Genomic DNA, 57,671 nt, shown 5'->3' with positions numbered 1-57,671 from the left:
CACAAGACGAAAACATTCCCGCGACGTTGCTGGATTAAATTCGTTGGGGCTCATCACCGAACGCACCCGTTCCAACGCATCATATAGTGGGGCACGCAAGCTCTCTGCGCGGGGGGTCAACACCATCCCCCGCCCGGAACGAACCAAAAGCGGGTCCTTCAATGTTGCACGCAGACGATCCAATGCCCGGCTCATTGCCGGTTGACTTAAATTAACCGCCATTGCCGCACGCGTTACACTGGCTTCGTTTAATAAAGCTTCCAGTGCCACCAACAAATTCAAATCGACATTTCTAATATTCGTTTCATGCATGTTTATAATATAAAACATGCATTGGATGGATGCAATTTAATCTCTTACCTTCTCCTTCAGATCAACACATTCAAGGAGTATTTATTATGTATGTCATCGCAGGTGTTACCGGCAACACAGGATCCATTGTCGCACAAACTCTTTTAGATGCGGGGGAGAATGTCCGGGTTATCGTGCGAAATCCTGATAAAGGACAAATCTGGCAAGACAAAGGTGCAGACGTCGCCATTGCCGATCTGTTTGATGAAAAAGCCGTACGCGAGGCATTGATTGGAGCCAAAGGCGCTTATTTCCTCTTGCCCCCTGAATTATCCAGCGAACGTTTTCTCTCTTCACGTCGTGAATTAGCGGACCAGCTTGTCAACATCATCAATGAAAGTCACTTGGAGCATGTCGTCTTCCTGTCTTCCGTCGGGGCACAGCTTGACGAAAAAACAGGGCCGATTCTCACCCTTGCATATTTGGAAAAGCTTCTGGAAAAAAGCCCGGTCAAAACAACGGCTTTACGTCCGGGGTATTTTCTTGATAACTGGGGATCCGTTCTTCCCGCAGCCATCAATGACGGGGTCCTTCCCAGCTTCCTGCAACCATTGGATCAAAAAATCGATATGGTGGCCACTCAAGACATCGGCAAAACCGCTGCACAGCTTCTATTGGAAGGGCCTGCGACAGGCGGACAAACCCACCGCGTCGTCGAACTCAAAGGTCAGTCCCAATATAGCGCACATGATATTGCACAATCTTTATCCAAAGCCCTGAATAAAGACATCACCCCCATTGCCGTTCCCCAGAACACATGGAAAGACACTTTTATGCAGTTTGGTATTTCTAATGAAGTGGCCGGCCTGTTTGCCGATATGTACGAAAACATCAATAATGCGACCATTGTTTATGAAGAGATCAATGTGCGCCACGGCGATACCCCCTTGGATCAATTCATTCAGAATTTAACACAGTAATCCGTACTGCTTTTAACAGCCGCCCGTCACAAAGCCGGGCGGCTTTTTTGACTACTTTTTCACAAAGAGCAATTTTATTGATAAATAGAGTCAGATTCACCTTGACGAGAGCAGTTGTTTTCCGTAAAAGGCGGGTCTCTCTTGAGGGCGGGACTATGTCTGGCCCCACCTTCAGTATTTATGAGATTGAGGAATTTGTATTATGGCACGTCGCTGCTCACTTACTGGTAAAGGCGTTCAAACTGGCAACAACGTTAGCCACGCTAAAAACCGCACTCGTCGTCGTTTCTTGCCGAACTTGCAAGACGTAACTCTGGTTAGCGACGCCCTTGGCGTTTCCGTTGGCCTGCGCGTAAGCGCTTCTGCACTGCGTACGATCGAACACAAAGGCGGTCTGGATGCGTACTTGCTCGACACAGCAGCCGACAAGCTGCCGCGCGAAGCACGCCGTTTGAAAAGCCGTGTTAAAAAAGCTCAAGCTAAAAAAGCTGCTTAATTCAGCCTTTTAGTTACAGTTTACAAAGAAGCCGCCTACTTGAAAAAGAGGCGGCTTCTTTGCGTTTTGATTTTATAGATACACATGCATAAAACTATTGATTGCACAGCAACCTTCCTTTAAGTTTAATTAAACAAGGAAGGCTGCATGTTATTAATTGATTTAATATTGCAAAGCACACTCGCAGGCATGATTGGTAATGTCATCAGCAAATGCTCAGGTGGTCTTTGGGGGTTCACACAGCCCGATAATGCGACAATTGAAGACTTAGTTGCGAAAATTGAACTCCTTCTCAAATCACAAGATATTGAGAAGGAACAATTAAAAGAAACAATCCTTGATATCTTCAAAAACACCAAACATCACGAACATGACTTAATTAAAAGTGAACTTCAAACAGGTGTTACTGAGCACTCAGAAAATGTTCTTTTATCTGTCATGGAAAATGAAAGAAAAAAAGCGCAAGGTCATCACAAAAAAGCCTCACAAGCCGCTTACCACATTGCGATATTGAGCCAGTTTCACGATATTGAAAAAGCAATTGAACATTTGCGTCTCTCAATAAACTTGTACCCTCAAAATTTCAAAGCAATAAATGAATTAGGCCGTCTGTTACGGCGTATGGGGAAAATTGAAGAAGCTGAAAATCATTTCAGCAAAATTCTCACATCCAGTCCATCGTCCCTAGATCATGCAAAAGCGCTAGGAAATTTAGGTTTAATTGAAAAGTCCCGTGGCAAACTTGAAAAAGCAAAGCGTTACCATCAAAAAGCTTTAGATCTGTTTACAGAACAAAAAAACCAACATGGCATAGCAAAACAAATGAGCAATCTTGGTCTCATTGCAAGACGTCAAAATGACTTCAAAAAAGCTCTCTCACTTCACAAAGAATCCTTAGAAATCAACGAAAAACTGGACATAAAACTTGGTATTGCCCGCCAAAATGGAAATATTGGACTTTTAGAACGCAAACAAAACAACCTTGACACAGCAGAATTTCATACAAAAATTGCACTGGAAATACATGAAGACTTGGGACGCAAAGACGGCATAGCCCGACAAAGAGATAATTTAGGTCTGATTGAAATTCGTCGTCATAATTACGATCGGGCAGAAGCCCATCTGAAATGTGCACTTGCTATCAATGAATCCATTAACCGCATTGAAGGCATGATCAATCAACATGTTCACCTAGGTTTTTTAAAACAAAAACAAAATGACTATAAAATGTCACATAAATATTTTCAAAATGCGTTGGCCTTAGCAACTGAGATAGATGCAAAACCGAGAATAGACCAGATATTAAACGCACTTCAGTCTCTGCCCAGCGATCAGAAACCAATAGAAAATCAAAGAGGGAAAACTTTGACTACAACAACTTTAGCACCATAAGCAAAGTACGTTGCAAGGGACTGAAGTTGTCGTCACTGATCAGGGTTAGAATCGTCTCTCCCATTTCATTTTTTTCCGCAATAATACCTTCAAAATTATCAAGTGGCGTAGGGCTGCGCAATGTTGCCAGCACCTTCTCACGTTGACCTATTTCTACGTTCAACACCGATAAACGGATCGCAACGCCTTGCAAGGGGCGATAAAAACGTTCCAGAAGCACCATGCGCCCATCACCGGGCAGACGGGTCAATCCGGTCGGACGAAAGCCATCGCTAAGCGGAAGTTTATACGCCTGCCATTTCGTTGTCCCATCTTGCACCCAAAGGAACGTCGACGGCGCGTCTTTTGGGCCTTCTGCAACGATAACCAAACGCCCATCGGAAGAAACTTCAATCGCCTCCAATCCATCATTAAAAGGCAGATCATAAACTTCTTTTGGAAGCGGGAGTTCTTTCCCCATCACATATCCAGCCAGATTATAAGGCACAATGCGATCGTCACGTTCAAACGAAACATAGATAAGACCATCGCCTGCATCAGCCAGACTTTCAGAATCGACACGATGATCACCGTCCAGTTCATCGTCGTTTTTTTCCAACAAGGGCATGATGTCAACCAGACTCATATCGGGGTTGAATTGAAACAAATGGGCGCGATCACTTACTGCCAGTAGTCGACGATCCTTTTTCAACAAAGCCGACAAACCGCCAAACGCACGGCTATCGGCTTCCAGTTGTGTCACTGACAACAATTTAAGATGTTCATTTTGAAAAGGCGCAAAGGGAACCTCTTTTTTCCAGACCTTGACGGGCTCTGCCACAGCAGGGATTGCCCAAACCAACATGAAAAAAAGAATATATCGCATTTTTATCCCCTGAGATGCATATGATCCAGTTTCGCGTCAAACATATCCGCCAGATTTTGCAAAATGGTACCGCCGAGATCTTCCGGATTACTGAGTGTCACCGCATTTCGGTAATAGCGCGTCACATCATGGCCAATCCCGATGGCGGTCAATTGCACAGGTGTGCGTGTTTCCATCCATTCGATGACTTCGCGCAAATGTGCTTCCAGATAGCTGCCCGGATTGGATGAAAGTGTTGAATCGTCAACCGGTGCCCCATCTGAAATAACCATCAGAATTTTACGTTCTTCCGGGCGCATCATCAGGCGTTTATAAGCCCATAACAAAGACTCGCCGTCGATATTTTCTTTTAGCAGCCCTTCTTTTAACATCAGGCCCATATTGTTCTTGGCCCGGCGCCACGGTACACTTGCCGGTTTATAAACCACATGGCGCAAATCGTTCAGGCGACCCGGATTGGGGATTTTACCTTCCGACATCCATTTTTCGCGCGACTTGCCGCCTTTCCATGCCCGTGTGGTAAAGCCGAGAACCTCAACCTTGACCCCGCACCGTTCCAGCGTGCGCGCCAGAATATCGGCACTAATGGCCGCCACCGTAATCGGACGTCCCCGCATGGAACCGGAATTATCAATTAATAAAGACACCACCGTATCGCGGAACTCGGTTTCTTTTTCCCATTTATAAGACAAGGAATGTGTCGGGTTTGCGACAATCCGTGCCAAACGGGCAGCATCCAACAAACCTTCTTCCAGATCAAAATCCCAAGACCGTTGCTGTTGCGCCATCAGGCGGCGTTGCAGACGGTTGGCAATCCGGGCAACGACACCTTGCAGGTTTGCCAATTGCATATCAAGTTGGCGACGCAAACGTTCCAACTCTTCTTCATCTGCCATATCTTCGGCTTCGATCTCTTCATCGAATTCGGTCGTGTAGGCTTTATAATCAATTGCCAAGGCCTGTGACGGGTCCAGCCAGTTGGGACGACGAGTCGGTCCGGCGGGGCTTTCTTCACCTTGGCCCGGTTCGCTGTCGTCTTCTTCGCCGTCCTGATCTTCTTCAGCGTCCATACCGCCTATATCGTCACTGGCTGACGGCATATCCATATCATCTGCTGTATCACCACTGGACCCAACACTTTGCAATTCCTGATCAGAGGCACTGTCTTCGCCTTCAACCTCATTGCTATCGCCGGTATTTTCTTCTTCTTCCTGATCACCACCGGGTGGTTCCATCAGTTCCAGTTCTTCCAGAAAACGATAAACAGCTTCACCATAAGATTTTTGGTCATCCGCATTGGCAACCAGTTCATCCAACACATGTTCGCCATGTTCTTCCAGAAACGGGCGCCACATATCAGCGGCCTTCTGGGCCACCGGTGGTAAATCAACACCCGTCAAACGTTCGCGCACCAACAAGGCAAGACCTTGTGCTATCGGAACATCTTCGCGATTTAAGGCATTGCCCCAGCCGTTTTCCATGCAGCGCGTATCCAAAAGGGTGCGTAGGTTTTGTGCAACCCCTTTCATGCGCCGCGAGCCCAACGCCTCCACACGGGTTTGTTCAACCAGTTCAAAGACTTCGCGCGCATTTGCATCACTTGGCATCTTCGCACGGTGCAAAGCCGCATCGTGAAAACGCAGGCGCAAGCTGGCGGCATCCGCCGTCCCGCGCAAACGTTCCAGATCACTTTCAGATATGGCCCCACGCGACGGCATCGGCAAACGGACTGCCATTTTGGAAACACTTGCAGCGCCCGGCGAATAATTGACCATCAATTCCGCTTCGCCGGAAAATGATCTTACAGTCGCCGTCGTTACCCGTTTCAAAAGGTCGCGTATTTCTTCCTGCATTAGCTTAAGGCCACACGCGCTGCGCTTAATGGCAGATCCACGTTAAAACAACGTTGATAAAATTCAGCCACGACGGGACGTTCCATCTCGTCACATTTATTCAAGAAAGTGACACGGAACGCATAGGCCAGATCATTACTGAAAATGGCGGCATTTTCCGCCCATGTAATCACGGTACGCGGTGACATAACGGTTGAGATATCACCGTTAATAAAGCCTTGGCGCGTCAAGTCCGCCAATTCCACCATCGCACTGACATTTTTACGTCCTTCGGCATTATCAAGGGCCGGAATTTTTGCCAACACGATATCCACTTCGGCATCATGGGCGAGATAATTCAACGTCTGCACAATTGACCAACGGTCCATTTGCCCTTGGTTAATCTGTTGTGTGCCGTGATACAGGCCCGTGGTATCGCCCAAGCCAATCGTATTCGCCGTTGCGAACATACGGAAATGACTGTGCGGACGGATCACGCGGTTTTGGTCCAACAAGGTCAATTTACCTTCAACTTCCAAAATACGCTGAATGACAAACATCACGTCCGGACGACCGGCATCATATTCATCAAAAACCAAGGCGCAGGGGTGCTGTAACGCCCAAGGAAGAATACCTTCACGGAATTCCGTCACCTGCTTACCGTCTTTCAAGACAATGGCATCCTTACCCACCAGATCAATCCGGCTGATATGGCTATCTAGGTTGATACGCACACACGGCCAGTTCAAACGGGCGGCAACCTGTTCGATATGAGATGATTTACCCGTACCATGATACCCTTGCACCATCACACGACGGTTATGGGCAAAACCGGCTAAAATCGCCAGTGTGGTTTCTTTGTCAAAACGGTAGCTTTGATCCACATCCGGCACATATTCATTGCCTTGTGAAAAAGCGGGCACATCCATATCCACATCAATACCAAAAGTATCGCGAACATTGACGGTCGTATCGGGTGCATTCAGAGGGAAGGCTTGCTTGCCTGCAACTTCGGTCATAATTTCTTTTCTTTGTTAATCGAGGATAACGTTTTTAAGCAATGTATAGGCTTGGCTGATAATTTTGAATCGTTCTTCTGCCTCTTTATCGCCGCCATTGGCATCGGGGTGGTATTTTTTCACAAGGACTTTATAACGCGTTTTCAGTTCCTGCAAGGTCGCATCCGATTTTAAATCCATCAAGGCAAAGGCTTGACGTTCTTCCAGGTTGAACTGTGCATAATCATCTTCAGGCTCGCGTTTAAAACTGCCATCTTCATTGAAAAAACCGAAATCGTCCTTGAATCCACCGCCGCCACCGGGGCCTTTGCGAAACGTGCCAAAATTCCAACTGGGGCGATCCCATGTATAATCCTTGCGCATATCACGTTCGATATCGGCGGAAGTCATCCCCTCGTAATAATTCCAGCGCCGATTATATTCGCGCACATGCTCGAGACAAAATAAATGGTAAGATCGCAGATCATCACGGGATTTTGGCGCCTTGAACTCGCCAAAGCCATTGCAGTCAGGCCATGCACATCTTGGAGCATCAGGCGCAATTTCAGTTTCCGGTTCTTCCCAGAAACGGCTGTTGAAGCGAAGATCATTTTTAAACGACACGTAATCAAACCCGTTATCGACATTGTTTCCATCCCGATATGGGACACAGGGCCGTTTATAACAAGTCGGGGCGTTTTGAAAAAGGGGCAAAAAAATATCCGGTGCAAACACATGTCACCGGATATTTAATTTTGAGCCTTTTAGCGTCGGTCTTCAGCCAATGCACGGGCCAGACTGGAAAGTGCTTCCTGATGTTTTTCGTTGCGAATCAGGGAAAAATGACGTGACAATTCCAGCCCCATGCGTTCGCGCGGGTTGGCTTCACGTTGAATTTCACCACCGACACCATCGAAAAAGAATTCAACCGGCGTATTCAACATACGGGCAATCTCAAACAAACGACCGGCGGAAACACGGTTCACACCCTGTTCATATTTATGCGCCTGCTGATAGGTCACACCGATCCCTTTCGCCAATTCCTGCTGGGTCAAGCCCAACATGATACGACGTTCTCTAATCTTCTCACCGACGAACCGATCTACATCATCCGCTCTTTTTTTGTTTACTATATCCGACATCGGCTTATAGCTCCCATTCTCAAAAACTTTATAATTCAGAACACCCGAATTTTCAAAAGACCCTCAAGTCTAATACTTTTTGTTATACTTCCTTAGTATAGTATTGCAAAAAAGTTATCAAGCCTTACATTCCGTAATCCATAAGTTGAACTATCCCGTACGGGTTAAACACACAAAATCAACCATTTAGTTATAAAAAAGGAATTCTCATGTCCGTTGCAAAAGTGATGAAAGAAAAGCTGGAACGCGAATTTTCACCATGTATTCTGAAGCTTGAAGACGAATCTTACCGCCATGCAGGCCATGCAGGGGCAAACCCAGAAGGTGAAAGTCACTTCCAACTCCTGATCGTGTCAGACAAATTTGATGGGGTTTCACGCGTGCAACGTCAACGTATGGTTTATGACGTATTAGCTGTAGAAATGAAAGAGCGAGTTCATGCTCTGGTTTTAAAGACACTTACCCAAAAGGAGTATGACGCACGCTAGACTTACCACAAATGTAGGTTGGATTGACAATCGTCTTTTAACATTTTATGGTGCATACCGCCTCTCATACTTTAGCATGAAGAAGGTCACAATAATAAAAACCGTTGAGAAAAAAATGCTACCATCACTCATTAGCCGAAACGTTGTTGTGGCAGGACAGCGCACCAGCTTCAGATTGGAACCGGAAATGTGGTCCGCTCTTGATCTGATTTGCCAGCAAGAACAAACCGATGTCCATTCGCTTTGCACATGGATCAGTACTTATAAACCCCGTTCCAACCGCACCTCCGCCATTCGGGCATTTATCGTGTCCTATTTACGGGCCCAAATTGACGGCGTGCAAATAAATACAACTCAGGACAATAAAAATCCTATCCAGGATCAGGATGATATGAGCGAGGGCCTGCGCCATCTTTTCCGCGCGGCAGGCTAAGCTATAAAACAAAAACGACCTGCATGGGGGGCAGGCCGCAATGTCTATCTCATATGACTTTGGTGCAGAGCATTAAGCTCTGCCTTTTTTTTATGCCTCATCCCCGACATAATGTTCCGGCCATCGCTCCTTCACCAACGCTCCCGCGCTGTCCATTGCATGACAGCCATCAATCATCGCCGGACGATCCTTTAGACGTTCCTCCGCAGATTGAGCCTCCCGGCGACGTTTCAGGGCCGGATAAAGTGTTTGATAAGTTGCTGTTGCCAGTGGTGCCAACATTTCAACCAAATGTGTACACCCCTTTACGCCCCCCAGCTTTGCCCGCACATTTTTATTCCATCCCGGACCGATCTGCATGCCTTTGAGCACATCAAAGGCCGGCGTAATTGTATCACAGACATTAAACGGACTATGATCAATACAAGCCGCCACATCCTGAATAACCATCTCTTCGTTCACGGTAATGCGCAATTGCATATTATGGATAGGTTCGCCCGCCTCAATAACGCCACGGTCCTGATTGGGAAAAGAATAGGTTTTCGTATCGACCAAATGACCTTCAATATCAAACAAACCATCTTCGCGTTCATATCCTGTAAACGTCACTTGACGGGTATGTTGATGTGTCCGTGTTGCCGGTGTCGGTAAAGGCATAAAACATTTCCTTTTACTGGGACAAAAAGAGATAGCTGTACGGTTTTGCCATACAGCTATTTCGATATTACAGAGTTTGAATAGGCCCATATAGGGTTGAGGTCAAGCCCCCACGCCATAGCTTTCACCACCGTGAACGTATGTTTCACAGGCTTGCAGGTCCTCTGCCAAGCTTTCCTGAACCGCTTGATAGAGATCGCGTTGAGACACCATACCTATGGGGTTTCCGGCTGCATCTACAATCGGCAAGTGACGATATCCTTTCTCCACCATCATTTCCAATGCCTTTGAACTCAGGCAATCACCCGTAATTGTATCCGGGTTTTGTGTCATCACATCACCAACGGTGATCACATCCGGGTCTTGATTTGCACCAATCACTTTGCGCATCAAATCGCGCTCAGTCACGATTCCAACAAGCCCACCGGCCCCAACCACAATGGCAGCACCAATATTTTCAGCCGTCATCAAGACAGCGGCCTCACGAACCGTTTTATCGGCTGTTACGGTTGTGCATCGGATTTCCTTAATGACGCCTGGTACGATCTTTCTTTGCATATATGTTCCTCCCTATGAACAATGATCTCCCTGAAAAACAGGACGATTTATACGTGGGGAGCGAAAAATGCAGTTTCAAATCTTATTTTGCAAATATCCGTTTAAAAAAGTCATAGATCCAAAGAACATCAATCGCTTTCCGGCGGAAAAACACGGATGGATGTAATCTGGTTTCTTTTGCGGGCCCGGACTTCAAAACGAAAACCGAAAAAGTGAAAAATCTGCCCCACTTCGGGAATGCGCCGTGCTTCATGCAACAGCAACCCCGCAATGGTCGAGGCTTCTTCATCGGGTAAACGCCATTCAAATTCCCGGTTCAAATCACGGATTGTCACAACACCATCGACAATATACGTGCCGTCCGCCTGCGGTTGCACCCCTTCCACGGTGTCATCATGTTCATCTTCGATATCCCCGACAATTTCTTCAAGAATATCTTCCAATGTGACGATACCCATCACGCTGCCATATTCATCCACGACCACGGCGAAATGTTCGCGACGGGCGCGAAAGGCTTCCAATTGCCCCAAAAGCGTTGTTGCCTCAGGAATAAACCAGGTTTTTGCTGCCAGTTCTTCAATTTTAAGCTCCGTCAATTCCCCACGCTGCGCCCGAATAGCGCGCAACAAGGCTTTGGCGTGTAAAATGCCAATGATATTGTCCGGTTCCCCCCGATAGACAGGAATGCGGGTAAAGGGGCTGTCCAAAACCTGTTCGACCATTTCTTCTGCCGGCAAGTCCGCATCAATCATTACCACCGCTTTGCGGTGTGTCATAATTTCCCCAACCTCGACTTCGTTAAGATCAAGAATACTATGCAACATCGTGCGTTCCTGACTGATGGCTTCGTCATTTTGCGCATCATGCAGATTAATCGCACCGCGCAATTCTTCAGCAGACTGCCCGCCATCTTCGGATTGCCCTGCGCCAAACAGGCGCAGCGTGCCTGCAACAATAAACTGGGTGGTCATGGTGATCGGTGCAAGCAGGTAAACAAGCACCTTCATAATCGGGGCAATCGCCAGTGCCATGCGATTTGCATTTTGGATCGCAAATGTTTTCGGCATAATTTCCGCAAAAATCAGAACAACCACGGTCATCGTCAAGGTTGCCCAAACAACCCCTGTCTCACCGAACATCTCAATCATAACACTGGTTGCCAAGGCCGATGCCAGAATATTGACCAGATTGTTCCCCAGCAAAATTGCACCGATCAAACGTTCTTTGGAATCCAGAAGACGGTTTACAACCCCCGCGCGGCTATCTTCCCCACTTTGTTCCAACTGATGCATCAACGGGCGTGACGCTGCCGTCAACGCCGTTTCCGAACCGGAAAAAAAAGCGGAAAACAGGATCAATAGAAAAATAGCACCTAGAATAATCGTCATTTGCGTCTTCCTTTTTGATAAAGGAACCTTCTTATGATTTTGATCGGGTCAACAAATCGTCGAGATATTCTTGCAAGGCCCCGTCTTCAACATCGCGGCTCAGATAAGCCTGAGCAATCCCGCGTACAAGAACGAACATGACCTTACCATCTTTGACCTTTTTGTCTTTCAACATATGTTTCATTAACAATTCAGCCGTCCAACCTTCACAAGGCAAAGCCTTTAAGTCCACAGGCATGTCCAAAGACAAAAGATGTTCTTTTACCCGCACCACATCTTCTTGCGGACACAGGCCTTGGGCGGCACAATATTCAAAGGCCATGACCATACCAATGGCAACCGCTTCCCCATGCAACAAACCGCCATCGTAACCACATTCTTTTTCCAGCGCATGCCCGAAGGTGTGCCCCAGATTTAACAAGGCACGTACCCCGCCTTCGCGTTCATCCTGTGCAACGACATCTGCTTTGGCTGCACAACTGCGCAAAATGGCTTCACGGCGTACATCCTGATCGCCATCAATCAGTTTTTTACCGTTTTCTTCCAGCCAATTAAAGAAGTCCGCATCGCCCAGCAGACCATATTTCACGACCTCGGCATATCCGGCCAGAAGTTCGCGTTTGGGTAGACTGTTCAGACTTTCCGTATCAATTAACACCAGTCGCGGCTGATGGAACGCACCGATCAGGTTTTTCCCCGCCTTGGCATTAATCCCGGTCTTGCCACCGACCGAACTGTCCACTTGTGACAAAAGCGTCGTCGGCACCTGAATAAAATCAATTCCACGCAAAAGCGTACTGGCGGCAAAGCCTGTAATATCGCCAATCACCCCGCCACCGAGTGCAATCAACGTTGTGCCGCGTTCAATCCCCATTGCGAGAATTTCTTCCAGCAATTGTTCAAAATGCGCCATACTTTTGGTGGCTTCACCTGCTGGCAAAGTAACAGCATCATAGACAATCCCCGAATCTGCCAACGACTGCCCCAATCGATCCAGATAAAGCGGCCCCACGTTGCTGTCGGTCACAATAATCACGCGCTTTGTTTTTAAAAGCGGTAAAAAATAGTCCCCCGCGTTCGATAAAACACCGGGGGCAGCAATAATATCGTAGCTGCGTTCATCAAGGGCGACATGCAATGTCTTTTTATCAATCGTCATGGGTTCGGCTCAATTCATCCAAAGTGGCAATCACACGGGTGACCGTGGACTCTTGTGTTTCATCGCGGGTTTCAACCGTAATATCGGCTTCAGCATAAACCGGATAGCGTTCCTCTACCAGTTTACGCAAAATTTTTGCAGGATTGCCCTGATTCAGCAACGGACGATGTTTACGCCCCGTGGTACGTTTGATCAGCACCTCCAGATCCGCTTTCAGCCAAAGACTCGTTCCGGTTTTGCCAATCAGTTTACGGGTTTCTCTGTTCATAAAAGCCCCGCCCCCTGTGGCCAGAATGCAAGGTTCACCTTCCAATATACGCTTAATGACGCGGCGTTCCCCGTCGCGAAAGGCTGCTTCACCGTAAATTTCAAAAATATCGGCAACACAACAGCCTGCCGCTTCTTCGATTTCACGGTCCGCATCAATAAAAGGAACATCGAAATGTTGCGCAAGATTACGCCCAATGCAGGACTTCCCAGCGCCCATCAACCCCACAAGAACAAGGGATCGACCTTTGGGCAGCTTGAGTTTCGTTCGTTGATCTGACACCTTTTTCCGTTTCAAAGTAGAATTAATTTCAAAATTTGAGCCTACTTTAATTAAGATTTTATATTTTCGTAAGTAGAATTCTTCATCGGCACCGTTGAAACTGTTGAAAGAGACGGTTAGACTGCGCGCAAAGATCGTTATTCACGAAAAGAAAAGAAGACGAAAACCTCCCATGAAGGCATTTTCAAAATTTCTCCTCATCCTTATTCTGCTGGTCCTTGGTGGTGCCGGTGTTTTTCTGGCAACGTGGGATATCCCGGCCCCGACTTCCCCGGTCAGCAAGACCCTGCCCGATGACCGTTTCCCACGTTAAATGAACATGCGCTTCTTTCTCAAAGCTTCCGTATGCGTTTCCATTCTCGTGGGTTCCCTGACCAATGGATATGCACAAGACAATAGCCCGCGTACCTTGTCCCCGCGCAACATCATACAGGAAGAACAAGAGGTCCCCAACGTTACCCCCGTTCCGGTAAAAACCATATCCGGCGGGATCAATGTGCGATCACTGGACAGCGTTGATAAAGAAGCCCTTGGCGTGCTCAGCGGATCACAAGCCTTTCCGGCGGATATGTGGTCACAAAGTGAGCGCACCTTCGTCGAAGCCTTAATCACTGATTTACCGGCACAACCCTCCGCCCCTTATTTGCGCATTCTGCAACGTCGCCTGCTCTTAAGTGCGGCTCAACCGCCACAAGGGTCCCAAACAGATATTTCCCTGCTTGGTTTGCGGGCTAAAAAATTAGCCGATATGGGGCAGATCAAGGATGTGATTTCCTTAATCCGCAGCGCGCCACAGAACGAACGCCAAGACGCGCTTCAAATTCAATTGGCTCAAGCGCACCTGCTGGATGACAATGTATCTGAGGCTTGCGCATTGGCGGCAACAGGTTCCCAAGAAAGCAGCGATCCTTTCTGGATCAAGACACTCGCCTTTTGTCGTCTACTCGCCAAACAAAATGACCGAGCAATGCTGTCTCTGAATTTATTGCGCGACGGCGGGGATAACGATCCGGTTTTTTATCGGTTGATGGAAGGCTTAAATGCCGGCGAACGCCCCACCCTTGAAAGCCTGCCGGCACCAAAGCCGTTACAAATCGCCTTGATCAAGTCCAGTCAGGCTATTTTGTCCGCTGACATTCGCAACAGTGACGATCCTTTGGTTTTAAGCATGCTGACCAAAGCAGGTGACATCGAGGCCACACAAAAAGCCGTTGAACTGAACATTGCCAGTGCAGACTTCTTGAAAGAAGCCTTTTTGCATGTGAAATTTAGTGCAGACGAATTGGCCAACCCACTGGACAGCGCCGAAAAGCTCGACACCTTGAAAGCGCAGGCCTTGCTGTATCAGGTCAGTTCGCAAGACGGCCAACTTCCTGTTGTTCAAAGCGAAACCATCGCCTTGGCCTTTGAACTTGCCAACAAAGATGGTAACTTCTTCAGCATTGCCCGTCTTTACAGTCCGATGATTGCACAGTTGCCACGTGGCATCGACATGTTGTGGTTTGCCCCGCAAGCCATGCGCGCCCTGTTGGGGGCAGGGGATTGGGAAAGTGCAAAATCCTGGTATCTCATGCTTCGTAACGCCGCCTTCAGCGATAGCGAGGCCGCAAAACACTGGATTGCCATCCGCCCATTGGCGGTTTTAGCCGGGTTTGACGTCGCGCCAGAAGCCGTTCATCAAACCTTGACCGACTGGTGGACTGCACAAGACAAGATCCCGCAAAGCTATCAACAGGCCACCCTTTTATTTTCGATCATCGATGGTATGGGGCTCAACATTCCCGATACCTTGTGGCTAGATATGATACAAGGCCCAAAACTGGCAAATGGACAGTCGCCTAAAACAAGCCTTTGGGTTAAAATGAATGAAGCGGCAAACCAAAACCGTCTCGGTGAAACCGTTCTTATGGCCCTACTTGCCTTTAACGGGACCAAAGCCGGCGAAATGGACAGCACCTTCTTGCATGACGCCTTGGCAGCATTGCGCATGGTTGGTCTGGAACGAGATGCCCGCGCTGTTGCTGTGGAAACTCTTTTACAAACAGGGTTTTAGATACTGAATAAGGTCTGCTTATGAAACCGTCGCGTCACATCACTTCGTTTTTACAAATGATGTCCGTTGAACGCGGCGCTGCACCAAATACATTGGACAGTTATCGACGTGACCTTGAAGGATTGGAAAGTTTTCTTAAAAGCTTGGCACAACGTTTAGAAACAGCCTCGACAGAAGATTTACGACGCTATATCAAGAAGATTCACGATAGTGGATATGCACCACGTACCGCTGCACGCCGACTTTCCGCCCTCAAACAGTTTTTCAAATTTCTATACGGGGAACGTATTCGCCCGGATGACCCGGCTGCCAATCTGGACAGCCCCAAACAAGGTCGCCCCTTACCCAAGTTTTTAAGCGAAGAAGAAGTCAATCAACTGCTGGAACAATCACGTTTAAAACAGCAGCCCAAGGATATCCGCCTTACCGCCATGCTGGAAATTTTATACGCCTGTGGCTTGCGAGTCTCCGAACTGGTCAGCCTGCCCTTGGCTGCCTTTACACGTCAGTCCGGCATGCTGATCGTCACAGGTAAAGGCAACAAAGAACGCATGGTCCCGATTGCCCAAAAGGCCATCGATGCCACACAATTATACCTGAACGTTCGACATGAATTTTTGCGAGATGCACAAGAAAGCCCTTGGTTGTTCCCCGCCCCCAGTGCCAAAGAAGGCCATATGACGCGCGCAACCTTCGACAAAGAATTGCGCCAGTTGGCCATCTGTGCAGGTATCACAAAAAAAGTATCGGCCCACGTGCTGCGTCATTCCTTCGCCAGTCACATGCTGGACCATGACGTTGATCTGCGGTCCCTGCAACAAATGCTGGGACATGCCGATATCTCCACCACAACAATTTACACCCATATGATCGGCGAACGTGAAAAGCAACTGGTGTTAAATAAACACCCGCTTGCCGCCCTTTTTAATCCCGAAGATAAGTAAAAAGGCATATAGTTGCAAACGCAACCTCTTTTTTCTTTCTCTTGCCAGAAAAAACTTGTGCAACGCCATTTCGCAATGCACAATCCCCGCCAGAAACTAAAAAGCGGACAAATCGCTTTTCTTAAAAACATATGGAAACGTTTAAAAATGACAAAACCTGCAAAGAAATTTTTTGAGCCATTGGCTATCGGTGCCCCGCAACCCTATCGTGAAATTCCGGTTAAGCTGGAACGCATGATCCACTTTTTCCCGCCGCATATTGAAAAAATGCGCGCCCGCGTTCCCGACATGATCTCGCAGGTTGATGTTATCCTTGGTAACTTAGAAGATGCCATCCCTGCTGATATGAAAGAAGAAGCCCGCGCTGGCTTCATCGAAGTGGCAAAAAACAATGATTTCGGCACCACTTCTTTATGGACTCGCGTCAACTGCCTGAACTCCCCTTGGTTCCTTGACGACGTTCAACAAATTGTTGCCGAAGCCGGTGACAAACTAGACGTGTTAATGTTGCCCAAGGTCGAAGGCCCTTGGGATATCCATTACGTCGATCAGCTTTTGGCGCAGTTGGAAGCCAAGCATGGTGTAAAAAAACCAATTATGATCCATGCAATTTTGGAAACCGCCCTCGGTGTGGAACAAGTCTCTGAAATCGCGGCCGCCTCGCCGCGCATGCATGGTATGAGCCTCGGCCCAGCTGATTTGGCGGCCTCACGCGGGATGAAAACCACACGCGTTGGCGGTGGCCATCCGTCATACGGTGTTTTGTCTGACGCCACCGAAGACGGTGCTGTTCGCACACATTATCAGCAAGATCTGTGGCATTTCACTGTTGCGAAAATGGTCGATGCTTGTCAATCCAACGGCATCAAAGCCTTCTACGGTCCGTTCGGTGATTTTTCCGATGATGCAGCTTGTGAAGCCCAGTTCCGTAACGCATTCTTGCTCGGTTGTGTTGGCGCATGGTCATTGCATCCCAAGCAAATCGATATCGCGAAGAAAGTCTTTTCCCCGGATGTCGACGAAGCCAAATTTGCCCTGCGTATCATCGAAGCCATGCCCGATGGCACCGGCGCTGTTATGATTGATGGTAAAATGCAAGATGATGCAACATGGAAACAGGCCAAGGTGATTGTTGACCTTGCCAAACAAGTTGCCGAAAAAGACCCTGAACTGGCGAAAGCTTACGGGCTTTAAAACTTAAAGTTACTAACACCTTAGAAAGGCTCAAAAGTACAGCAACTTTTGAGCCTTTTTGATTCCTTTTGGTTGATAACCACAATTTAATTGTGCTATTTGACGCACACAATAATAATTAATCTAAAACAGTATTTTTAGCGGGACATGACAATGGCCAACAGCAGCAACCAAACGTCTGTGATAGACTCTTTGCGTAAAGAATTTAAGCGCATACATGAGTTCCGGGAACTTATCCTTCCTTTTACACATTCTGCCCATATCCGCCGTCATCGTGCGAAAATCATCGCAAGTCGAGTCGGGTTGATGTCGTTGCTGTTTTCTCTCGTCATTCCTTTATGGATCGGGATTGATTATTTTGCCTTTTCCTGGCCGACCTGGGCGATTTTAGCTGTTCTGCGTATTGTCTCTGCAATCGTTTTCTTTGTCTTATATATTTTACACAGTTCTTGTAAGACCCTGCCCAATGCCTATCTCCTTTTGGGTGGTATGATGGCCATTCCGCCAGTCTTTTATCTAATTTCCCAACCTTTCTTAATGAATGTGGAAACCAATGCCTTTGGGGCTGCTGTTGTCAGCGCCTATGCGTTGCTTCCGTTCATTGTGGTCGCTGGTCTCAGCGTCTTTCCCCTGACCGCACTGGAAGTTTTATTTACCGGCAGCGGCATCATGGTTGTTGTTATGCTGGGCGCCGCCCAACAGGCCGCGTTTGAACTACAAGACTTCATCACAACCATCTGGTTGATGGTCCTTGTCATTGGTGTGTCAATTTTTTCCGGCATGAGCCAGTTACACTATATGATATCTCTGATCAATCAGGCCTCAAAAGACTTACTGACGGGGGCGTTTACCCGCCGTTCAGGCGAAGAATACCTCGACCTGCAATTCCGCATTGCCTCTCGTACTGAAGTTCCCTTCAGCATCCTGTTTATGGATGTGGATAATTTCAAATCCGTCAATGACGAGTTCGGCCATGAACAGGGGGATATGGTCCTCAAACAAGTGGCCGAACGCCTGCAACGTTGCTTGCGTCGTTCTGATCAACTCATTCGCTGGGGCGGGGAAGAATTTGTTATCCTGCTGCCCAATACATCTGCCGAATATGTCAAACCCATCTTAGATCGACTGAGTGAAATCACGCTGGGCAAGCGTCCGGATGGTCGCCCGGTTACCATCAGTATCGGTATCAGCGAACTGTCTTTGGACCGTTGCGAAGACTGGATCGAAATGGTTGAAAAAGCGGATCACCGCATGTATGAGGCCAAAAAATCAGGTCGCAACAAAAGCGTTGGCCCCAAACCGGACCTCAATCTCGAAAATATCATCGCGGCCTAAAAGACCGCATCAAACATTAAAATATCTCAAGACTTTACGTTTACGCATTGCTGCCTTGCGGGAATTTAAGTTTGCGCCCTTGCCCATAAGTTGCTATGACAGGGCAACTTTTTGCATTGCACAATAAATGAAGTAAACTCGAGGTCCCCCCTTTATGTTTGATCTTGTCTCAAAGGCATCTGCGAACGCTCGCATTGATGTCCTGTCCGGCTTGACTGTCGCACTCGCCCTTGTTCCTGAGGCTGTCGCCTTCGCCTTCGTGGCTGGTGTTCATCCCCTCGTCGGTCTCTATGCCGCCTTTATGGTCGGTTTAATCACTGCTATTTTCGGGGGACGTCCCGGCATGATCAGTGGGGCCACAGGTGCACTCGCTGTTGTCATGGTAACTTTGGTTGCCGAGCACGGTGTGGAATACCTGTTTGCCACTGTTGTTTTGATGGGTATTTTACAAGTTATTGCAGGTGCCCTGCATTTAGGGAAATTCATTCGCCTTGTGCCCCACCCCGTTATGTTGGGTTTTGTGAACGGTTTGGCAATTGTTATTTTCCTTGCACAACTGGGCCAATTCAAAATTGAAGGTACAGATGGACAGTGGGAATGGATGAGCGGCAATCAGCTTTATTTGATGCTCGGCCTTGTGCTGGCAACAATGGCGATTATTAAGTACTTGCCGAAGATCACAACCTTAATCCCTGCCCCGTTGGCGGCAATTGCCGGTATTTCCCTGATTGTCATTTACGGGGGGCTGGATACACGCACGGTGGGTGATATGGCAAGCATCGCCGGGGGCTTACCTGAGTTTCACATCCCTGTTGTCCCTCTGACATTGGACACCCTTTACATCATCTTCCCTTATGCCATTGTTTTGGCGGCTATCGGCTTGATCGAGTCCCTGCTTACCCTTACCTTGGTGGCAGAATTGACCGAGACACATGGTCGCTCATCCAAAGAATGTCTGGCACAAGGAGCCGCCAATATTGCCACCGGATTTTTCGGCGGTATGGGCGGTTGTGCAATGATCGGGCAATCCATGATTAACGTAAATTCCGGTGGTCGAGGACGACTGGCGGGGATATCTGCTGCATTGTTCCTGCTTTCCTTCATCTTGTTTGCCTCCCCGCTTATTGAACAAATTCCGTTGGCGGCCCTCGTTGGTGTGATGTTCATGGTTGTTGTCGGGACGTTTGAATGGAGCTCATTCAGAATCCTACACAAAATTCCTCGTACCGATGCCTTTGTCCTCATCCTTGTATCCGGCGTTACCGTCATCAGCGATTTGGCGATTGCCGTTGTCGTTGGCGTCATTGTGTCTGCACTGGTCTTTGCATGGAAAGCGGCCAAACGCGTTGAAGCCACCAGCAAAATCTTGCCAAATGGATCCAAGGTTTACCTGTTGCATGGTCCGTTGTTTTTTGGATCCATTGCCAGTTTCAAGGAAATTTTTGATCCTAAAAACGACCCGGATGACGTGGTGATTGATTTCGTAGAATCCCGCGTTTGGGACCATTCCGGCCTGGAAGCAATTGATGCCTTGGCTGAACGTTACTTGCGTGCCGGAAAACAATTACACCTGCGCCATTTAAGCCCAGACTGTAAAATATTGCTGGAAAAAGCAGGCAGTATGGTTGAAGTCAATGTGATCGAAGATCCCCATTATGGGTTGGTTGTTGACTATCCGGCAGAAACGGATGGCGTGATTGCGGATCATATCACACCGACGAAATAGTCAAAAAAGAACTAAAAAGCTTGCATTCTCAAAACCGCTGGCGCAAAAAGGGCGCTGGCGGTTTTGTCCGTTTGAGCACCGAACAAATGAACTGTTTTTGGGGTTTCCATGCATACCTATCTCGATTTCGAAAAGCCGATTGCCGAACTGGAAGGCAAAATCAAGGAATTGCGCCATGTCAGCGCGTCTGGCGAGGAAATCAATATTGCCGATGAAATCGGTCGCCTGCAAAACAAGGTGGAAAAACTCCTGCAAAACACCTACAGCAAGCTGACACCGTGGCAGAAGACGCTGGTGGCCCGCCACCCGGAACGTCCCCACACCGTTAATTACATTGAAAATCTGATCGACGATTTCACCCCATTGGCCGGTGATCGACTGTATGGCGAAGATTGCGCCATTATCGGCGGTCTAGGCCGCTTTGAAGGCCACAGCGTTGTCGTCATGGGCCATGAAAAAGGCCACACCACCGAAACCCGTGTGAAACACAATTTCGGCATGGCTCGCCCAGAAGGCTATCGCAAGGCCCAACGCTTAATGGACATGGCAGAACGTTTTAACCTGCCGATCGTGACATTTGTGGATACAGCGGGTGCCTTCCCCGGTGCTGACGCCGAAGAACGCGGTCAGTCCGAAGCCATTGCCCGTTCCATTGAAAAATGCCTGCAAGTCAAAGTACCCTTTACCTCCATCATCATCGGTGAAGGTGGATCCGGCGGGGCAATCGCCATTGCCTGTGGCAACGATGTTTTCATGTTGGAACATTCCGTTTATTCCGTCATTTCCCCCGAAGGCTGTGCTTCCATTTTATGGCGCTCCAACGATTATACGGAATCGGCCGCAGATGCGCTAAACATCACAGCACAGGATTTACATCGTCTTGGCGTTATCGATGATGTGATCGCAGAACCTTTGGGCGGTGCACATCGCAGCCATGAAACGACTTTTGCCTCCGTACGTAGCGTTCTGGAAAAATCCATTCGTGAACAATTGCAACACGATGGCGGTGTTCTAAAAGCGAAACGTCGCGAGAAATTCCTGGCGATGGGTCGCCTCAGCGCTGCTTAAGACAAGAATATTGAGACAAAGAAAAAGGCTTGAGAGGATATAACCGCTCAAGCCTTTTTTATTGGACGAGGTGCTGCCCCTAAAGATCAGCACCGATGGCCTGCGTAATATTGGTATATCCATCGACCATTAAACGTTCGACCAGCCCCCGGTTAATCTCTCCAACCAATTCCAGCCCATCATAAATCAAAGCGGAATAAAGCTGGACCAAAGATGCGCCCGCCCGAATTTTTTCATAAGCCTGATCGGCGTTCGAAATCCCACCGACCCCAATCAATGGAATACGACCATCCACAATTTTGGCGATTTCTTTTAAAACTTGCGTTGAGGGCTCGAATAAGGGTTGCCCGCTTAGGCCGCCGCCTTCACCTTTATGTTCACTGCGTAAACTCTCCGGGCGTTCGATTGTGGTATTGGAAATGATCATCCCATCAATGCCGGTTTCCATGGCCACGTCGACAATATCGGCCTTGTCTTCATCCGTCAGGTCCGGGGCAACTTTCAACAATAATGGGGCTTTACCCGTCGCAACAACTTCATTTCGCGCGATTAAAACGGCCTTCAATAATTCCGCCAGTTGATCTTTACTTTGCAAGGCGCGCAGACCCGGCGTGTTGGGTGAGGAAACATTAACCACCAGATAGTCAGAAAGCGGCGCCAGCGCACGCGTCCCGACAACATAATCGGAAACCGCATCTTCCTGTGTTTTGTTTTTACCAAGGTTTGCCCCAACAATACCTTTGCGTTGGCGTTTTTTAAGGCGTTCAGCAACCGCATAAAGGCCTTGGTTGTTGAACCCCATACGGTTAATCACAGCCTTGTCTTCCAACAGGCGGAACAAACGGGGTTGCGGGTTGCCGGGCTGGGCACGTGGCGTGACCGAACCAATTTCCGTAAAACCGAATCCTTGCTTCAAAATCGCATCCGGTACTTCGGCATTTTTATCAAACCCTGCCGCAAGTCCGATCGGGTTATAAAAATCCAGCCCCCAAATGGTTTGATTGAGGATCGGGTCCGTCACAGGCGATGTTTTCGGCATCAAACCGCTTTTTAATGCTTTAATGGCAATACCGTGCAATGCCTCCGGTGACAATTTGTACAGCATCGGTGCGGCAAGTTTGTAAAGACCCATTTTCGTCTCCCCCTCGGTGAGCATGAATTTACCTGCGGGAACTTATCTAAATCCGCACAGAAGAGCAATGCTTATCACTTCCCCCAACCTTGCGCCATTTTCTCAGCTTGTTCCCGGTCAAACTTGCTCATGCGTCGATCCAGCTCGACCAAAGCAACATAAGGATCAAACCTTTCATTTTCCTCGCGAACCTTTTGCGCATCACGATTGGCAAGCAAAAACCATTTATAGGCCTCAATAAAATCCGCTTTGCGTTCCCAACCATCACGATAGGAAACCCCCATAAAAAATTGTGCGCGCACATCCCCTTTTGCGGATGACAAACGAAACCATTTCATTGCTTCGGCCAGATTATTTTCCACACCCAAGCCATTCATATACAGTTGAGCAAGCTTATATTGCGCCCCGGCGTGCTGGCCTTTGGTTGCTGCAACACGGTACCACTTCTGTGCATTTAAATAATCGGTGCGGTCTTTTTCATAATATATGCCCAGTTGATATTGAGCTTCAGGATCCCCTTGCATGGCCTGTTTGCGCCAGGTTTGCACCTGTGCGCCACGATCAACGACAACCTGAGTAATTTTGGCTTCTTTTTCCCAGTTTTTTCCGATCGTGTACCCCACAGCCGTGATGATCGTCAGAAGCAGTGCAAAAAGATATAAATTCCGTTTCATCCGTCTTGTGCGCCTATTGAGCCATACTATTTATCAAAGCTTTTTTCCTTTTTAGCAACTTGTCCTCATTTTCGTCACAAAAAAACGATAAATCGGCATATGAAAGTGAAAGCGCGTTTGCAATAGCGATAATGAAAAGCTATGTTAGCGCAACAATTTTGATTTTTTTTGGGAATATGTGCCGTGGCTGAAGATGATGCTTCCGTAAGCAATCTGTTTAAAGAAATTGACGAAGAATTGCGTCAGGACAAAGCGACAATGCTTTGGAAACAATATGGCAATACATTAATCGGCGCAATTGTCGCCGTTGTCATCTGTGTTGCTGGCTATGAAGGCTGGAAAGCTTATGACCTAAGCAAACGCGAAGAAATAAGTGCAAAATACGCAAACGCGCTTGATCTCGCTCAGCAACAAAACTTCACAGAAGCCGAAAAAGCTTTCAAAGCTTTATCTTCACAAAGCGACAGCGGTTACGCCACGTTGGCGAACATGCAGGAGGCCGCTTTACTCGCCGATCAAGGCAAACATAAAGAAGCTGCCGAACAGTACTTCCTGATCGCACAAAATGGCGAACTGGATTCAGTCTTTCGCGATATGGCTTTGGTTCTGGGTGCCATGAATGGTCTGGACAACATGGATGCCGCCGAGATTTCTCGCCGCCTGCAACCCTTGATCGGCGGAACGAACCCTTGGCGCCACAGCGCAACGGAATTGCAAGCCTTTGCCGAAGCCAAAGCGGGCAACAAGGCAAAAGCCCTTGAACTGGTTAAAAATCTGGCAGAAGACGCAAGCGCACCAGCCGGGATGCGCCAACGCGCCGCAGAATTCGCCAAAGCCTACGCTGATTAATTAAAGCCCACGGATTGAGATGTGATGAAACAACCGGAGACACCAAACATGATGCGCCGTTTTTTGATGGCTGGACTTTGTGTCCTCTCCCTCAGTGCTTGTGACACCTGGCTGGGTGAAAAAGACGCCCCACCCCTGCCGGGTGAGCGAATCTCCGTTTTGTTGCACGAACGTACCCTTGATCCGGATCCGGAAACAGCCGCAAAAGAAATTTTGCTGCCCCCACCATCGCCCAATATGGAATGGCCGCAAGCCGGTGGTTTTGCCAATCATGCCATGCACCATATTGAAGTCGCACCAAACCTGCACCGGATTTGGCGAACCAGCATCGGGTCGGGGTCTGATGATTCTGAACGCATTGTTGCCCAACCGATTGTGGCAGATGGCAAAATCTTTACCGTGGATTCCGAAAACCTCGTCAGTGCCTTTAACGCTGAAACGGGCCAACGTCTTTGGGAATTGGAACTGACCCCCGAATATGAAGACGATGGTCATATCAGTGGCGGCTTAGCCTATGAAAATGGGCGTCTTTATGTCGCCACCGGATTTGCCCTTGTATTCGGGATCGAAGCCAATACAGGAAAAACCATATGGGTTTCCAAGGCAGATGCACCGATGCGCGCGGCACCGACCGCACGAGGCAACCGGTTGTTTGTGATCACACTAAACAACGAACTGATCGCATTTGATGGTCGCAACGGCGAAAAGATTTGGAACTACAAAGGCATCAGCGAGACGGCCAGCATTCTGGGGGGTGCGAGCCCCGCTGTGGATCAAGGTGTGGTCGTTGCCGCATTTTCATCCGGTGACATTGTCGCCCTGAAAGTTGAAAATGGCAATCAGGTTTGGACCGATAGTCTCACAGGCGGCAAACGTATTGATGCGGTCTCTGCCTTAACAGCTATTCGCGGGCGTCCCGTCATTGATCGGGGCCGTGTTTACGCAATTTCCAACTCCGGCAGCTTCACCGCCATTGACTTGGCAAGCGGACGGCGCTATTGGTCCAAGGAACTCTCCAGTCAGGAAACACCTTGGATTGCCGGTGACTATCTTTATGTTGTCACACCGGACTCCGAACTTGTCTGTGTCAGCCGTTACAATGGTCGCATTCACTGGGTCACACAACTACCACGTTGGGAAGACCCGGAAGATCGTACTGGCAACCTGACATGGAGTGCACCGATTCTGGTTTCCAACCGACTGATCGTTGCAGGCAGTAACGAAGAAGCCTATTCTGTTTCGCCCTACACAGGTGAAATTTTAGGCAAGGTGGAAATGCCGGATAAAATTATTGTTCCGCCACTGGCAGCCAACGGGGCCTTGTATTTCCTGTCGGATGACGCGGATCTGGTTGCTTACCGCTAAAACGTTGCGAAACGTTTGGCTCATTTAGGATAGAAAGAAATGCCCTTTACCGTGGCAATCGTTGGTCGACCCAATGTTGGGAAATCGACCCTTTTCAACCGTCTTGTCGGCAAAAAACTGGCAATTGTAGACGATACACCCGGCGTTACCCGTGACCGACGCGAAGGAACAGGTCGTATTGGCGACCTCGAATTCAAAGTCATTGACACGGCCGGTCTGGAAGAAGCTTTCGATGATTCATTGGAAGCACGCATGCGCGAACAAACCGAACATGCATTGGACGAAGCCGACATCACATTGTTTATGATTGATGCGCGTGCTGGCATTACACCGCTGGACAGTCACTTTGCCGATTGGTTGCGCGGGCGCGACAATCCGGTGATTTTGCTTGCCAATAAATGCGAAGGCAGCGCAGCTGATAACGGAATTTATGAATCATACGGTCTTGGCCTCGGGGAACCCTTTCCTTTTTCCGCCGAACATGGCGTCGGCATGAACAATGTCTATGATGCCATTCAACCGGCCTATGACAAGTGGATGGAAGAAAACGCCGCCCTGATCGAAGAAGAAAGACTGCTGGCCCAAGTGCAAACCCGCACGATCATCAATGAAGAAGGTGAGGAAATCGAAGAGATCGATACCTCCAAATCACCTTTGCAGATTGCCATTGTTGGTCGCCCTAATGTTGGTAAATCAACCTTGATCAACCATTTCTTAGGGACAGAGCGCCTCTTGACGGGCCCAGAAGCCGGGATTACGCGCGATTCCATTGCACTGGATTTTGAAGTCGACGGCCGTAAAATCAAACTGATTGATACGGCCGGTATGCGCCGGCGCACAAAAGTAAACGAAAAAGTCGAAACCCTGTCAGCAGCAGACTCGCGCCGTGCCATTCGTTTTGCACAGGTGGTTTGTCTGGTTCTTGATTCTTCCCTCATGTTGGAAAAGCAAGACCTGACCATTGCCAAAGAAACCATTGATGAAGGCCGCGCCCTTATTATTGTGTGTAATAAATGGGACGCCGTCAAAGACCGCAAAGAACAGTTACAAAAACTTGCTGACCGTATGGAAACTTCCATGCCACAGGTTCGCGGTATTCCGATTGTCACGCTGTCAGCCAAAACAGGACGGGGGACGGATAAATTGTTCCCTGCGATTTTCCAGCTTTATGAAAACTGGAACATTCGCGTCCCCACCGGAAAATTAAACCGTTGGCTGGAACAAATGACAGAAGCACACCCGCCGCCCTTGGCCCAAGGCCGTCGCCTGCGGTTGCGTTATATGACCCAAGCCAAGACACGTCCGCCAACCTTTGTGATTTTCGCCAACAAACCCGGTGATTTGCCCGGGTCGTATCTGCGCTACATCGCCAATGGCATTCGCGAAGATTTTGGCATTGATGGCGTTCCCATCCGGGTCATGATGCGTAAAGGGGAAAACCCTTACGAAGGCAAAAAGAAAAAACGCTAATCCCAAAAGGGCTTCTCTTTACAGGAAGCCCTTTTTTGTTATTTTAGAAAAATAATATAAAGGGGGCATGCGATATGATCGCTTTACGTGAAAGGTTGCGCGATCTCTATTACGGGGATGCAAGCCCTGCGCTGTATTTTCGATATACCCTGTTGATCTTTGATGTCGTCACGATCACCTTTTTCATCCTCGCCTCCATGATCGAGCATGATCAAGCCTTCTTTATTGCCGATTACTCTATCGCTTTTGTTTTAATAGTAGATTATGTCGCGCGTATGATTGCAGCCAATAAACCGTGGCGCTTTATTATCCGCCCTATGAACTTGGCAGACCTTATTGTCATCGCAACCTTACTCGCCCCCCTGTTTATCGAGAATTTTGCATTCTTGCGCATTGTGCGTGCCTTGCGTTTACTGCGTTCATACCATGTGCTGAAAGATTTCCGCGACCAATTCACATTCTTTCGCGAAAACGAACAGGTCTTAATGAGCATCCTGAACCTGATGGTGTTCATTTTCTTTGTAACTGCATTGGTTTATGTCTTTGAAGTTGATCAAAACGCACAAATCAATACCTATATCGATGCCCTTTATTTCACGGTAACCACCCTGACCACAACGGGTTTTGGCGATATTACGCTAGAGGGACCCTTGGGTCGCCTTCTCAGCGTCGTCATTATGGTCTTCGGAATCTCTCTTTTCTTGCGCCTTGTACAAACAATCTTTCGTCCATCCAAGGTCAACCATACCTGTCCGACTTGTGGGTTAACACGTCACGAACCGGATGCTGTTCACTGCAAGCATTGTGGGGAAATCCTGAACATCAAAAATGACAGCGACCTTTAGGCGACCCGCTTCCACAATTTACACCCTCAACAACACGGATCCTGTTGTCTTGCCTCCCTCCAGTTTTTCATGGGCTTTGGCAACATCGTGCAAGGGAAAAACCTGCTTCGCATCAGGCAATATTCCCCGGTTATAGGCTTTTAATACCGCCTCGCCAGCCTCACGATATAAGCTCGGTTGTGCTGCAAACGCCATCACGCTGGGGCGTGCAAATGACAATGATCGTACAGGTCCGATATCATCAACCGTTATGGGCGAAATGGGACCTGCCGCTTGACCAATGCTGGCAACCGTTCCCATTCGACGTACACAATCAAACGTCTTTAAAAGAGTTGTACCACCAATGCCATCAATGGCGTAATCCACACCCACCCCATCTGTCAGGTCTTTCACCTGGGAAGCAATATCAAGATCACGTCCGACAAATATATGATCCGCACCATGAGCATATGCCTCTTCCGCTTTTTGGTCCGAACCGACTGTCCCGATGACCTTTGCACCCAAATCTTTTGCCCAACGTGTCAAGATAGAACCGAGGCCACCGGCGGCAGCATGCACCAAAAGAGATGTGCCTGCTTTGACCTGATAAGTCTGGGTCAATAGCATATAAGCCGTCATACCACGCAACATAATATTCCCGGCCTTTTGCGTTTCCATATCCGCCGGTAATTTTATCGCCCGCCAATCCGGTAAAAGACGTGTGGCAGCATAGCCACCGGGAATGGCACCATAGGCAACTTTATCGCCGACCTTCACCCCCTCAACATCCGGTCCGATCGCTTCAACAACACCACTGCCTTCTACCCCCAAGATAGCCGGTAAAGGCATAAGGTACAATCCAATACGTTGATATATATCAATAAAATTTAACCCAACCCCGTCATGGCGAAGTCGAATTTCCCCCTTACCCGGCTCTTCTACCATCTGTTCGCGGACCACAAAATTTTCGGGTCCACCAATAGCTTGCAATTCCACTTTGATATCCATTGATCATTCCAATCCTATTTAGTTTCATCAGACCAATGTTGTAACAAGTTGATTATTGTTGGAAAATTGCCTAAAAATTAACATCAAACGTTAATTTTTTAACGGATTAGAATGATGGACTGGAAAAATCTACAATATTTCCTCGCACTCGCCAAAGCGGGGTCCCTTTCCGCCGCTGCACGTCAACTGCAAGTCGAACATGCCACCGTCGGGCGTCGCATTCACGAATTGGAAAAAGAACTCCAACTGGCCTTGGTTGATCGACGTGGCAAAAGCTGGAACATCACCCCTGAGGGACAACAAATCGCAACCATTGCCCATCGCATGGAACTGGACACACAAGCTATCGGTCGTATCGCAGATAGTACACGTCATGGATTGAAAGGCACGGTCACAATAAGTGCTCCACCCGCCCTTGCAACCACCCTACTTATCAAACCCTTAGCGGCACTTCATCAACGTTATCCTGATCTTGTTATCCGTATTTTAGGGGAAGCGCGCAATGCCTCCCTCAATGACAGAGAGGCCGATATTGCCGTTCGCCTCACCCGGCCACAAAAAGGAGATTTCATTATTCAAAAACTGTCCGATATGACGTTCAATCTATATGCGACACCATCTTATCTGAAAAGCACACCGCAACCGGACTGGCGTTTTATCGGGTATGAAGGCGGGGGAGGGACGACGCCCCAGCAAAAAAAACTGGAAGAATACGCAGCCGGTCGCCCGTTTGCATTTTGGGCCAGCAGTCTGGAATTACAATATGCCGCCACACGCGAAGGCGCTGGGATTGCAGCTCTCCCCGATTTTATGATCTCCGAACAGGATAACTTGGTGAGTGTCGAAACTGGCGATATATTACTTAATCGCGAAATCTGGTTGGTGATCCATGCCGATCTTAAAAATTCCATTTTGATCCGAACCATTACTCAACGACTGCATGAGTTTTTTAAATATAACTCGATAATCCAATGATTATTCCGGCAATAGAAATGGTTATTTGTGAATTGTAGAATTAATTTCTTTTTAGAAATGATATAAATTGCTGGATATTAAATTCTTTCCAAGGTGCTTTTCCCTATGTCCAATCCCCTATTCCCCTCCACACATCATCCCATCAAGGTTTACTGGTCGCCTGTTTCAGGTCATGCCCATCGCGTGACTTTGTTTCTATCCCTGTTGGACATTCCGTTTGAAACAATCCTCGTTGATTTAAAAAAAGGGGAACATAAAGAAGCAGATTACTTACAAAAACATCCATTTGGGCAAGTTCCCATGATTGATGACAATGGCACCCTGATTTGGGATTCCAATGCTATCCTGGTTTATTTGGCGAAAAAATATGATGGGGACAATAAATGGCTACCGGAAAGTCCGATTGAAGCCGCACAAGTCCAGCAATGGTTAAGCGTGGCTGCAAACCAGCTTTATAACGGTCCGGCAACAGCACGTGTCATCAAATTACTGGGACGCGATCTGGATTATGATCTGGCACTTGCCGTCAGTAAAAAGTTGTTGCGCGTTCTGGAAAATGAACTGGAAAGCCGTGCCTTTTTAATTGGAGAAACCCCCAGCTTGGCCGATATCGCCCTGTACAGCTATACCTTCCTCGCACCTGAGGGCGAAATTGACCTCACACCTTATAAACACATCAATGCATGGCTAAATCGAATTGAGGCTTTAGAAGGCTTCCTTGCCATGCAATTGACACCGAAAGCTTAACCTTATTTATTTAATTCCTGTATGGCCTGATCAATCCCTTCTAGGGTCAGGCCATACATACGATCAGACATGAGTTGTTTCATCATTTGAATGGACATGGTGTGGCGCCACCAATTTTGCGGCACAGGGTTAATCCAGACGGCATGGGGATACACATCTAAAATTCGTTGCATCCAAACGGCGCCAGCTTCTTCGTTCCAATATTCCACCGCCCCACCGGGATAGGAAATTTCATAAGGACTCATAGACGCATCCCCGACAAAGATCACCTTATAATCGCTGGGATAGGTATGCAGTACATCCCATAGGGCGATTGTATCATTGTGACGACGGCGGTTATCTTTCCACACCCCTTCATAAACGCAATTGTGGAAATAAAAATATTCCAAATGTTTGAATTCAGAACGGCACGCGGAAAACATTTCCTCACAAACCTTGATATGATCATCCATCGACCCACCCACATCAAAGAAAAGAAGCACTTTGACCGCATTGTGACGTTCTGCGACCATCTTGATATCCAAGAACCCCTTATGGGCTGTCGATTTGATCGTATCATCCAAATCAAGCTGGGTTTGTGCCCCACTGCGCGCGAATTTACGTAAACGGCGCAACGCAACTTTGATATTACGCGTCCCCAACTCAACCTGATCATCCAGATTTTTAAACTCCCGTTTATCCCACACCTTGACTGCACGACGATGACGAGATTCTTTTTGACCGATGCGCACCCCTTCCGGGTTATAGCCGTAGGCGCCAAACGGCGAAGTCCCCGCCGTCCCAATCCATTTATTGCCACCTTGATGACGTTTTTTTTGTTCTTCTAGACGTTTTTTCAACGTCTCCATCAACTTATCCCATCCCCCTAATGATTGAATAAGCTGCTTTTCTTCTTCACTGAGGACTTTTTCCGCCAGTTTACGCAGCCATTCTTCCGGGATGTCGGTGGCCTCCCCCTCAACAGGTTCCAGACCTTTAAACACATGACCAAAGACCCGATCAAATTTATCTAAATGGCGTTCATCCTTAATCAGGGCCGCGCGTGACAGATAATAAAAATCCTCAATTGAATATTCAGCCACGCCTTTATCCATTGCTTCCATCAGCAACAGATATTCTTTTAGCGAAACCGGCACCTTGGCTTGTTTTAATTCGAAAAAGAGGTTGAGAAACATGGCTTAATCTTTCACCAGTTCTTTTTCCATAAATAGACTAAGCGGATCGAGTTGATACTCCCCAAACGGGCCAATTTCAACAAACCCGGCATTTCGATAAAGCCCAATGGCTTCGGGTTGGGACACGCCCGTTTCCAATCTCAAGCAGGGCAGTTTGAACTGACGCGCCGCCATTTCCAGAACCATTAATAATTCGCGTCCCAAGCCCGTTCCGCGTGTCTCTGGTAAAACAAACATACGCTTGATTTCGCCATAACCGGGATAACTGACAATCGCGCCACACCCGACGACCTCGTCATTTTCCACCCTACGGGCCACAAAAAAATGGGTTTGATCGTTAATCAGGTCTGCTACATCCAGCAAATGATTGCTTTCCGCCGGATATAATTTTTCATGATAGCGATCACTTAAATCCAACAAGACCTTAACGTCGGCTTGATCCGGGCTTTCCAACGCAATTTCATACATGATCTAATCTTTCTCTTTTTCCAAACGGATGGGTACAACACCTTTGACGTGGATATCGCTTTGCGGATAGGGGAAGACCACGCCTTGTTCATGAAACTTGTCCCAAATACGCAACAGGACTTCCGAGCGCACATTTCCCAAACCATTATGAGCATCGTTTACCCAGAAACGCAGTTCGATATTGACCGAGCTGTCCCCAAATTCACGCAAGAGACACCGCGGGGCAGGTTCTTTTACAATGCGTTCAATTTCTTCTGCGGCTTCTTCGCACAACTTCATCGCCAATTTAAGATCTGCAGAATAATCCACCCCGACCATCGCCTTTTGCCGCACGTTGGTGTCGGAAAAAGACCAGTTTTCCACGCGTTGCGTAATCAGTTCCTCGTTCGGGATCAGATGTTCTGTGCCATCGCGCGTAATTACCGACACATAACGACCGCCCAGCTTATCAATGCGCCCATACGTACTGCCAAGGGCAATGACATCGCCGGGTTTTACAGATCGATCCAGCAACAAAATAACGCCACTGACCAAATTGGCCGCCACTTTCTGCAACCCAAACCCCAAGCCGATACCAATGGCACCGGAAAAGACCGCCAAGGCCGTTAAGTCGATCCCCATCGCATCCAGCGCAATCAAAACGCCCAGAATAATGAGGATAACGCGCATGAACTTTTTCAGCAGGACTTTGGCGGACGGGGTAATATTGCGCAAACTGTCAATCCGGCGTTTCAACACACCTTCCAGCAAGGTAAACAGCCAAAACAGGATGGCAATGGCAATAACGCCTTTGACCAATCCAAGGATTGAAAAACGCATCTCACCAAAACTGAATGACAGGCTATCTAAAAAGGCTGTCGTCACATCCAGCAAGCCGACAATGTTAAGCGCCGCAACCGACCAGGCCGCAATACTGACAAAGCGCGACCAGCCTTCATCATGTATAAAGGCGGATGCAAATCGAATAACCACCCATGCATTCAGCAGGCTGACCACCAGATTTACAATATGGAACCCCTGTCCCAAGGTCCGCAGCGCAAAAAGACTAAACCACAGGACAATCAGAAAGAATAAGGGCACAACAAGGGGACGCAACACCTCATGCATCGGATGTTCAAAACGCTTCACAGCTTTGGGCAAGCTAATCGCTTCAACGCCACGCACCATCTTGGACTGCAACAAATTGCCGACAATAAACACACCGACCAGCACTGCAATTTGCTTGGCACTGTCCCAAACCAGCACGTTTTCCAATACCCACTGGTGCAACTGACCGATCAGTTCAAATATCTGGTCGTGATATGGAATATTGTCCCACACGGTTTATAGTCCCCTTAGCAAATCCCGAGCAACCGAGCTTAGATTGCGACGACGCATGTGCGCCAAATAAATAAGTTAAAGCTGCTTTAACCGTCTCGCCGTGCCATAAAGGCGAGACGTTCAAACAAATGAATATCCTGTTCGTTTTTCAACAAGGCGCCATGCAACGGGGGGATAACCTTTTTTCCATCCGTACTGCGCAAGGCCTCAGGCGGAATATCTTCCACCATCAACAGCTTGATCCAATCAAGCAATTCAGACGTTGATGGTTTTTTCTTCAACCCCGGCACATCGCGTAAATCGTAAAACGCGTTCAGGGCTTCGCTCACCAATCGTTTTTGCAATCCCGGATAATGAACATCAACAATTTCCACCATCGTTTCTTTGTCAGGAAAGCGGATGTAATGGAAAAAACAGCGGCGCAAAAACGCATCCGGCAATTCTTTTTCATTATTGGATGTGATTACGATGACCGGGCGGTTACGCGCACTGACCGTTTCTTTTGTTTCATAAACATGGAACTGCATACGATCGAGTTCCAGCAACAAATCATTTGGAAACTCAATATCAGCTTTATCAATTTCATCAATCAACAGGACCGGGCGTTGTTCGCTTTCAAACGCTTCCCACAATTTGCCGCGCACGATGTAATTGGCAATATCATGCACACGTTCATCCCCCAATTGAGAATCGCGCAGACGGGACACTGCATCATATTCATACAATCCCTGCTGTGCCTTCGTCGTGGATTTGACATGCCATTCGATCAAAGGCGCATTCAACGCTTTTGAAATTTCATGGGCCAAAACCGTTTTACCCGTTCCCGGTTCCCCTTTGACCAAAAGGGGACGTTCTAAATTGATTGCCGCATTCACCGCAACGCGCAGGTCGTCGGTTGCAACGTAATTGTCTGTGCCTGTAAAGCTCATTCCCAAAACCTAAATGATTGGATACCTAACAACCAAGGTACGGTACGCAGGACGATCATTCAAGTCATTGCGAAGGGAACAATCGTTTTTAAACCGGTTTTTGGAAAGTTTCGCGCACGCGCATCACCTCTTTGCGCCCGACACAATCCAATGCATGATCATTCACAAGCCCCATTGCCTGCATAAATGAATAAACCGTTGTGGGACCAACAAATTTCCAGCCCCGTTTTTTCAATTCCTTGGATAAGGTTATGGATTGCGCAGATGTCGATGCACTTTGCGGGACAAAGCCCTCATCCACCAACATTTCAAATTGCCAAAAATAAGCAGCAAGCGAACCTGCCTCCCCCACCAATTCCTGTGCACGCTTCGCATTGTTGATCACCGCTTCAATTTTTCCACGATGTCGAATAATTCCAGCATCTTGAAGTAAACGTTCCACATCCTGATGATCAAATTTCGCCATTTTATTAAAATCAAACCCGGCAAATGCCTGACGAAAATTTTCCCGTTTGGCCAGGATCGTGCGCCAACTCAAACCGGATTGAAAACTTTCCAGACACAGTTTTTCAAATAAGCGAATATCATCATCAACGGGAAAGCCCCATTCACGGTCATGATAATCAATAAACTCTGTCGTTTGCGCACACCAACCACATCTAACCAGACCATCCGGCCCTGTCATTGTCTTACTCATGACCAGAGCCTCCCTTTAAAAACGAAAGTCGTTCATCCAGACGCGCCGGTTCAACCTCAATAATTTCACTCTGTACGATATCTTCGACAACAAACGGGTCCTGTTTCACCCGCGTTTCCAAATCCGTCAAAGTGGTATTTTGTGCCAAGATCATACCGCCAGATGCAGGTTTTATACTGCCAACAAGAACAAAAACATTGTCATCAAAACCTTGTGATATCCAGCGTTTATGAGCATCCATAAAATGCTCGGCCTTCGTTTTATGATTGGAAAACTTCAAGAGAACAATAAACATTAGACCTTTTCCTTTTGTGTTTTTTCAACAACCTGCGCCGCCCAATGGAGCATCATATCAACCTCTTTCCTGATCAGAGCTTCATCTTGAAATACTGTTGCCAAAGTTGCAGCCCCCTGACTTCGCCCTAAAATGTGCAATGCAAATTCTTCTGATTTCTCCCCACAGTCCAATGCCCTAAACTGTTGCGACAACCAATCTTGAAACAAGATAAACAACTGTTTTGCACGAGATTGATGGCTATGTTCTAACTTTGCCAGTTCGTTGCTTAACGTCCCCAAAGGGCAGCCATAGAGCTTAATTTTCGCCATATTCACAATCAAGATATGGGCAAAACATCCAATACGTTCCATCGGTGTCTGCCCTTCATCCTGCCACTGATTGAGAAGGCTTTTCGTGCGGACCATTCGCAAATCAATCACCGCATCCAGAATGTCGTCTTTTGTTTTGAAGTGATAATAAAAATTCCCCCGCGACAAACCAACAGCAGCCGCGATATCGTGGAATGAAGTGTGCTCAAAGCCATTGCGATAAAACAGATCATCTGCGGCTTCGATAATGCGCTCTTTTGTTTTTTTCTTCGCCATGACTCACCTTAGGTCAGTTGTCCTAATTTTCATAATAGGACAACTGACCTAAAAATCAAGAGCACGAATAAAAAAAGAGAGGCCGAAATATGGTGAAACGCAAAACACATTGATGCGAATGCAAATAATTCGCATATTGACGAAATCCCTCTGACTTCGAATAATCCGACACACAAATTGCTCTCATTACTTGAGGGGCAAAATTAGGTTTATCCCCTTCTTAGAGGGTAATGCCAAAAGTCATTCGGTTGCTCCATATTTTTTCAGATTGCAGGCTCATTGCCCTCATATGGATCAGGCGTTCGGCTTTTGACATTAAGGTGGAGCATATAATGTTTGAAAAAAAACAAGCCGAAAGTATCCGGGACATCAAATCGTTGAAACTCTTGTTGCTTACGGGAACATTTCTGGCAATGACGGGTATCACGACAACAGGACATGCGGACGAAACAACGCAGTCACACGGCAGTCAACAAAGCGCACAGGATAGGGTGCTTGAGCCGTTGATCGTACAAGGTGCCAGCTATGAAACGGAAAATACTGGCAGTTACACAAGTAATCTCGTCAGCGTTGGTGAAAAAGATGTGTTAACCGTGCGCGAAATCCCTCAATCCACACACGTTATTACACGTGACCGACTGGAAGACGGGGGATATACATCATTGGACACGGCCTTGCGCAAAACACCGGGCATTGTGGTTTTGTCAAATGATGATGGTCGGTCCAGTATTTTTTCACGCGGTTTTGAATACGACAATCTATATTTTAACGGTTTGGCGGCGCCCCTTTCCAGTATTTATGGCACACAACCCGACATGGCCATTGTCGATCACGTTGAAATTTTGCGTGGCCCACAGGGACTTTATGGAGGGACAGGCGAACCCACCGGCACAATCAACATGCGCCTGAAACAAGCCCAAAAAGAATTTGGCGGTTCTGCATCGGTTTCCGCCGGATCGTGGGGGACTTATCGCGCCGATGCAGATATTACCGGCCCTCTCACCGAAAACGGTGCCCTACGGGGACGCCTTGTTGCTGCAAAATCTGAATCAGATGGTTGGGTTAAAGGCACCGACAATGGTGTCGAACTTGCGTACGGAACACTTCAAGCCGATATCACCGATGCAACAACCTTGACCTTTAGCCTGAACTATATGGGGCGCGATGTTAAACCGTTTAACGGTTTACCGACTTATGCCGATGGAACGCTTATCGACTTGCCCGTCGATACAACAACCGGATTTGATTGGAACGACTTTAACAACGATGTGAAAGACTACATCGTTGAACTTGAACACAAATTCAACGACGGTGGTCACGTCAAGACATCCTTGCGATATGCAGATCGTTCTGTTGATTTCCTCTATGGTTTCTCCCTCGATTCAGCCGACCCAGATGGTAAGGTTGACAGAATGCGCTGGTTGGCCCGTGATTTTGAAGAAGACTCACTCGCCGTAGATGCTCATATCAGCAAGCCCTTTGCCCTCATAGATATGGACGCCAACCTGATCATGGGACTGGATTACCGGGGGTATACCAGTGATATGAAACAAGGGTTGGCCAATATTAACGGTACATTCAATATCTTCAATTGGGATACGTCCGCTGTTGCAAAACCAAACGTCACCTATTCGACAGATCAAACCACAGACAGCAGTCAGTATGGTGGTTACAGTCAGTTTCGGGTTTCCCCATTGGAACCGCTTACGGTCATGGCGGGGGGGCGTCTTTCCTGGTACGAGTCAGAAGTTACCAATAACCTGACAGGGGCCCGCACCAGTAAAGTCGATCTGGATGCCGAATTTACCCCTTACGTCGGCGCGACATTTGATCTCAACGATAACTTTACGGCTTACGGGTCCTACACATCAATTTTTCAACCACAAACAAATACAAAAGTCGGTGGTGATATCATCGACCCCCGCACAGGCAACCAGTATGAGGTTGGTCTGAAAGGGTCTACATTGTCAAACGATCTAAACGGGTCCGTTGCACTCTTCCGTCTTGAAGATAAAAACCGGGCGGTCGATGACCCTAACAACGCTGGTTTCTCTTTGGCACAAGGTAAAGTCCGTGTTCAAGGATTTGAAACAGAGCTCAGCGGTCGTCTTTTGCCCGGTTTGGAGGTGTCTGCCGGCTATACCTTCACCACAACAAAAGATATGGAAACCGGGACGACTTTCAGTTACTGGACCCCAAAACATATGGTTCAAATCTTTTCCAAATACGATGTGGGAACGCACTTTAACGAAATGGACGGTCTCAGTGCCGGGGGGAGCCTCAAGTATTTTGATGACTTCGCCGCAATTTCAGGCGGGCGTACAATTAACGCACCCAGCTATACTGTGGTCGATGCTTTCCTGAACTACAAACTAACCGAAGATGTTACTGCAATCTTCAATGTCGATAACGTTTTCAACGAAAAATATTACGAACGTGTTGGATCGACAATGTTGTTCAACTTCTATGGCAAGCCACGAACCTATGGCTTTAAATTGAAGGCGGAATTTTAAAACACAGAAATATCTAAACCTAGAGACCGGCTATTTCCCTGCCGGTCTCTTCATATTCAGTTCAGATTAAACGGCATTGACCCCATGAGACATCTTTTCAAATTCTACGTGTTCAGCGCAGCCTTGTTTTGTTTTATCAACATTATGGGCACACCACATGCACAGGCAGAAACTCAAAAAGAAGGTTCCCCCGTTATCCTTGAAGGAGCAACCCAATATGAAATTCAATCCCCAAACCTTGATCTCCCTTTAAAGGTCTATGTGTTAAAACCGACGACATATGATCCTGCACAAAGTTACCCGGTTTTATATGCTTTTGATGCAGATTTGACCTTGGGGTTAATGTCAACCATGAGCCAACAGGTCTCACGCATGGCCTTGCGCGCAAACCGTCGTCCCCCTATCGTCGTCACATTTGGGTATAGCGATACAAAACTGGCGTTACAGCGCCGTATCTTCGACCTGACCCCTCATGCTGAAAAATACAATCTACCGCAACGGCCCAATAGCCAACCTTGGCCTGCGCTCGGAGGGGGAGATAATTTCCTGAATATCCTGATTGAGGAAATCAAACCCTTTGTTGAAAGTCGTTACAATATTGATAAAGAGGTCGAAACATTATATGGGCACTCGTTAGGGGGGCTGTTAACGCTCCATGCTCTGATCACCAGACATGAACATTTTGACAAGTTTGTTGCCTCCAGCCCCTCACTTTGGTTCAACCCGCAAAAAACCATGCAAGGGCTAATCGCCTTCCATAACGATACTGGATCACCAGCCTCAAAACAAAAAATCCCTTTAAGGTTAAGTGTCGGGGGGCATGAGGAAAAATTGACACAATGGTCGCAACGCTACAGTAAAAATGCCGATATGCGGAAAGAATGGCTCCTGAAAAACAAAATGGTCAGCAATGCCAAAACACTTTATCAGGCGCTCCAGCAAACAGATGGCAAAGTTGCAGTTGAATTCGAGGTTTATGAAGGTCTGGAACATACACTGGCGGATGCACCTGCCTTTTTACGGGCCTTGCAATTTGCAACGGCTGGCAAGATAAAATAACGCCGCTTGCAATTAATATTAATTCTCATTATTATTTAAAGGAGGAAGTTTCACTTATTCTTTTCTTGTGAAAAGATGCCAGAGCCAGAACGCAAAGATGCTTATATGATTACGTCTTCAACTGATCTAAACAAATATGTGTCAAAAAGTGACCTTATCGAAAAAACAATCTATCGATCCATGTTCAGTATAACGCCTGTCATTCTTGAACAGGATAAAATGCTTCGGGGCAATATTGATTTTTTTAGATTGCAAGACGGTCTGTCCGTTCATTATTCGAACGCCAGCGATCTTCAGGATCTAGAAATTGTACGAGAGTGTCAGCCTCGGCTATGCCTTTCTATTTTTCTGGAAGGCAATATCGAAGCCTATATCGGTGGCGACCCTATTCCCATGCCCACATTCGATCAGGAAACCCAGTTATGGCAACCTGTGGCTTCCATTTTCTCGCAACGCAAAACAGAATTTTTTAAACGTTATGCCAAACGTGGCAGTCATATAAAGAAAATTGTGATTTCTATCTCACACGATTGGCTTAAAAAATTCACCGGTGTTTCTTCTGAAATTGATAGCATCAAACAATTTGCAGACACGCATCTTGCGCGTAAAAACTGGATCCCCTCTCCTCATGCCATTGCAATGGTGGAACAGATTATCGCTTCTGGCAGCATGCCCGAAATCCTGCGCATGCTTTATATCGAAAGCCGCGTCTTGACCTTGATTGAAGAAGCCTTTCGACAACTTATTGGCCATAGGGAGCCGGATCGTCTTGGCAGTATGCGTCCACAGGACCGTGAACGTTTAAAAACCGTTGAACAATACTTAAAAAACCACCTTGGACATCAAGTTTCCACCAAGGAATTGGCAAATGTTGTCGGTGTCAGTATCAATTCATTGCAACGACTTCTTACAAAAACATACGGTATGTCTGCATCCAAATTCATTCGCACCTTTATGCTTGAAAAGGCACGTACCCTGATGGAACGCGACGGGATATCTATTGCCGAAGCCGCCTATCTCGCCGGATATAACAGCCCGGCAAACTTCGCCACCGCTTTCAAAAAATGCTTCGGCTTTTCCCCCAGTAACTTAAGCGACATTTAAATAGTTTATAACGCTCTTGCCTGCTTCATTTCATTCAGAATTTCGGCCAATTTCTTTATGCCCGGTTCAATCTTGTTTTGCGGAATAGAAGAAAAACCCAAACGGAAATAATTTGATTTGATATTTGTCGCCATAAAGAAAATATCACCGGGTTCAATCAACACCCCTGTTTTTTCTGCCAAATCCGCCAATTCCTGCGATTTCAGCCAGTCTGGCCCCCTCACCCAACAAGAAGCCCCGCCCATAATGGCGTGAAAGGTCATATCCGGCATATGCTCTTTCAACGCACGGGTCATGACCTCGGCTCGCTCTTTAAAAACCTGATTATGTTTGCGTTGCAGGCTATCGAAATAACCCAATGATAAAAACAGGGAAAAGGTACGTTGAATGAAAATTGCCGGATGACGCACCATAAGACGGCGCAACGCACGGACCTCACGTATCAAACGTTTGGGGGCAACGATGAAACCAAGGCGCAAGCCCGGTGCCAAACTTTTAGAAAGGCTGCCGATATAGATCACGCGCCCTTCCTTATCCATGCTTTTTAACGCAGGATTTGGCATTTCATAAAAACTATTCTGGCTTTCATAGTCATCTTCAATAATGACAAAATCATTTTGAGAAGCCATTTGCAGGAGTTTCTTGCGACGTTCCAACGGCATTGTAACCGTTGTCGGGCACTGATGGCTCGGGGTAACGAAAATATAGTCACATTTTGTGACATCTTCACTTAACATCAACCCGTTCATATCTACAGGCAAAGGAATTTTGTGCGGTGTACGCTGGGTCACAATGTTGCGAATATCAGGATAGCCGGGATCTTCAACCCCAAAAACAGTATCCTTGGAAACAAGAACTTCTGCCAACAGATACAAGGCCTGTTGCGCCCCAACCGTAATCAAAATTTCATCAGGTTCCGCCCAAACACCACGTCGGGGTAAAACGCGTTCACGAATTTGTTCAATCAGGGAACTGTCATCCCCACTGATTAAATCCGGTGCCCAATCACGAATTTCCATCACACTGAGCAATTTCATACAGCATTCACGCCAATTGGCAGTTGGAAACAGATCGGCATCAAATTGCCCGTATAAAAACGGATAAGGATATTTTTGCCAATTTTCTTCTTTGACGATACTGCGTTGTGTCGACGGCGATATTTTGAGGCGCTGTTCCCAATTGACAAACTGATCCTGTAGAACGGGTTCATCCTGTTCAACTGATTTTTCCGCCCCCAAATGCCCTTCCAGCACATCCGGGTTCACGTAATATCCACTGCGTTCACGCGCAACGATATAACCTTCATCCGAAAGCTGTTGATAGGCAAGAACGACCGTATTGCGCCCCACCCCCAGCTCCGTTGCAAGTTTCCGACTGGATACGATCGGTGTGTTTATCGGCAGCATGCGATCCAGAATAGCCGACACCATCATTTGCCGGATTTGCGCCTGCAAACTGGTCCCATCGGCCGCAAATTTTTCAAAAAACTGCTTCCACATTACGTCTGAAATACGTGTCGCCACTTCCTGTTCTCCACTCGGCAAATTGTTATTTTTTTATGATTAAAATGCCAATATATATTTCAAGTCGATATAATAAATGTCAACTTTTGAAAAATAAAAATACTTAGAACTACATTTTTGTAATATTGCGTCGCACCATACTGGTTCCTTCATCTGGCCCCATCTGGTCCTAACAAAAAAAAATGAAACGCATAGAGTGAAAGCACAACAAGAGAAGACCAACGCTCAAAAATAAAACATACTAAGTATAACATGGAGGTTTCTATGAGTTTGGTTCGTAAGTTTTCCGTCGCTGCGTGTGTCGCCGCCAGCATGATGGTATTTTCCGCTTCCGACAGTTTTGCAAAAACGTTTAAAGTCGCGATCGGTGATGCTGCAGGCGGAACCCAGTGGGAGCTGGGAACAAAATTTGCCGAAGAAATGACCACCCGTACAGGTGGGAAGCACAAGGTTAAACTATTCCCCAATGGCCAGCTTGGCAGCGAACAGGATACTGTGAACGAAGCCGCCCTTGGAACACTGGACTTTTCCATTCTGGCCATCAATAACGTCACCCCATTTTCACCGAGTGTCGGGGTCTTTACCCTGCCCTACGTTATTCAAAGTCTTGATGAAGCCGTTCTATTGACCCAAGGCGAAGTGGGTCAGGAACTGGTTCAAAACACCATCCGGGATGCAGGTGTTCGTATTATCGGCTGGGCTTATTCAGGTTTCCGCGTTCTGACCAACTCCAAAAAACCGATCAAAACGGTTGCCGATTTAAAAGGGGTCACGGTGCGGGTTCCGAAAAACGAGATCATGCTTGATACCTATAAATCATGGGGGATCAACGCAACCCCAATGGCATGGTCTGAGACATTCACAGCTCTGCAACAAAAAGTCGTTGATGGTCAGGACAACCCTTATATCACGGTTCATGCCATGAAATTTAACGAGGTGCAGAAATACATCACCAACATTCGTTATCTTTTCTCTATTGAACCGTTGATCGTCTCTGAATCCATTTTCCAGGATTTGTCTGATGACGAAAAGAAAGCCGTCCTCGCAGCCGGGAAAGCGGCCACCGATCACAGTGAAAAATTCCTGCGTGAACAGGAAACGGCAATCAAAAAAGACCTGATCTCAAAAGGCATGGAAATTGTTGATCCTGCCAATGATGAGAAAGAATTCATCGATCTGGCAACCTCTGCTGTCTGGCCGAAATTCTATGACAGCATCGGCGGCAAAGACAAACTTGACCACGTTCTCAAAATCTTGGGCCGTTAACAGGTTAAAAGGGCGTCGCTCACACGGGTCGATGCCCTTTTTCTGTCTAAAATATGCCTTTTCTTTTTAACCGCGTGTCCTGATGGAGTTCAAAAATGCGCACTTTAATTTGGCGTTTCCTTGACAACATCGAAAGTTATATTTGCCGTGGACTGTTGAGCTTTTTCGTTATCCTGCTTTTCATCCAGATCCTTGCACGCGAAGTGTTCGGTTATTCCATTTCCTGGAGTGAAGAACTCGCAACCTACACCTTTGTCTGGTTCGTTTTCTTTGGCGCCAGTTATGCCGCCAAAATGTCAGCGCACAACCGCGTGACATTCCAGTTTAAACTGTTGCCCAAATCCGCCGCAAAATGGATTGAAGCCTTCGCCGATCTTATCTGGATCACCTTCAACGCAGTTTTCATCTATCTCAGTTACGACTTTGTCTTCAATAAAATGAACCTGTTTTGGAAGTCGCAGACTCTGGGTGTGCCTATGAAATACATCTATGTGGTTTTGCCGATTACATTCTCGCTCATGACTTTGCGTATTCTTCAGGTCAACTACTACAAACTGGTCAAGGGGATCAATATCAAAGACCCCGACAAGATCGAGGTTGACGCTCTTGATGATGACGATCTCAGCGCACAAAAGTAAAAATGGAAAATATCTGACATGGAAGCTTCAATTGTACTTGTCCTTTTCGGATCGTTCCTGACGCTTTTGCTAATCGGTGCGCCGATTACAGTTGCCCTGGGAACCTCCGCCCTTATTTCATTCCTCTACATCGACGAAAACCCGATTAAATTCGTTCAAATCGCCTTTACATCCGTTAGTTCCTTCCCCTTGATGGCTCTGCCTTCCTTTATTTTGGCGGGCGCCTTGATGGAAGCTGCCGGTATTTCCAAACGCCTTGTCACATTGGCGGAAAGTTTTGCCGGACCTTTTACCGGTGGGATGTCTGCAGCCACCGTACTGGCCTGTATGTTCTTTGGCGCGATTTCCGGCTCCGGCCCCGCCACCACTGCAGCGGTCGGTATGTTAATGATCCCTGCAATGGTCAAGCGCGGCTATGAAAAAGGTTTTGCCTCTGCCATTACGGCCTCGTCCGGTGGATTGGGTGTGGTTATCCCCCCGTCTATCCCTATGGTTATTTTCGGTATTTCCGCATTGGGTATGCGCCCACCGGCAGATGCCATTGAAAAATTCGGCCAATTCCAATCAGTTTCCATACCGAAAATGTTCATTGCGGGCTTTGTACCGGGATTGGTAATTTCCATCAGTTTGCTAATTATGAACTATTTCCTCTGTCGTCATTATGGCTACAAAGGAACCGCAAGCGGCTGGTCCCTTAGTAAAATCACCACAGCTTTCAAAGATGGGTTTTGGTCGATGATGGCGCCCCTTGTGATCCTTGGCGGAATTTACACAGGCTTTTTCACACCGACAGAGGCCGCAATTGTTGCCATTTTCTACACCTTATTTGTTGGTGTGTTTATCCACCGCGAACTGCGCATTCAGGATTTATTTAATGGATTGGAAGCAACAACCTGGCTGACAGGGCGTGTTTTGTTGATCCTGTTTACCGCAACTGTTTTTGGCAGATTACTGGTTGAAAACCAAATCCCGGCGATTATTGCGCAAGCCCTTCTGAGTGCAACAGACAATATATATATTATCTGGTTTGTCCTCATTGGTTTCCTTCTGTTTGTCGGTATGTTTATGGAAACCTTGGCGACGATCTTGATCCTGACCCCCGTTCTTTTACCGATTGCCTATAGTCTGGGAATTGATCCCATTCACTTCGGTATTGTGATGGTCAGCTGTCTTGCCATTGGTTTTCAAACGCCACCCTTGGGGGAAAACCTGTTTGTTGCCTCCGGCATTTCCAACATCACGATTGAAGAGATCAGCCTGCGGGCCTTGCCGTTTGCATTCACCTCAATCATTGCCGTGTTCATCATTGCCTTCTTCCCTGACCTGACACTGTGGCTACCAAGAGTCCTTGGATATTAGCCTCTGACCCTCTCCCCGCTGTCCCTCCTCAAGGCGGGGAGAGGTGCCCATCTTTATAGAAAGGATTCCTATAATGGATTGTACTGTAAGTAAAATTCTCTACTGTACGGATCTTTCCCAAAATGCCGTATATGCCTTTAAACATGCAAGCTATCTGGCCAAGATGACCAACGCAGAGATCCATATCCTGCATGTTGTCGTCGAACTGCCCAGTGATGCAAAAGTCGCTATCCAGTCCTATATGATGAGCTCCAAAGGCCGTCATGATTTGCTGGAGGCACGCGAAGAAACTGCACGTGCCCATTTAGATAAATGCCATGATGATTTTTTCAACGACCTTCCCGAAGAAGATCAGGCTGTGCGCAAACAAATCAAATCCATTAACGTCATTGAGGCTTACCCGGCAGAGCAAATTCTAAAGAGCTCCGTCAAGCTCGGATGCGACCTGATTGTAATGGGGGCCCATGAAAAAGGGCTGACACATACGTTTCTCGGCAGTGTCGCCAAAAGTGTCCTGCGACGATCCCGCATTCCCACGCTGATTGTTCCCTTACCTTAAGTGCCATAAAAAGGTCGGTTAAACCCGGCCTTTCCTTTGTTTGTTTTTAACCTTTTTTCAAACCATGTTGGGAAAGGAACAGGTTATGTCGTCTCAAAATCCGCCCCAAAGAACTTTCCGTTTTGGTATTGGGGCGAAACTTCTGCTTTCGTTCAGCGGTCTTGCCGCCCTTAGCATTATCACGGCCGGTGTTTCGTGGAAAAGCCTCAGCGACGTCAACGAAAGCCAGTTTCAAGTCTTGGAACATGACATTCCAACCATAAAGTCCGCACTTGAACTGTCGCGCGATAGCGTTGATTTAACAGGCGCTGCCCCCTTACTGTTTTCTTCCGGCACCATCCAGCAAGGTGAACAGGTCTACGCCAAATTACAAACGGCACATCAGTCCCTTTCCCGCAAGATCCTTCTTCTTGAAAGTCAACTTCCTGATACGGCTGAAATCAACGCGCTGAAAGACAGTCATACCCGTATCTGGAACAATCTGGAAGAGATCAACCGCCTTCTGAGTGTTCGCCTTTCTATGCGCAATGAACGTCAAAAAAACGCAGACCTTATTTTAGATAGTCGCACGGCCTTACAAACACACATTAAACCGATCGCACAGCGGGCCAAATCAACCTTGCTGTTCACCAATCTCGGTTGGGCCGATATGTTTGACGAAGTTCAACAAGGCAGCTCGGATATCGATATAGACGGCGCGACACAAAAAAGCATGAGCGCCATGAACACGATGCAAGCCAGCCTGAATTTCAAGGCTGATGCAAACCTGTTGCTCAGTCATCTTTTAGAAGCAATGGAAAGCCAAACGCATGACGACATTTCAGAGATAAGAACCCGTTACCTGCAATCTTTATCTTCAGTTGCCAATCAATTGAACCAACTAAAAAAAGCCAAAGCCGATCTCACAAAACTGACTGAGCTATACGATATATTTGTTCAATTGGGTAAAGGCGAACACAACGTTCTGGATAATCGGCAAAAAGAACTGGAAACCAATCAACAGGCCCAAACATTGTTGGAAGAAAGTCGTGCAACCGCCCGTCAATTAAATAGCCACGTGGAAGAAGTTGTCACATTGGTCAATGCCAAACTGGACCAAAGTAAAGCCGCGAACAAGACATTGGCAGAACGCACCAACTATCTGTTGATCGGTCTTGCCCTGCTGTCCATCTGCATTACCGTTTTGGTCAGCTGGTTATATATCGGGCGCAACATCGTACATCGCTTGTATCTGCTCGCCCATGCCATGCGCGATATTTCCAGCGGCAACTTGGAAACCCGCATTCACCGTGATGGCAACGACGAACTGTCTGAAATGGGGAAAGCTTTGCGCATTTTACGTGAAACAGCCAAAGACGCCCGCGCCGCAGATCAACGTATGGCAGATGAACGCACAGCCGCCGCCCGCCATAAACGCGAAGGCGAATTACAACTGGCTGATGATTTCGATAATTCTGTCGGTGGATTTATGCAGCAACTGTCCCAAGTCAGTCAGGTGGTCAATCAACATTCCAAAAACATGCATACCATCGCGGATCAGGTCCTAAAAGAAAGTCATCATGTATCCGGCCTTGCCGATCAGGTCAGTGGATATATGAACGGTGCGGCCTCCGCCACCGAAGAACTCAGCAGTTCCATTCAGGAAATCAGCCGACAAGTGGCCCAATCTACACAAATTTCAGGCGCCGCCGTTCTGGAAGCCCAGAACATGCATGATGTCATGCAATCCCTCTATCACGGATCGCAAAAAATTGGTGATGTCATCAACCTGATCAACGATATTGCCGATCAAACCAATCTCTTGGCCCTCAACGCCACCATTGAAGCTGCACGTGCAGGGGAAGCCGGAAAAGGATTTGCCGTTGTTGCATCCGAGGTCAAAAACCTTGCCACACAAACAACATTGGCAACACAGGATATCGCTGGCCTGATTGCCGCCATTCAAGGCGAAGTCAACACAGCCGTGCAGGCCAATGCCGGGATCACACAGACCATTCGCCAAATTGATGAAATTTCCACCAGTATTTCCAGCGCAGTGGAACAACAAGGCGCCGCCACCCGCGAAATCAGCCACACCGTTCAGGATGCCGCCCAAGGCAGTCAGCAAATTTCATCAAGTATTGAAAGTGTGGCTCATATCTCCAGCCAATCCGGGACGGCGGCCACCACGTTAGTAAATGTTGCAGGTGAGTTGGGCGGCACGTCATCGGACCTTACGTGCGAGGTCGAAGATTTTCTTAAAAAGATAAGACAATAATTTTACACACAGGAGAATAATATAAATGGAAACGTACTGGCTTAAAATTCATCTCGCCTTTTTGGCACTCAGTCTCTTCCTTTTCTTTGGACGTTCCGTGCTAAGTTTCACCCGTCCGTCCCTCACCAATCACAAAATCATCCTGTTGCTGACCTTAGTCAGTATGGTGATGGTTGTTGTCAGTGCTGTCTTTCTCGCACAAGCAACAACATTGCCCGGCAACTGGATCACCGAAAAAGTCATTGGACTGATCCTTTATATCGGTTTGGGGTTAATCGCCTTGAAACCCACGACATCCCCCCTGCCCCGTGTGATATTCTGTAGCTTGAGCATCGCAGCTTTTCTGGCAACCTTCGTCATTGCCAAATCCCATACCCCGTTTATCCTTTAAATAAACAAAAGGCCTGCCCTCATCACAAGGAGCAGGCCTTCTTAAATACGATGCATATCTTATCAACTGTTCAGAAACACCTTGATGTTACGGATCGCTTGACGCAGACGTTGTGTATTTTCTACCAACCCGATGCGGACATGACTGTTTCCGTGTTCGCCAAACCCGACCCCCGGTGCAACGGCAACCTTGGCTTCGCGCAAGAGCTGTTTGGAAAATTCCAATGAACCAAGATGCGCAAATTTTTCAGGAATAGGCGCCCAAGCAAACATGCCGGCCTCAGGTGACGGGATATCCCAGCCAGCCGCCGCTAATCCATTGATCAAGACATCCCGGCGTTCTTTATAGGTTTGGCGAATTTCTTCCACACAATCTTGCGGACCGTTCAAAGCAGCGGTCGCCGCCACCTGAACCGGGGTAAATGCCCCATAATCGAGATAAGATTTTATTCGCGTCAACGCCCCAACCAGTTTTTTGTTACCCGCAGCAAACCCAATCCGCCAGCCGGGCATATTGTAGGTCTTGCTCATGGACGTAAATTCGATGGCGACATCTTTGGCGCCTTTGACCTGCAAAACAGACGGTGGCGGTGTCTCGTTGTAATAGATTTCAGAATAGGCAAGGTCAGATAAAATCCAGATGCCATGAAAACGGCAGAAATCGACGACCTGTTCATAAAATTCAAGGTTGGCCAGTTGCGCTGTCGGATTGTTCGGATAGTTTAAAATCAATGCGGTTGGCTTGGGTACGGAATGTTTGACCGCCCGTTCCAACGCCTCAAAAAACGTTTGATCCGGTATGATGGGAATATTGCGCACCGACGCACCGGACATAATAAAACCAAAAGGATGGATCGGATAACTGGGGTTTGGCACCAGCATCACATCACCGGGGGCAGAAATGGCGCTTGCCAGATTTGCCAATCCTTCCTTGGACCCCAGGGTCACAATATTTTCGCTGTCCGGGTCAATCTCCACCCCAAAACGACGCATGTAATAATGGGCATGAGCTTTACGCAGTCCCGGAATCCCGCGCGAATTGGAATAACGATGGGTACGCGGGTCAGCAACCGTTTCAATCAGTTTATCCACGATATGCTGAGGGGGCGGGCGATCCGGATTTCCCATCGCCAGATCAATAATATCTTCCCCGGCTGCACGCGCCGGAATTTTAAGCGCATCGACTTCGGCAAAGACATAAGGGGGGAGACGTCTGACGTTGTGAAATTCCTGATCCATTTTATTTTTCCTTAACTATAAAGGCCCCCACCGGGCAATTTGTCCGATGGGTTCTCACTTTCCTGTTTATTTGACGACGGTAGTTTATCTGTCGGGATTTGTTCTTTCTTTTGTTTTAAAGAATTATCCGTCGCAGGTTTTTCCGTTTCTTTTTTGTCATCACTCATGTTGCTTTCTCCCGTTTAGAGGACATAAAGGATACCCAACAGTACCCAAATGGCGATAAAGGCTGTTTGCGCGATCATCAGGGCAACCGGACCGAAGCCGACCTCGACCAAAGATTTCATGGATGTTTTAATGCCCAGCGCTGAAATCGCTGTCACCAGACACCAGCCGGACGCTGTAATCAAAGGTTCCTGAACCGACGTCGGCACATACCCCATCGTATTAAAGAAAACGAGGATACAAAACCCGATAACAAAGAATGGAACGGGTAATTTACCGCTGTCGACTTCCACGTCATCTTGCTTTGACGCCCAGATTTTAAAACCAACACCCAAAACAAAAACCACCGGTACCAACAAGGCAACACGAAACAGCTTGGTGATTGTCGAGATATCCCCCGTCGCATCGGACAGGCCATACCCGGCCCCGACAACCTGCGCAACATCATGGATGGTGCCCCCTAAAAACAGGCCAGCCTGTTCTGGTGTTAAATCCAGTGCCGTGCAGATAATCGGATAGGCAATCATGGCAATGGTGGACAGGGTCGTGACCGTTAAAACGGCAAAAATGGTATTACGTTCCTGACGATCCGATTTCGGCATGATGGATGAAATCGCCAAAGCCGCAGAAGCCCCGCAAATACCAACGGCACCGCCACTTAAAATTCCGAAACGAACGGTCCGCCCCATCAATTTATTCATAAGCGCCCCAAAGATAATCGTCAGAAAGACACCGCCGGCCACCCACAGGATAGGGGCGAGCCCCAATCCAACGACTTGGTCCACCGTAATGCGTAATCCCAACAAGGCGACACCTGTGCGCAGAACAATTTTCGCACCCGATTCAATACCGGGTTTACAGGCCGCATCTTCCATCAAAAAATGCAGCGCCATCCCCAGTAATAAGGCAAATAACATTTGCGGTGCGCCGTAATGTTCGGACAAAAATTTCGCAGCCGCCGCGACAATCAGACAAATCGCCAAGCCCGGAAACAAACGGGTGACTTTGCTTAAGAAATTCATTTCAGCTTTCAGGGTCGTTTCAGTCATTGTTTTTCTCTTTTTATCGCGAGGGTATTAAACTTCTTCTTTGTTTTGCGCCTGTGCCTGCACGACGGTCACGGCAATCATGCGATAAACCGCGTCACTGTCACAACCGCGCGACAAATCATTCGCTGGCTTAGCAAGCCCTTGTAAAATAGGGCCAATCGCTTTGGCTTTTCCGATACGCTCAGCCATTTTGTAGCCAATATTCCCCGCCTCAAGGTCCGGGAAGATTAAAACATTGGCATGTCCGGCAACGTCGGAACCCGGTGCTTTGCTTTCGCTCACACTCGGTACAATCGAGGCATCAAGCTGCAAATCCCCATCCACATGCAGATCAGGGCGTAATGCCTTGATACGATCTGCAGCATGGTTCACCTTGTCTACATGCGGATGGGTTGCACTTCCTTTCGTTGAGAAAGAAAGCATGGCAATGCGAGGCTCAAGTGCCAGCAGAGTCGATGCACTATCTGCCGCCGCAATGCCGATTTGCGTGAGTTCCTCTTCACTGGGGGTCACAACAAGACCACAGTCGGCGAAGACCAAGGCCCCCTTCATATCGTGAAAAGGCTCACACAACATCATGATGAAGAAACTGGAAATCATGGAATAACGCGGATCCACACCAATGATTTGGATGGCAGAACGCACCACGTCCGCCGTCGTCAGTTGCGCACCAGCAACCGAACCGTCCGCAAACCCCAGACGCACCATTAAGTTGGCAAAATTTTGCGGTTTTTGGATTTCCAAACGGGCTTTTTCTTCATTCATCCCTTTATGTTTGCGCAAAGAAACCAGTTCCTGCACAAAAAGTTCTTCGTATTTGGAAGCCTGCGGGTCTGTAATCTGAACCCGGCCATCCTCTAAAATATCTTCGGAGATCTGCGAAAGAATATTTTCTTTACGACCTAACAAGGTCACATAGGCCAAACCACCGTGAACAGCACGTAATGCACCTTCGATTACACGCGGGTCTTCCCCTTCCGCCAGAACGATATGTTTTGGGTTGTTTTTGGCTCTGGCCACCAGATCATCAAACGGTTTCATTTTCGGCTTCCCTGTTTTCTTTATGTCTTGCCTAAATCAAACCAGCCAAAGGACTGGACGGATCGGCATATTTCTTTTTGGGCATACGTCCCGCCAAATAAGCATCACGCCCGGCAAGGACCGCATGTTTCATGGCGTTGGCCATACGTACAGGATTTTGGGCTTCGGCAATGGCTGTATTCATAATCACGGCATCACAGCCCAGTTCCATTGCTTGTGCCGCATCGGACGCGGTACCGATACCGGCATCCACAATTACCGGCACATTGGCATTTTCTTTGATAATGCGCAGGTTCACCGGGTTCAAAATCCCCAGTCCCGAACCAATAGGGGCCGCCAGCGGCATGATGGCACGGGCGCCTTCTTCTTCCAGTGCTTTGCAGAAATTAGGATCGTCCGAACAATAGACCATCACATCAAACCCTTCCTTGATCAGTACTTTCAGGGTTTCAAGTGTTTCCGGCATACGGGGGTAAAGCGTCTTGGGATCGCCCAATATTTCCAGCTTCACCAAATCCCAACCACCAATTTCGCGCGCCAGACGCAGGGTCCGCAGCGCATCATCAGCCGTAAAACACCCTGCCGTGTTGGGCATAAACGTGTATTTGTTGGGATCAAGATAATCCATTAACAACGGCTCATCGGGTTGCGTCAAATTCACGCGACGCACGGCAACCGTAATAATTTCACATTCAGAAGCTTCGACCGCTTCTGCATTCAATTTATAAGTTTCGTATTTTCCGGTTCCGGTGATTAAACGGCTTTTAAAACGCCGTCCAGCAACGACAAAGTCTTCATCCGGTATCGTTTCTGATATGGTTGACGTTTCCGTATGATCGCCCCCGCCAATAATACGCACGACTTCCAACTTATCGCCATCGCATAGAGTCAGAGTGTCATATTGGGATTTCGGCACAATTTCCAAATTCCGTTCAACGGCAACCCGGCCAGCCTGATAACCGATATGATCTAGAATTCCAGTAACATTCAAGGGGGCCTCAAATGAGGTTTCCTGCCCGTTAATAGTGATTTTCATATCTTTTTCCTCTGCTGTTGAAAAAGGACCCTTGCGGTTTCGATCCAATGGATCAATGTCGAAAGAAACCGCAAGGGGAGGCGAACCTCACGAGGTGGTAGGGAGACCAGCCGGGAGAATGTCCGACCCCGGCTGGCGGGCTTTGGGAGAAATGAACTCATTCCCCAAATCTGATGTTAGACAGCCCCTTTTTGCGGGCGCATGTCCGACTTGTTGACACCGGCAACCGCCACCGGCGCTTTCATGGCATCACGGCGGAACGGCTCCCCCAGTTCCTGATTGAGTAGAACTTCAATGAAGGTGGTTTCGCCTTTAGCCTGATCTTCGCAAGATTGCTTGATCGCAGCGGTTAATTCTTCCGGTGTGCTGACTTGAACACCTTTCAAACCGCAGCCTTCCGCCACTTTTGCGTAATTCATATTGCGGTTAAGCTCAGTTCCAACAAAGTTATTGTCGTACCATAAGGTCGTGTTGCGTTTTTCTGCACCCCATTGATAGTTACGGAAAATGACCATCGTAATGCCCGGCCATTCTTCACGACCACAAGACGACATCTCGTTCATGGAAATCCCAAACGCACCATCCCCGGCAAAACCGATAACGGGCGTATCCGGCTGACCGATTTTGGCCCCCAAAATAGCCGGAAAACCGTAACCACACGGACCAAACAGACCCGGTGCCAGATATTTACGACCCTTTTCAAAAGTCGGATAAGCGTTGCCAATCGCGCAGTTGTTGCCGATATCAGATGAAATGATCACCTCTTGCGGCATACCGGCCTGAATCGCACGCCATGCCTGACGCGGCGACATGAGACCTGAATCACGCTTGCGGGCTTCGGCGTTCCAAACAGTACCCGGATCATCTTCTTCATGGTCCAGACTGGACAATTCCTGCGCCCAGGCCGATTTGGTCTGGTGGAGCAGGGCAACACGGTCTTCACGTCCTGCATTCCCGGCTGTTTCTGATAATTGCGCCAAAATTTGTTCCGCAACCAGTTTCGCATCACCTTGAATGCCCACGGCAACTTTCTTGGTCAACCCGATCCGATCGGAATTGATGTCAACCTGAATGACTTTTGCATCTTTCGGCCAGTAATCAATGCCATAACCCGGCAGGGTGGAAAACGGGTTCAAGCGGGTGCCCAGTGCCAAAATCACATCAGCCTTGGCAATCAACTGCATGGCTGCCTTTGATCCGTTATAGCCCAACGGACCAACAGACAGACGGTGGCTGCCCGGAAAAGCATCGTTATGTTGATAGCCACAGCAAACCGGCGCATCCAATCGTTCCGCCAACATTTTAGACGCTTCAATCGCATCACCGATCACAACACCGGCGCCATTCAAGATCACCGGAAACTTCGCATCAGAGAGAAGTTTTGCGGCTTCACTGACCGCCTGAACACCACCGGCGGGACGTTCCAGACGAACGATTTGCGGCAGGTCCACATCAATAACCTGTGTCCAGAAATCACGCGGCACGTTGATTTGCGCCGGCGCTGATCCCCGAATTGCTTTTTCAATCACGCGGTTCAAAACTTCGGGGATACGGGAGGCATCACGCACTTCTTCTTGGTAACAAACGCAATCAGCAAACATACGCATTTGTTCCACTTCCTGAAAACCACCTTGGCCGATGGTCTTGTTCGCAGCTTGCGGGGTCACCAGCAACATGGGCGTATGGTTCCAATAGGCCGTTTTGATCGGGGTCACAAAACCTGTAATCCCCGGCCCATTTTGCGCAATTGCCATAGCCATTTTGCCGGTTACACGGGTGTACCCATCACAAATCAACCCGGCATTGGTTTCATGGGCACAATCCCAAAATGTAATGCCCGCTTCGGGGAACAGGTCTGAAATCGGCATCATGGCAGAACCGATAATCCCGAACCCATGTTCAATCCCATGCATTTGCAGAACTTTAATGAACGCTTCTTCTGTTGTCATTTTTACCATGACTCAATATTCCTCTCACTGTGTAGGGGGGTCGTTTATTCCAGACGCACGTCACCTGTGAACGCCTGATTTCGTTTAAATTTTCAATCGATTATCTATAGATAGTTGTCGCGCAGGCCATACCAGACATAGAGCATACGTTGACCGATCCGACGGAACGGTGCAAAAACCTCATAGGGCAGCGGACTGTTATATATCGGCAACTCTTTCGGGATCGGTTTCCCTGCGACAAGCTGTGCCATACGCCGCCCGGCATGAGCCGACGACATCACACCATTCCCGCCATATCCAAGCGCATAGAAAATCTGTTCCTGCGCATTGGGTTGGAAAATTCGCGGCATCATATCGTGACTGACATCCACCCAGCCCCACCAGGAATAATCAATATCAATTCCTTTTAAGGCCGGGAACTTGGCATCTTTTCCAGCAACTAACCTTTCAAAATGCTTGCGATTGCCCGCATCCGCCCCGGTAATGGCGCTCCGACTGCCAATTTGCAAACGTTGATCCGGCAACAGGCGATAATAATGACGCAAAGTCCGGGTATCGGTCATAATGATGTTCGACTTAAACCCGCATGCTTCAACTTCCGCATCACTTAACTTACGGGTCACCATATTATTGGACATGATCGGCATAAAACGGTTCTTTAGGGATTTATGCAGGGTTTGCGTTGTATAGCCCCCCGTTGCAATCGCAACAGCACGGGCACGTACAATCCCACCGGGCGTTCTTAAGTGATGAACCCCGTTAATAGTTTCCCATCCTTCAACCGGGCTGGAAGTGTGGATTTTCGCCCCCAAGGCACGGGCCTTGCGATGATACCCATAAGCGACCTTGACGGGTTGAACCCCAATCCCGGTTGGTTCCAGCATGGCCCCATGACCGTTGGCTTCTTTGACCCAATCGGAATGCAGTTCTGCCTTGCTGACCATGCGGGATTTATAGCCGAAAGTCTTGTTCATCAATTCGACCTCAGCCTCCAACGTCTTTAAGACCTTGGGACGATGGGCGACATAAAGATGACCGGCATTAACCGCATCACAATCAATATCTTTGATCAGCTCTTCGAAGGTTTCAAACCCTTCTTCAATGTCTTTATGTAACTTCAGCGCTGTTTCCAAGCCCCATTGTTTAATCCATTGGGACCGTTTCAAACGACCGGAATTATTCTGTGCCTGTCCACCGTTGCGGCTGGTACAGCCCCAACTGACTTGGTTGGCTTCCAGAACATGGGCCTTGATCCCGTGTTCCTGCGCCAAAAAGACCGCACAGGCCAGCCCCGTAAAACCGGACCCGATAATGGCAACATCCACATCCATGTCCTGCATCACCGGCCCGTCATCTTGTGGGGCATCACCGCCGTGTGCCACCCAGTACGTCGGCGCATAATCCTGATTGTGACCGGGTGTCCGCTGAACTAATGGATCAAAACGGGGATCGTATGCATCTAAAGCTTTTTTTATTGTCACATGCTTATTCATTAACGCCTCCCTATAAGGCAATTTGTATTGTATGACGTTTTAGTTATTTGCTGCCCAGCAAGGGACGGTCTTTACGAAACGCCCGCTTTGACGCAATTTTGCCATCCCGGAAAGTAAACAGATCAACCCCTTCGGCCTCAATGCGCGATCCATCATCCTTGGTCCCTTTGAAGACCCATTCGGAAATTCCGCGATCACCAAAGGCAAAATGTACGCAATCAGCCCATTCCACATCTTTAAAGGTGGCAAACACACCGCGAAAGGCGTCGCCAACGGCTTGTTGACCTGTAAAACGTGCCCCAAAGACTTCTGGTCCACCGGCGGCATCAAAGACCACATCATCTGTCATATGCATCATCACGCCATCGGCATCATGGCGGTTGAACGCATCGAATACGGCGCTCAATGTTTCGACGTTTGCTTGGTTTTCTTTTGTCATTACGTTTCCTTCCAAACTTTGTTTGGCACCAAAGGGTGCAATTCAACTTGTTCAGAGCCGCATCAGGGATAGATCTCATTCGCGCATTCTCGCTCTGTTGGGTTTTACGTTACGTGGAACTATCCCATCCCGGTAGCGCCAGTCCATTTCTACCAATAGGACCAGCCAAGCCAGTTTGACCGGACCGATAAGACCAGTTCCAATCCCCCCCTCACACGGATTATTTTTTATGTATGATGCCAACAGTTCGTTTGATTGGAGTGCAACATGAAAGACAATTCTCCCCTAAACATCACGACCGGCGCCTTGCCGGGTTCAGAGAAAGTATTTTTTGGTTCTGACACGATGGAGGACGTCACAGTCGCCATGCGTTGTATCCACCTTGAAGGTGGGGAACAGCCGGTTGTGACCTATGACACGTCCGGTCCCTATAGTGATCCGAACGCGACCATCGATATCAACGTGGGCCTGCCCAAATTGCGCCGCCAGTGGATATTGGATCGCGGCGATGTAGTTGAATATGAAGGC

The 57,671-nt window shown here is 47.9% G+C and carries 57 protein-coding genes and 2 pseudogenes (1 of these 59 running past the window's edge); 28 read left to right on the top strand and 31 right to left on the bottom strand.

What is annotated here, in order from left to right; translation table 11 throughout:
• Positions 1-312, bottom strand: the 5' portion of a protein-coding gene (locus tag ACN0VA_RS13870; RefSeq protein ID WP_417821735.1) for a LysR family transcriptional regulator. It extends 639 nt beyond the left edge of the window; 312 of the gene's 951 nt are visible here — the first part of the coding sequence; its start codon is at positions 310-312; its stop codon lies off the left edge, out of view.
• 86 nt (positions 313-398) lie between these two features.
• Between ACN0VA_RS13870 and ACN0VA_RS13865 the strand changes: the two genes are divergently transcribed.
• The 3 genes from ACN0VA_RS13865 to ACN0VA_RS13855 all read left to right on the top strand — a co-directional run bounded on the left by ACN0VA_RS13865 (position 399) and on the right by ACN0VA_RS13855 (position 3,159).
• Entirely contained in the window at positions 399-1,271 is an 873-nt protein-coding gene (locus ACN0VA_RS13865; RefSeq protein WP_417821734.1) for an NmrA family NAD(P)-binding protein, read from the top strand.
• A gap of 202 nt (positions 1,272-1,473) precedes the next feature.
• On the top strand, positions 1,474-1,767 hold the full coding sequence (gene rpmB, locus ACN0VA_RS13860) for a 50S ribosomal protein L28 (RefSeq protein WP_069189936.1): 294 nt from the start codon (positions 1,474-1,476) through the stop codon (positions 1,765-1,767).
• Positions 1,768-1,914: 147 nt separating this feature from the next.
• Positions 1,915-3,159, top strand: coding sequence for a tetratricopeptide repeat protein (locus tag ACN0VA_RS13855; protein ID WP_417821733.1), 1,245 nt, complete (start codon positions 1,915-1,917; stop codon positions 3,157-3,159).
• Here ACN0VA_RS13855 and ACN0VA_RS13850 read toward each other — a convergent pair.
• The 5 genes from ACN0VA_RS13850 to ACN0VA_RS13830 form a co-directional block, all read right to left on the bottom strand.
• The gene (locus ACN0VA_RS13850; protein ID WP_417821732.1) at positions 3,137-4,024 is read right to left on the bottom strand and encodes an esterase-like activity of phytase family protein; all 888 of its coding nucleotides are present in this window, start codon (positions 4,022-4,024) and stop codon (positions 3,137-3,139) included. The two genes, ACN0VA_RS13855 and ACN0VA_RS13850, sit on opposite strands and share 23 nt — an antisense overlap.
• 2 nt (positions 4,025-4,026) lie before the next feature.
• The gene (locus tag ACN0VA_RS13845) at positions 4,027-5,877 is read right to left on the bottom strand and encodes a cobaltochelatase CobT-related protein (RefSeq protein ID WP_417821731.1); all 1,851 of its coding nucleotides are present in this window, start codon (positions 5,875-5,877) and stop codon (positions 4,027-4,029) included.
• Positions 5,877-6,875, bottom strand: a complete 999-nt coding sequence (gene cobS / locus ACN0VA_RS13840; protein WP_417821730.1) for a cobaltochelatase subunit CobS — start codon at positions 6,873-6,875, stop codon at positions 5,877-5,879. The genes ACN0VA_RS13845 and cobS overlap by 1 nt, the downstream gene beginning before the upstream one ends.
• Positions 6,876-6,890: 15 nt before the next feature.
• Positions 6,891-7,478, bottom strand: a complete 588-nt coding sequence (locus ACN0VA_RS13835; RefSeq protein ID WP_417821729.1) for a J domain-containing protein — start codon at positions 7,476-7,478, stop codon at positions 6,891-6,893.
• A gap of 140 nt (positions 7,479-7,618) precedes the next feature.
• Entirely contained in the window at positions 7,619-7,996 is a 378-nt protein-coding gene (locus tag ACN0VA_RS13830) for a helix-turn-helix domain-containing protein (RefSeq protein ID WP_188661887.1), read from the bottom strand.
• A 209-nt stretch (positions 7,997-8,205) separates the two neighbouring features.
• On the opposite strand from ACN0VA_RS13830, the gene ACN0VA_RS13825 reads away from it, so the two are divergent.
• Positions 8,206-8,484: a BolA family protein gene (locus tag ACN0VA_RS13825; RefSeq protein WP_417821728.1), complete on the top strand. Its 279-nt coding sequence runs from the start codon at positions 8,206-8,208 to the stop codon at positions 8,482-8,484.
• Between the two features lie 115 nt (positions 8,485-8,599).
• A complete protein-coding gene (locus ACN0VA_RS13820) occupies positions 8,600-8,917 on the top strand; it encodes a ribbon-helix-helix domain-containing protein (protein WP_417821727.1) in 318 nt (105 codons plus the stop codon).
• Between the two features lie 90 nt (positions 8,918-9,007).
• On the opposite strand, the gene ACN0VA_RS13815 is transcribed toward ACN0VA_RS13820, so the two are convergent.
• The 5 genes from ACN0VA_RS13815 to ACN0VA_RS13795 form a co-directional block, all read right to left on the bottom strand.
• Entirely contained in the window at positions 9,008-9,574 is a 567-nt protein-coding gene (locus ACN0VA_RS13815) for a DUF2889 domain-containing protein (protein WP_417821726.1), read from the bottom strand.
• 102 nt (positions 9,575-9,676) lie between these two features.
• Positions 9,677-10,132, bottom strand: coding sequence for a cyclic nucleotide-binding/CBS domain-containing protein (locus tag ACN0VA_RS13810; RefSeq protein WP_188661879.1), 456 nt, complete (start codon positions 10,130-10,132; stop codon positions 9,677-9,679).
• Positions 10,133-10,260: 128 nt separating this feature from the next.
• A complete protein-coding gene (locus tag ACN0VA_RS13805; protein WP_417821725.1) occupies positions 10,261-11,520 on the bottom strand; it encodes an HlyC/CorC family transporter in 1,260 nt (419 codons plus the stop codon).
• A gap of 31 nt (positions 11,521-11,551) precedes the next feature.
• Positions 11,552-12,679, bottom strand: a complete 1,128-nt coding sequence (gene aroB / locus ACN0VA_RS13800) for a 3-dehydroquinate synthase (RefSeq protein WP_417821724.1) — start codon at positions 12,677-12,679, stop codon at positions 11,552-11,554.
• Entirely contained in the window at positions 12,669-13,229 is a 561-nt protein-coding gene (locus tag ACN0VA_RS13795; RefSeq protein WP_417821723.1) for a shikimate kinase, read from the bottom strand. Before ACN0VA_RS13795 ends, aroB begins: the two co-directional genes overlap by 11 nt.
• A gap of 172 nt (positions 13,230-13,401) precedes the next feature.
• Between ACN0VA_RS13795 and ACN0VA_RS13790 the strand changes: the two genes are divergently transcribed.
• The 7 genes from ACN0VA_RS13790 (at position 13,402) to ACN0VA_RS13760 (ending at position 21,549) form a co-directional block, all read left to right on the top strand.
• Positions 13,402-13,542: a hypothetical protein gene (locus tag ACN0VA_RS13790; RefSeq protein ID WP_188661866.1), complete on the top strand. Its 141-nt coding sequence runs from the start codon at positions 13,402-13,404 to the stop codon at positions 13,540-13,542.
• 6 nt (positions 13,543-13,548) lie between these two features.
• The gene (locus ACN0VA_RS13785) at positions 13,549-15,282 is read left to right on the top strand and encodes a hypothetical protein (protein WP_417821722.1); all 1,734 of its coding nucleotides are present in this window, start codon (positions 13,549-13,551) and stop codon (positions 15,280-15,282) included.
• A gap of 20 nt (positions 15,283-15,302) precedes the next feature.
• Positions 15,303-16,226: a site-specific tyrosine recombinase XerD gene (locus tag ACN0VA_RS13780; protein ID WP_417821721.1), complete on the top strand. Its 924-nt coding sequence runs from the start codon at positions 15,303-15,305 to the stop codon at positions 16,224-16,226.
• Between the two features lie 147 nt (positions 16,227-16,373).
• Positions 16,374-17,420, top strand: coding sequence for an HpcH/HpaI aldolase/citrate lyase family protein (locus ACN0VA_RS13775; protein ID WP_417821720.1), 1,047 nt, complete (start codon positions 16,374-16,376; stop codon positions 17,418-17,420).
• Positions 17,421-17,573: 153 nt separating this feature from the next.
• Positions 17,574-18,755: a diguanylate cyclase gene (locus ACN0VA_RS13770; protein WP_417821719.1), complete on the top strand. Its 1,182-nt coding sequence runs from the start codon at positions 17,574-17,576 to the stop codon at positions 18,753-18,755.
• Positions 18,756-18,909: 154 nt separating this feature from the next.
• On the top strand, positions 18,910-20,481 hold the full coding sequence (locus tag ACN0VA_RS13765) for a SulP family inorganic anion transporter (protein ID WP_417821718.1): 1,572 nt from the start codon (positions 18,910-18,912) through the stop codon (positions 20,479-20,481).
• Positions 20,482-20,589: 108 nt separating this feature from the next.
• The gene (locus ACN0VA_RS13760) at positions 20,590-21,549 is read left to right on the top strand and encodes an acetyl-CoA carboxylase carboxyltransferase subunit alpha (protein WP_417821717.1); all 960 of its coding nucleotides are present in this window, start codon (positions 20,590-20,592) and stop codon (positions 21,547-21,549) included.
• A gap of 79 nt (positions 21,550-21,628) precedes the next feature.
• Here ACN0VA_RS13760 and ACN0VA_RS13755 read toward each other — a convergent pair whose 3' ends face one another.
• Both ACN0VA_RS13755 and ACN0VA_RS13750 read right to left on the bottom strand, forming a co-directional pair.
• A complete protein-coding gene (locus tag ACN0VA_RS13755; RefSeq protein ID WP_417821716.1) occupies positions 21,629-22,681 on the bottom strand; it encodes a quinone-dependent dihydroorotate dehydrogenase in 1,053 nt (350 codons plus the stop codon).
• Positions 22,682-22,755: 74 nt separating this feature from the next.
• A complete protein-coding gene (locus ACN0VA_RS13750; RefSeq protein WP_417821715.1) occupies positions 22,756-23,355 on the bottom strand; it encodes a tetratricopeptide repeat protein in 600 nt (199 codons plus the stop codon).
• A gap of 183 nt (positions 23,356-23,538) precedes the next feature.
• On the opposite strand from ACN0VA_RS13750, the gene ACN0VA_RS13745 reads away from it, so the two are divergent.
• From ACN0VA_RS13745 to ACN0VA_RS13730, 4 genes are all read left to right on the top strand, one after another.
• On the top strand, positions 23,539-24,204 hold the full coding sequence (locus tag ACN0VA_RS13745; protein ID WP_417821714.1) for a tetratricopeptide repeat protein: 666 nt from the start codon (positions 23,539-23,541) through the stop codon (positions 24,202-24,204).
• Positions 24,205-24,228: 24 nt separating this feature from the next.
• Positions 24,229-25,569, top strand: coding sequence for a PQQ-binding-like beta-propeller repeat protein (locus ACN0VA_RS13740; protein ID WP_417821713.1), 1,341 nt, complete (start codon positions 24,229-24,231; stop codon positions 25,567-25,569).
• A gap of 39 nt (positions 25,570-25,608) precedes the next feature.
• A complete protein-coding gene (gene der / locus ACN0VA_RS13735; protein WP_417821712.1) occupies positions 25,609-27,039 on the top strand; it encodes a ribosome biogenesis GTPase Der in 1,431 nt (476 codons plus the stop codon).
• A 74-nt stretch (positions 27,040-27,113) separates the two neighbouring features.
• On the top strand, positions 27,114-27,884 hold the full coding sequence (locus ACN0VA_RS13730; protein WP_417821711.1) for a potassium channel family protein: 771 nt from the start codon (positions 27,114-27,116) through the stop codon (positions 27,882-27,884).
• Between the two features lie 18 nt (positions 27,885-27,902).
• On the opposite strand, the gene ACN0VA_RS13725 is transcribed toward ACN0VA_RS13730, so the two are convergent.
• Positions 27,903-28,871, bottom strand: coding sequence for a quinone oxidoreductase family protein (locus tag ACN0VA_RS13725; RefSeq protein WP_417821710.1), 969 nt, complete (start codon positions 28,869-28,871; stop codon positions 27,903-27,905).
• Between the two features lie 111 nt (positions 28,872-28,982).
• Between ACN0VA_RS13725 and ACN0VA_RS13720 the strand changes: the two genes are divergently transcribed.
• Both ACN0VA_RS13720 and ACN0VA_RS13715 read left to right on the top strand, forming a co-directional pair.
• Positions 28,983-29,846 carry a LysR family transcriptional regulator gene (locus ACN0VA_RS13720; protein ID WP_417821709.1) on the top strand — a complete coding sequence of 288 codons (864 nt, stop codon included), beginning with the start codon at positions 28,983-28,985 and terminating at the stop codon, positions 29,844-29,846.
• A gap of 105 nt (positions 29,847-29,951) precedes the next feature.
• A complete protein-coding gene (locus tag ACN0VA_RS13715) occupies positions 29,952-30,593 on the top strand; it encodes a glutathione S-transferase family protein (RefSeq protein ID WP_417821708.1) in 642 nt (213 codons plus the stop codon).
• Positions 30,594-30,595: 2 nt separating this feature from the next.
• Here ACN0VA_RS13715 and ACN0VA_RS13710 read toward each other — a convergent pair whose 3' ends face one another.
• The 7 genes from ACN0VA_RS13710 to ACN0VA_RS13680 form a co-directional block, all read right to left on the bottom strand.
• Positions 30,596-31,768 carry a vWA domain-containing protein gene (locus tag ACN0VA_RS13710; RefSeq protein ID WP_417821707.1) on the bottom strand — a complete coding sequence of 391 codons (1,173 nt, stop codon included), beginning with the start codon at positions 31,766-31,768 and terminating at the stop codon, positions 30,596-30,598.
• 3 nt (positions 31,769-31,771) lie between these two features.
• Positions 31,772-32,236, bottom strand: a complete 465-nt coding sequence (locus ACN0VA_RS13705) for a GNAT family N-acetyltransferase (RefSeq protein ID WP_417821706.1) — start codon at positions 32,234-32,236, stop codon at positions 31,772-31,774.
• 3 nt (positions 32,237-32,239) lie between these two features.
• Positions 32,240-33,556, bottom strand: a complete 1,317-nt coding sequence (locus ACN0VA_RS13700; RefSeq protein ID WP_417821705.1) for a mechanosensitive ion channel family protein — start codon at positions 33,554-33,556, stop codon at positions 32,240-32,242.
• 86 nt (positions 33,557-33,642) lie between these two features.
• On the bottom strand, positions 33,643-34,485 hold the full coding sequence (locus ACN0VA_RS13695; protein WP_417821704.1) for an AAA family ATPase: 843 nt from the start codon (positions 34,483-34,485) through the stop codon (positions 33,643-33,645).
• A gap of 88 nt (positions 34,486-34,573) precedes the next feature.
• Entirely contained in the window at positions 34,574-35,182 is a 609-nt protein-coding gene (locus ACN0VA_RS13690) for a DNA-3-methyladenine glycosylase I (protein ID WP_417821703.1), read from the bottom strand.
• On the bottom strand, positions 35,175-35,477 hold the full coding sequence (locus tag ACN0VA_RS13685) for a YciI family protein (protein WP_417821702.1): 303 nt from the start codon (positions 35,475-35,477) through the stop codon (positions 35,175-35,177). The genes ACN0VA_RS13690 and ACN0VA_RS13685 overlap by 8 nt, the downstream gene beginning before the upstream one ends.
• On the bottom strand, positions 35,477-36,064 hold the full coding sequence (locus ACN0VA_RS13680) for a TetR/AcrR family transcriptional regulator (RefSeq protein WP_417821701.1): 588 nt from the start codon (positions 36,062-36,064) through the stop codon (positions 35,477-35,479). The genes ACN0VA_RS13685 and ACN0VA_RS13680 overlap by 1 nt, the downstream gene beginning before the upstream one ends.
• A gap of 332 nt (positions 36,065-36,396) precedes the next feature.
• Between ACN0VA_RS13680 and ACN0VA_RS13675 the strand changes: the two genes are divergently transcribed.
• The 3 genes from ACN0VA_RS13675 (at position 36,397) to ACN0VA_RS13665 (ending at position 40,740) form a co-directional block, all read left to right on the top strand.
• Positions 36,397-38,577, top strand: a complete 2,181-nt coding sequence (locus tag ACN0VA_RS13675; RefSeq protein ID WP_417821700.1) for a TonB-dependent siderophore receptor — start codon at positions 36,397-36,399, stop codon at positions 38,575-38,577.
• An 84-nt stretch (positions 38,578-38,661) separates the two neighbouring features.
• Positions 38,662-39,636 carry an alpha/beta hydrolase gene (locus tag ACN0VA_RS13670; RefSeq protein ID WP_417821699.1) on the top strand — a complete coding sequence of 325 codons (975 nt, stop codon included), beginning with the start codon at positions 38,662-38,664 and terminating at the stop codon, positions 39,634-39,636.
• 105 nt (positions 39,637-39,741) lie between these two features.
• Positions 39,742-40,740, top strand: a complete 999-nt coding sequence (locus tag ACN0VA_RS13665; RefSeq protein WP_417821698.1) for a helix-turn-helix domain-containing protein — start codon at positions 39,742-39,744, stop codon at positions 40,738-40,740.
• A gap of 5 nt (positions 40,741-40,745) precedes the next feature.
• On the opposite strand, the gene ACN0VA_RS13660 is transcribed toward ACN0VA_RS13665, so the two are convergent.
• Positions 40,746-42,263: a PLP-dependent aminotransferase family protein gene (locus ACN0VA_RS13660; protein ID WP_417821697.1), complete on the bottom strand. Its 1,518-nt coding sequence runs from the start codon at positions 42,261-42,263 to the stop codon at positions 40,746-40,748.
• A gap of 264 nt (positions 42,264-42,527) precedes the next feature.
• Here ACN0VA_RS13660 and ACN0VA_RS13655 point away from each other — a divergent pair, with 264 nt between their 5' ends.
• The 6 genes from ACN0VA_RS13655 to ACN0VA_RS13630 all read left to right on the top strand — a co-directional run bounded on the left by ACN0VA_RS13655 (position 42,528) and on the right by ACN0VA_RS13630 (position 48,733).
• A complete protein-coding gene (locus tag ACN0VA_RS13655) occupies positions 42,528-43,529 on the top strand; it encodes a TRAP transporter substrate-binding protein (RefSeq protein ID WP_417821696.1) in 1,002 nt (333 codons plus the stop codon).
• Positions 43,530-43,624: 95 nt separating this feature from the next.
• Entirely contained in the window at positions 43,625-44,167 is a 543-nt protein-coding gene (locus ACN0VA_RS13650; RefSeq protein ID WP_417821695.1) for a TRAP transporter small permease, read from the top strand.
• 18 nt (positions 44,168-44,185) lie between these two features.
• On the top strand, positions 44,186-45,526 hold the full coding sequence (locus tag ACN0VA_RS13645) for a TRAP transporter large permease (RefSeq protein ID WP_417821694.1): 1,341 nt from the start codon (positions 44,186-44,188) through the stop codon (positions 45,524-45,526).
• 73 nt (positions 45,527-45,599) lie between these two features.
• Positions 45,600-46,085: a universal stress protein gene (locus ACN0VA_RS13640; RefSeq protein WP_417821693.1), complete on the top strand. Its 486-nt coding sequence runs from the start codon at positions 45,600-45,602 to the stop codon at positions 46,083-46,085.
• An 85-nt stretch (positions 46,086-46,170) separates the two neighbouring features.
• Positions 46,171-48,342, top strand: a complete 2,172-nt coding sequence (locus ACN0VA_RS13635; protein ID WP_417821692.1) for a methyl-accepting chemotaxis protein — start codon at positions 46,171-46,173, stop codon at positions 48,340-48,342.
• 25 nt (positions 48,343-48,367) lie between these two features.
• The gene (locus tag ACN0VA_RS13630; protein WP_417821691.1) at positions 48,368-48,733 is read left to right on the top strand and encodes a SirB2 family protein; all 366 of its coding nucleotides are present in this window, start codon (positions 48,368-48,370) and stop codon (positions 48,731-48,733) included.
• A gap of 62 nt (positions 48,734-48,795) precedes the next feature.
• Here the strand turns inward: ACN0VA_RS13630 and ACN0VA_RS13625 are convergent, their stop codons facing one another.
• The 9 genes and pseudogenes from ACN0VA_RS13625 to ACN0VA_RS13585 all read right to left on the bottom strand — a co-directional run bounded on the left by ACN0VA_RS13625 (position 48,796) and on the right by ACN0VA_RS13585 (position 57,143).
• Positions 48,796-49,971, bottom strand: a complete 1,176-nt coding sequence (locus ACN0VA_RS13625; RefSeq protein ID WP_417821690.1) for an LL-diaminopimelate aminotransferase — start codon at positions 49,969-49,971, stop codon at positions 48,796-48,798.
• Between the two features lie 11 nt (positions 49,972-49,982).
• Positions 49,983-50,138 (bottom strand): hypothetical protein, encoded by a 156-nt coding sequence (locus tag ACN0VA_RS13620; RefSeq protein WP_417821689.1) that lies wholly within the window; start codon positions 50,136-50,138, stop codon positions 49,983-49,985.
• Between the two features lie 15 nt (positions 50,139-50,153).
• Positions 50,154-51,185, bottom strand: coding sequence for a YeiH family protein (locus ACN0VA_RS13615; RefSeq protein ID WP_417821688.1), 1,032 nt, complete (start codon positions 51,183-51,185; stop codon positions 50,154-50,156).
• Positions 51,186-51,212: 27 nt separating this feature from the next.
• The gene (pta, locus tag ACN0VA_RS13610) at positions 51,213-52,226 is read right to left on the bottom strand and encodes a phosphate acetyltransferase (protein WP_417821687.1); all 1,014 of its coding nucleotides are present in this window, start codon (positions 52,224-52,226) and stop codon (positions 51,213-51,215) included.
• 31 nt (positions 52,227-52,257) lie between these two features.
• On the bottom strand, positions 52,258-53,043 hold the full coding sequence (locus ACN0VA_RS13605; protein WP_417821843.1) for a thiazole synthase: 786 nt from the start codon (positions 53,041-53,043) through the stop codon (positions 52,258-52,260).
• A gap of 33 nt (positions 53,044-53,076) precedes the next feature.
• Positions 53,077-53,262 (bottom strand): annotated as a pseudogene (gene thiS, locus ACN0VA_RS13600) (sulfur carrier protein ThiS); the annotation flags it as partial.
• Between the two features lie 176 nt (positions 53,263-53,438).
• Positions 53,439-55,220: a sulfoacetaldehyde acetyltransferase gene (gene xsc / locus ACN0VA_RS13595; RefSeq protein WP_417821686.1), complete on the bottom strand. Its 1,782-nt coding sequence runs from the start codon at positions 55,218-55,220 to the stop codon at positions 53,439-53,441.
• 95 nt (positions 55,221-55,315) lie between these two features.
• Positions 55,316-56,704 (bottom strand): NAD(P)/FAD-dependent oxidoreductase, encoded by a 1,389-nt coding sequence (locus tag ACN0VA_RS13590; RefSeq protein WP_417821685.1) that lies wholly within the window; start codon positions 56,702-56,704, stop codon positions 55,316-55,318.
• 43 nt (positions 56,705-56,747) lie between these two features.
• Positions 56,748-57,143, bottom strand: a complete 396-nt coding sequence (locus ACN0VA_RS13585; protein ID WP_417821684.1) for a nuclear transport factor 2 family protein — start codon at positions 57,141-57,143, stop codon at positions 56,748-56,750.
• Between the two features lie 267 nt (positions 57,144-57,410).
• Here ACN0VA_RS13585 and ACN0VA_RS13580 point away from each other — a divergent pair.
• A pseudogene (locus ACN0VA_RS13580) lies at positions 57,411-57,671 on the top strand (phosphomethylpyrimidine synthase ThiC); the annotation flags it as partial.

The organism is Terasakiella sp., from assembly GCF_048267425.1.
Taxonomy (GTDB): domain Bacteria; phylum Pseudomonadota; class Alphaproteobacteria; order Rhodospirillales; family Terasakiellaceae; genus Terasakiella.
This window is presented reverse-complemented; position numbering and strand designations above follow the sequence as displayed.

What these genes read in the sequence shown, in the direction of transcription:
- ACN0VA_RS13865 (WP_417821734.1), top strand. Translation starts at nt 399, where the DNA reads ATGTATGTCATCGCAGGTGTTACCGGCAACACAGGATCCATTGTCGCA.
- rpmB (WP_069189936.1), top strand. Translation starts at nt 1,474, where the DNA reads ATGGCACGTCGCTGCTCACTTACTGGTAAAGGCGTTCAAACTGGCAAC.
- ACN0VA_RS13855 (WP_417821733.1), top strand. Translation starts at nt 1,915, where the DNA reads ATGTTATTAATTGATTTAATATTGCAAAGCACACTCGCAGGCATGATT.
- ACN0VA_RS13850 (WP_417821732.1), bottom strand. Translation starts at nt 4,024, where the DNA reads ATGCGATATATTCTTTTTTTCATGTTGGTTTGGGCAATCCCTGCTGTG.
- ACN0VA_RS13845 (WP_417821731.1), bottom strand. Translation starts at nt 5,877, where the DNA reads ATGCAGGAAGAAATACGCGACCTTTTGAAACGGGTAACGACGGCGACT.
- cobS (WP_417821730.1), bottom strand. Translation starts at nt 6,875, where the DNA reads ATGACCGAAGTTGCAGGCAAGCAAGCCTTCCCTCTGAATGCACCCGAT.
- ACN0VA_RS13830 (WP_188661887.1), bottom strand. Translation starts at nt 7,996, where the DNA reads ATGTCGGATATAGTAAACAAAAAAAGAGCGGATGATGTAGATCGGTTC.
- ACN0VA_RS13825 (WP_417821728.1), top strand. Translation starts at nt 8,206, where the DNA reads ATGTCCGTTGCAAAAGTGATGAAAGAAAAGCTGGAACGCGAATTTTCA.
- ACN0VA_RS13820 (WP_417821727.1), top strand. Translation starts at nt 8,600, where the DNA reads ATGCTACCATCACTCATTAGCCGAAACGTTGTTGTGGCAGGACAGCGC.
- ACN0VA_RS13815 (WP_417821726.1), bottom strand. Translation starts at nt 9,574, where the DNA reads ATGCCTTTACCGACACCGGCAACACGGACACATCAACATACCCGTCAA.
- ACN0VA_RS13810 (WP_188661879.1), bottom strand. Translation starts at nt 10,132, where the DNA reads ATGCAAAGAAAGATCGTACCAGGCGTCATTAAGGAAATCCGATGCACA.
- ACN0VA_RS13805 (WP_417821725.1), bottom strand. Translation starts at nt 11,520, where the DNA reads ATGACGATTATTCTAGGTGCTATTTTTCTATTGATCCTGTTTTCCGCT.
- aroB (WP_417821724.1), bottom strand. Translation starts at nt 12,679, where the DNA reads ATGACGATTGATAAAAAGACATTGCATGTCGCCCTTGATGAACGCAGC.
- ACN0VA_RS13790 (WP_188661866.1), top strand. Translation starts at nt 13,402, where the DNA reads ATGAAGGCATTTTCAAAATTTCTCCTCATCCTTATTCTGCTGGTCCTT.
- ACN0VA_RS13785 (WP_417821722.1), top strand. Translation starts at nt 13,549, where the DNA reads ATGCGCTTCTTTCTCAAAGCTTCCGTATGCGTTTCCATTCTCGTGGGT.
- ACN0VA_RS13780 (WP_417821721.1), top strand. Translation starts at nt 15,303, where the DNA reads ATGAAACCGTCGCGTCACATCACTTCGTTTTTACAAATGATGTCCGTT.
- ACN0VA_RS13775 (WP_417821720.1), top strand. Translation starts at nt 16,374, where the DNA reads ATGACAAAACCTGCAAAGAAATTTTTTGAGCCATTGGCTATCGGTGCC.
- ACN0VA_RS13770 (WP_417821719.1), top strand. Translation starts at nt 17,574, where the DNA reads ATGGCCAACAGCAGCAACCAAACGTCTGTGATAGACTCTTTGCGTAAA.
- ACN0VA_RS13765 (WP_417821718.1), top strand. Translation starts at nt 18,910, where the DNA reads ATGTTTGATCTTGTCTCAAAGGCATCTGCGAACGCTCGCATTGATGTC.
- ACN0VA_RS13760 (WP_417821717.1), top strand. Translation starts at nt 20,590, where the DNA reads ATGCATACCTATCTCGATTTCGAAAAGCCGATTGCCGAACTGGAAGGC.
- ACN0VA_RS13755 (WP_417821716.1), bottom strand. Translation starts at nt 22,681, where the DNA reads ATGGGTCTTTACAAACTTGCCGCACCGATGCTGTACAAATTGTCACCG.
- ACN0VA_RS13750 (WP_417821715.1), bottom strand. Translation starts at nt 23,355, where the DNA reads ATGAAACGGAATTTATATCTTTTTGCACTGCTTCTGACGATCATCACG.
- ACN0VA_RS13740 (WP_417821713.1), top strand. Translation starts at nt 24,229, where the DNA reads ATGAAACAACCGGAGACACCAAACATGATGCGCCGTTTTTTGATGGCT.
- der (WP_417821712.1), top strand. Translation starts at nt 25,609, where the DNA reads ATGCCCTTTACCGTGGCAATCGTTGGTCGACCCAATGTTGGGAAATCG.
- ACN0VA_RS13730 (WP_417821711.1), top strand. Translation starts at nt 27,114, where the DNA reads ATGATCGCTTTACGTGAAAGGTTGCGCGATCTCTATTACGGGGATGCA.
- ACN0VA_RS13725 (WP_417821710.1), bottom strand. Translation starts at nt 28,871, where the DNA reads ATGGATATCAAAGTGGAATTGCAAGCTATTGGTGGACCCGAAAATTTT.
- ACN0VA_RS13720 (WP_417821709.1), top strand. Translation starts at nt 28,983, where the DNA reads ATGATGGACTGGAAAAATCTACAATATTTCCTCGCACTCGCCAAAGCG.
- ACN0VA_RS13715 (WP_417821708.1), top strand. Translation starts at nt 29,952, where the DNA reads ATGTCCAATCCCCTATTCCCCTCCACACATCATCCCATCAAGGTTTAC.
- ACN0VA_RS13710 (WP_417821707.1), bottom strand. Translation starts at nt 31,768, where the DNA reads ATGTTTCTCAACCTCTTTTTCGAATTAAAACAAGCCAAGGTGCCGGTT.
- ACN0VA_RS13705 (WP_417821706.1), bottom strand. Translation starts at nt 32,236, where the DNA reads ATGTATGAAATTGCGTTGGAAAGCCCGGATCAAGCCGACGTTAAGGTC.
- ACN0VA_RS13695 (WP_417821704.1), bottom strand. Translation starts at nt 34,485, where the DNA reads ATGAGCTTTACAGGCACAGACAATTACGTTGCAACCGACGACCTGCGC.
- ACN0VA_RS13690 (WP_417821703.1), bottom strand. Translation starts at nt 35,182, where the DNA reads ATGAGTAAGACAATGACAGGGCCGGATGGTCTGGTTAGATGTGGTTGG.
- ACN0VA_RS13685 (WP_417821702.1), bottom strand. Translation starts at nt 35,477, where the DNA reads ATGTTTATTGTTCTCTTGAAGTTTTCCAATCATAAAACGAAGGCCGAG.
- ACN0VA_RS13680 (WP_417821701.1), bottom strand. Translation starts at nt 36,064, where the DNA reads ATGGCGAAGAAAAAAACAAAAGAGCGCATTATCGAAGCCGCAGATGAT.
- ACN0VA_RS13675 (WP_417821700.1), top strand. Translation starts at nt 36,397, where the DNA reads ATGTTTGAAAAAAAACAAGCCGAAAGTATCCGGGACATCAAATCGTTG.
- ACN0VA_RS13670 (WP_417821699.1), top strand. Translation starts at nt 38,662, where the DNA reads ATGAGACATCTTTTCAAATTCTACGTGTTCAGCGCAGCCTTGTTTTGT.
- ACN0VA_RS13665 (WP_417821698.1), top strand. Translation starts at nt 39,742, where the DNA reads ATGATTACGTCTTCAACTGATCTAAACAAATATGTGTCAAAAAGTGAC.
- ACN0VA_RS13655 (WP_417821696.1), top strand. Translation starts at nt 42,528, where the DNA reads ATGAGTTTGGTTCGTAAGTTTTCCGTCGCTGCGTGTGTCGCCGCCAGC.
- ACN0VA_RS13650 (WP_417821695.1), top strand. Translation starts at nt 43,625, where the DNA reads ATGCGCACTTTAATTTGGCGTTTCCTTGACAACATCGAAAGTTATATT.
- ACN0VA_RS13645 (WP_417821694.1), top strand. Translation starts at nt 44,186, where the DNA reads ATGGAAGCTTCAATTGTACTTGTCCTTTTCGGATCGTTCCTGACGCTT.
- ACN0VA_RS13640 (WP_417821693.1), top strand. Translation starts at nt 45,600, where the DNA reads ATGGATTGTACTGTAAGTAAAATTCTCTACTGTACGGATCTTTCCCAA.
- ACN0VA_RS13635 (WP_417821692.1), top strand. Translation starts at nt 46,171, where the DNA reads ATGTCGTCTCAAAATCCGCCCCAAAGAACTTTCCGTTTTGGTATTGGG.
- ACN0VA_RS13630 (WP_417821691.1), top strand. Translation starts at nt 48,368, where the DNA reads ATGGAAACGTACTGGCTTAAAATTCATCTCGCCTTTTTGGCACTCAGT.
- ACN0VA_RS13625 (WP_417821690.1), bottom strand. Translation starts at nt 49,971, where the DNA reads ATGGATCAGGAATTTCACAACGTCAGACGTCTCCCCCCTTATGTCTTT.
- ACN0VA_RS13620 (WP_417821689.1), bottom strand. Translation starts at nt 50,138, where the DNA reads ATGAGTGATGACAAAAAAGAAACGGAAAAACCTGCGACGGATAATTCT.
- ACN0VA_RS13615 (WP_417821688.1), bottom strand. Translation starts at nt 51,185, where the DNA reads ATGACTGAAACGACCCTGAAAGCTGAAATGAATTTCTTAAGCAAAGTC.
- pta (WP_417821687.1), bottom strand. Translation starts at nt 52,226, where the DNA reads ATGAAACCGTTTGATGATCTGGTGGCCAGAGCCAAAAACAACCCAAAA.
- xsc (WP_417821686.1), bottom strand. Translation starts at nt 55,220, where the DNA reads ATGGTAAAAATGACAACAGAAGAAGCGTTCATTAAAGTTCTGCAAATG.
- ACN0VA_RS13590 (WP_417821685.1), bottom strand. Translation starts at nt 56,704, where the DNA reads ATGAATAAGCATGTGACAATAAAAAAAGCTTTAGATGCATACGATCCC.
- ACN0VA_RS13585 (WP_417821684.1), bottom strand. Translation starts at nt 57,143, where the DNA reads ATGACAAAAGAAAACCAAGCAAACGTCGAAACATTGAGCGCCGTATTC.